Below are 54,863 nucleotides of genomic sequence, written 5' to 3'. Positions count from 1 at the left end.
TTCACCAACCACCCCTCCTGCGTGGGCCCGTTCAAGTACGTCGAACGCGTCGGCGGCGACCGCATCGTGCTCGCCAAGGACCCCCACTACTACGCGGCCGATCAGGTCCACCTCGACAAGGTGATCTACAAGCCGATCCCCGACGGCAACGTCCGGCTCGCCAACCTGCGCTCCGGCGACATCCAGGTCGGCGACCAGATGACACCCGTCGACGTCCGCAGCGCCCTGACCGAGCCCGGCCTCCAGCTCTTCAACTCGCCCTCGCTGGGCTACCAGGGCATCGGCCTCAACGTAGGAAACGTGAAGGGGCTCGGGGAGAAGCCGGGGCGCGTCGACACGCCTCTCGCGCGCGAACCGCGGGTCCGTGAGGCGTTCGAGCTCGCCATCGACCGCGATCTGATCAACAAGGTCGTCTTCCAGGGCATGTACGAGCCCGCCTGCGGCCCCGTATCTCCCGAGTCCGCCATCGCGCCGGGCGTCAAGGCGTCCGCCTGCCCCAAGCGGGACGTCGCCAAGGCCAGGCGGCTCCTCAAGGAGGCCAGGGTGAAGACCCCGGTCCGCATCGAGCTGAAGGTGTCCACCACGCCCGAATCCAGCCGTCTCGGGCAGGTCGTGCAGGCCATGACCAAGGAAGCCGGGTTCGCCGTCACGCTGCGGCCCACCGAGTACGCCACGATGCTCGAAGAGACCGACTCCGGGCAGTACGACGCCTTCACCAGCGGCTGGTCGGGACGGCTCGACCCGGACGGCAACATCGCCAGCTTCCTGCAGACGCGCGGCGCGATGAACGCCTACGGACTCTCGGACCCGGACATCGACCGGCTCGTCGAACGCGGCCGAGCCGAGGCCGACCCGGACGAACGCGCCAAGATATACGGCGAGTTGACCGAGCGCGCCAACGAGCGACGCGGCCTCATCTACCTCTACCGGCAGAAGAACTACATCGTCACCGGCAAGGACGTCGCGGGCGTCCGCGTCTACGGAGACGGCCTGGTCCGCGTCTCGACTGCGGGGTACGCCCGATGAGCCTGAGCCCCTCGCGCGTGCGCTCCCCGCGCCTGAGCCCCATGACGTCCTATCTGCTCACCCGGATCCGGCAGTCCCTCATCACGCTCGTCCTGGTCAGCATCGTCGTCTTCGCCGGTATCCGCGCGCTGCCCGGCGACCCGGCGCTCGCGCTGGCAGGCGAGGAACGCAGCCCCGAGGCGCTCGCCGCGATCCGGTCGAGCTACGGCCTCGACGACAACATCGTCATCCAGTACGGGCGGTTCATCGGGCACGCGATCACCGGCGACCTGGGGACCTCCTCGCGCACCGGCCTCCCCGTCGCCGACGCGATCACCGCGGCGCTGCCCATCACCCTCGAACTTGCCGCCCTCTCCCTCCTCCTGGCGGTCGTCGTCGGCATCGGCGCGGGCATCGTCGCCGCCGTCCGGCGCGGAAAGCCCGAGGAGTGGCTGGCCAACGCCCTCGCCCTGCTCGGGCTCTCCATCCCCACCTTCTGGCTCGGCATCGTCCTCGTCCTCGGATTCGCCATCGCGATCCCGGTCTTCTCGGCCTCCGGATACGTTCCCTTCGCCGCCGACCCGCTCGACAACCTGCGCCGCATGGTGCTGCCCGCGATCGTCCTCGGCTCGGGGCTCGCGGCCGTCGTGATGCGCCAGACGCGGGCCGCGATGCTCGACTCGCTCTCCGCCGACTACGTACGCACCGCGCGGGCCAAGGGTCTCTCGCGGCGCGAGGTCATCGGCGGGCACGCGTTGCGCAACTCCCTGGTCACGGTCGTGACCGTGCTGGGTCTCCAGCTCGGCCACCTCATCTCGGGCGCCGTCGTCACCGAGCAGATCTTCGTCCTGCCCGGCTTCGGCAAGCTCACCATCGACGCCGTCTTCACCCGCGACTACGCGACCCTGCAAGGCGTGGTGCTGTGCACCTCCGCCGCCTACATCCTCATCAACCTGCTGGTCGACGTGGCGTATTCGGTCATCGACCCGCGCATCCGGCTCGGAGGTGCCCGGTGACGACAGCGGTGCTCACAAGACTGGGGCGGATACGTTCCGCCGGAGCGGGCGCCGGCAGCGGCAAGCTGCGTGCCCTGCGCAAGAACCGGCTCGCGATGACCGGCGGGATCATCGCCGCCGTGTTCGTCCTCGCGGCGCTCTTCGCGCCACTGGTCGCGCCGTACGATCCCGCGCGCCCCGACTTCGCCAACGCCCTCGCGGCGCCCGGCTGGTCGCACTGGCTCGGCACGGACGACCTCGGTCGCGACCAGCTCTCCCGCGTCGTGTACGGGGCGCGGGCGTCCATGCAGGTCGGCGTGGTCGCGGTCGCCCTCGCGTTCGTCGTTGGTGTGCCGCTCGGGCTGCTCGCGGGCTACTACGGCAAGTTCACCGACAGCGTCGTCTCGCGGCTCACCGACACGATGCTGGCCTTCCCCTTCCTGGTGCTCGCCGTCGGACTCGCCGCGGTGCTCGGCCCCTCCCTCACCAACGCGACCATCGCGATCGGCATCTCGCAGATCCCGGCCGTCATCCGCATCACCCGCGCCGAGACACTGCGGCTGCGGCACGTCGACTATGTGGCCGCCGCCGTCGCCAACGGGGGCGGCGACGCCACCGTGCTCTTCCGGCACATCCTGCCCAACGCCACCTCCGCCCTGACCGTCCAGGCGACCGTCGGCATTCCCGCCGCGATCATCGGCGAGGCCCTGCTCAGCTTCCTCGGACTCGGCGTCCAGCCACCGGACGCCTCGCTGGGTGTGATGCTCTCCGGCGCCCAGTCCTTCCTGGCGCCCGCGCCGTGGATGGCGGTCTTTCCCGGCCTCGCGGTCGTCGCGGCCACCCTGGCGTTCAACCTGCTCGGCGACGGCCTGCGGGACGTCCTCGACCCACGAGGAGCCACCCGATGAGCGAGCCTGTATTGAGCGTGCGCGACCTGTCGGTCTCCTTCCGCTCGGACACCCGTACCGTGCACGCCGTCGACCACCTCTCGTACGACGTCGCACCGGGCGAAGTGCTCGCGGTGGTCGGCGAGTCGGGGTGCGGGAAGTCCGTCACGGCGATGGCGGTGATGGGGCTCCTGCCGCCCACCGCGCGCATCGACGGGTCGATCAGGCTCGGCGGGCGCGAGCTCGCCGGAGCGAGCGAGAAGGAACTCGGGAAGGTCCGCGGCAAGGACATCGCGATGATCTTCCAGGAGCCGATGACCTCCCTTAACCCGGTCCTGACCATCGGCCGCCAGATAGGCGAGGTCCTCCGCCGCCACCAGGGCCTGTCGAAGAAGGACGCACGCGCTCGTGCCGTCGAACTCCTCGACCTGGTGGGCATCCCGGCCCCCGCCCAGCGCGTCGACGAATACCCGCACCAGCTCAGCGGCGGCATGCGGCAACGTGTCATGATCGCCATCGCGGTCGCCTGCGACCCCTCCGTCCTGATCGCCGATGAGCCGACCACCGCGCTCGACGTCACCGTCCAGGCGGGCATCCTCGAAGTCCTCCAGTCCCTGCGGGAGCGGCTCGGCACCGCGATCGTGCTGATCACCCACGACCTGGGAGTGGTGGCCGACGCCGCCGACCGCGTCCTGGTCATGTACGCGGGCCGCCCCGTCGAACAGGCCCCGGTGCACGAGCTGTTCGCCGAGCCACGTCACCCCTACACCCGCGGCCTGCTCGGCGCGGTCCTTCGCCCCGGCGGCGAGGGCAAGCGGCGCCTTCCCGAGATCCCCGGCCTGGTGCCGAGCCTGGACGCACAGCCGGACGCCTGCACCTTCGCCCCGCGCTGCGCCCACGCCGACGAACAGTGCACGACGAGCCGCCCCGCTTTCAAGGCGGCCTCCCGCAGCGCCGGGGCCGATGCCCCGCACCGGGCGGCATGCTGGCACCCGCAGGACGCCCCTGCCCTCACGCCCACTCCTCAGGAGGCCGGACAGTGACTCCCACCCAGCCACCGCACCCCCGCGAGGGCGATGAGACCCCGGTGCTCGAACTGATCGGCCTGGAGCGGCACTTCGCCGGTTCCGGAGGCACCGTACGCGCCGCCGACGGCGTCACGCTCACCGTCGGCAAGGGCGAAGTCGTGGGCCTCGTGGGGGAGTCCGGCAGCGGCAAGTCGACCGTGGGGCGCTGCGCCGTACGGCTCGACGAGCCCACCGGCGGCACCGTCCGCATCAACGGCACCGACGTCACCCGCCTCTCCCGGCGCGCCCTGCGGCCCTTGCGCAGAAACTTCCACCTCGTCTTCCAGGACCCCTCCTCCTCGCTCGACCCCCGTATGACCGTCGGGCAGATCATCGCCGAACCCCTGCGCCTGCACGGCATCGCCAAGGGAGAGGCGGCACGTGCGCGCGTCGCCGAACTCCTCGGCCAGGTCGGTCTGCGCCCCGAGCACGCCGACCGGCATCCGCACGAACTCTCCGGCGGACAGCGCCAGCGCATCTCCATCGCCCGCGCGCTCTCCGTCTCCCCGGACCTCCTGGTGGCCGACGAGCCGACCTCCGCGCTCGACGTCTCCGTGCAGGCCTCCGTCCTCAACCTCCTCGCCGATCTCCAGCGCGACCGCGGCTTCGGGTGCCTGTTCATCACGCACGACCTGGCGGCGGTGGAGTTCCTCGCCGACCGCATCGCCGTCATGTACCTCGGCCAGATCGTCGAACAGGCCCCGACCGCCGAGCTGTTCGCCGACCCCAAACACCCCTACACCCAGGCCCTGCTGTCCGCCGCGCCCGTGCCCGACCCGGTACTCCAGCGCACCCGCCAGCGCATCGTCCTCAGCGGTGAACTGCCGAGCCCGCTCGCCCCGCCCCCGGGGTGCCGCTTCCACACGCGCTGCCCGCTGGCCGTCGACCGCTGCCGCGTCGAGGTGCCCGAGCTGCGCGAACTCCCCGGCGACGGCCGCCGCCAGGTCTCCTGCCACCTCGTCGCCGACGACGGGACGGCCCCGGACGCGGCCGGCGCGCCGGCCCTCCATACGATCCCCAGCACCCGCACCGCACGCTAGGAGCAGCACCCTTGTTCACCACCCGGCCGACCCTCCAAGGCACCTTCGGCATGGCGTCCTCCACCCACTGGCTCGCCTCGCAGTCCGCGATGGCCGTCCTGGAGGACGGCGGCAACGCCTACGACGCGGCCGTCGCCGCGGGCTTCGTCCTGCACGTCGTCGAGCCGCACCTCAACGGCCCGGCCGGCGAGGTGCCGATCATCCTTGCGCCCGCCGAGGGCCGCGTACGGGTCCTGTGCGGGCAGGGCGTCGCGCCCGCCGGTGCGACCGTGGCCCACTACCGTTCGCTCGGCCTCGACCTGGTGCCGGGCACCGGCCCGCTCGCGGCTGCCGTGCCCGGCGCGTTCGACGCGTGGATGCTGCTTTTGCGGGACTACGGCACCAAGTCCCTCGCCGATGTCCTCAAGTACGCCATCGGATACGCCGAGGACGGGCACGCACCCGTGGAGCGCGTGGGCGAGACCGTCGAGACGGTGCGTGAACTCTTCGAGTCCGAATGGCCCTCGTCGGCAGAGGTCTACCTTCCCGGCGGCACCTCACCGCGCCCCGGCGAACTGCTGCGCAACCCGGCGCTCGCCGCCACCTGGCGCCGCCTGGTCGCCGAGGCCGAGGAGGCCGGGAAGGGTTCGCGCGTCGAGCAGATCGAGGCCGCGCGGAAGGTCTGGAGCGAAGGCTTCATCGCCGAGGCCCTGGTCCGCCAGGCGGCGCGTCCCACGATGGACACCAGCGGAACCCGGCACACCGGCACCCTCACGGCAGCGGACCTCGCCGGGTGGGAGGCCACCTACGAGGACCCGGCGACGTACGACTGGAACGGCTGGACCCTGTGCAAGGCGGGCGGCTGGAGCCAGGGCCCGGCCTTCCTCCAGCAGCTGGCCCTGCTGCCTGCCGCGCGCGCGGAGCTGCCCGCCTACGGCTCCGCCGACTACGTCCACCTGCTGATCGAGGGCTGCAAGCTCGCCATGGCGGACCGCGAGGCCTGGTACGGAGACGCGGACGGTAGCGGCACGGTGCCGGTGGCCGACCTGCTCTCCGCCGAGTACAACGCGGAGCGGCGGGCGCTCATCGGTGAGAAGGCGTCGCACGAGCTGCGCCCTGGAAGCCCCGGCGGGCGCACCGCGCAACTGGCCGCCCACGCGCGCGCCGTGGCCGCCGGGGAGCCCGGCTTCGACGCCCTTGGTCTGCCCGGAGCAGGCGCCGGTGAGCCCACCGTCGCCAAGAGCGGCACGTCACCCGTGCCCGGCGAACCGGACGTCTCGGCGGACGGCGCCACCCGCGGCGACACCTGTCACCTCGACATCGTCGACCGCTGGGGCAACATGGTCGCGGCCACGCCGAGCGGCGGCTGGCTGCAGTCCAACCCGGTCGTCCCCGAGCTGGGCTTCCCGCTCGGCACCCGGCTCCAGATGGCCTGGCTGGACGAAGGTCTGCCCAACTCCCTTACGCCGGGCCGCCGTCCGCGCACCACCCTGACGCCGTCCCTCGCGCTCAAGGACGGCGTACCGGTGATGGCCTTCGGGACCCCCGGCGGCGACCAGCAGGACCAGTGGCAGGTGCACTTCTTCCTGGCGGTGGCCCTGGGCGCGTCCGTACGCGGCGGCCTCGACCTCCAGGGCGCCATCGACGCCCCGAACTGGCACAACGACAGCTTCCCCGGCTCCTTCTACCCGCGCGGCATGCGCCCGGGCAGCGTCACGGTCGAGTCCCGCATGGACGGCGAGGTCATCGAGGAGCTGCGGCGGCGCGGTCACGACGTGACGGTCGGCGACGCCTGGTCGGAAGGCAGGCTCTGCGCGGTGGCGCGGGACCCGCGGACCGGGGTCCTCTCGGCGGCGGCCAACCCGCGCGGCATGCAGGGCTACGCCGTGGGCCGCTGACGCGCTCGGCCCCGGCGCCGCTCGCTGACGGGCGGGGCCGGGGCCTCTGGTGGGTAGGGCGACGCTCAAGGACGGCTGTCGAGCGAGTCCTCCGCGGAGGGCTCCCGCTCGGGCTCCCTGGGGGAGGGCAGCGCCACCGTGGCCGCCGCGGTCTCCCGGCGGCCTGCCACCAAGGCGCCGACCCGCATGGCCACCGGCTGCGCGAAGCGCGCGGTGAGCGGGCCGACGATCACGAGGATCAGGACGTACGCCGTGGCCAGCGGGCCGAGCGACGGTTCGATGCCCGCGGTGACGGCGAGACCCGCGATGACGATGGAGAACTCGCCGCGCGCCACAAGCGCACCGCCCGCACGCCACCGTCCCTTGACGGAGATCTTGGCGCGGCGGGCCGCCCAGTACCCCGTGGCGATCTTCGTGCACGCCGTCACGACGGCGAGTGCGAGCGCGGGAAGCAGCACCGGCGGAATGCTCGCCGGGTCGGTGTGCAGACCGAAGAAGACGAAGAAGACGGCGGCGAACAGGTCCCGCAGCGGAGCGAGGAGACTGTGCGCGCCCTCGGCGACCTCCCCGGAAAGCGCGATGCCGACCAGGAACGCCCCCACAGCTGCGGAGACCTGGAGTTGCTGCGCGATCCCGGCGACCAGGATGGTCAGGCCGAGGACGACGAGGAGCAGCTTCTCGGGGTCGTCGCTCGACACGAAGCGCGAGATGACGCGGCCGTAGCGCACCGCGAGGAACAGGACAAGGCCCGCCGCCCCGAGGGCGATCCCCAGGGTGAGGCTGCCCGCGGCCCAGCCGACACCGGCGAGGAGGGCGGTGATGATCGGCAGATACACCGCCATCGCCAGGTCTTCGAGGACCAGGATGCTGAGGATGACGGGTGTCTCGCGGTTGCCGAGGCGGCCCAGGTCGCCAAGGACCTTGGCGATGACGCCGGATGACGAGATCCAGGTGACACCCGCGAGGACGACGGCGGCCACCGGACCCCACCCCATGAGCAGCGCGGCGATCGCACCCGGCACGGCGTTGAGCCCCATGTCGACAAGACCGGCCGGGTACTGGGTCTTGAGATTGCTGACCAGGTCGCTCGCGGTGTATTCGAGCCCCAGCATCAGCAACAGCAGGATGACGCCGATCTCGGCGCCGATCGCGACGAACTCCTCACTGGCGCCAAGCGGGAGCAGCCCGCCCTCACCGAACGCGAGCCCGGCGAGGAGATAGAGGGGGATGGGCGAGAAGCGGAACCGCCCGGCGAATCTGCCGAGAAGCCCGAGCGCGAGGATGATCGCGCCGAATTCGATCAGGAAGACAGCGGAGTGCATCGGATCACTCCCGCCCGAGTATCGCGGCGGCGCTCTCCACACCCTCGCGGGTGCCGATCACGATGAGGGTGTCCCCGCCCGCGAAACGGAAGTCCGGCGCGGGCGACGGGATGGCCTCGGCCCTGCGAAGGACCGCCACGATGGAGGCGCCGGTCTCGGTCCGCATCTGGGTCTCGCCGAGCACCCGGCCGTTCCAGTGCGAGGTGCCGGACACCTCGATGCGTTCGGCGACCAGACCCAGATCGGTGGTGTGCAGGAGGTTCGGGCTGTGGTGCGAGGGCATCAGGGCGTCGATCAGCGCGTCCGCCTCACCCGAACTCAGCCGCAGCGAGAGCGCGCACTCGTCGGGGTCGTCGGAGCGGTAGGCGCTGAGGGTGCGCGCCCCGTCGCGGTGCGCGACCACCGAGATCCGGCGCTGTTCGCGCGTGGTCAGGTCGTACCGGATACCGATGCCTGGAAGTGGCGTCTGGCTCAGGCGTGAAGCGGGCACAGCTCTCCCCTGGTGCTGATTGGCTGGTTGGGCGTCAATACGGCGTTAAGGTCACCCTATCGGCCCGTTCTTTGCCTGAACTTGGTGGTAGAGGTCCCGCACCTGGGGTTAAAGGGGGTGGGTTAGAGGGGGTGCTCCGCAAGCACCGTCTCGACGGTGTCGGCCTCGGCGGGCGTCTTGTCCTCGCGGTAGCGGACGACCCGGGCGAAGCGGAGCGTGACGCCCGCCGGATAGCGGGTGGACTTCTGCAGCCCGTCGTAGGCGATCTCGACGACGAGCTCCGGACGTACGGTCACGACGTAACCGTTCTCGCTCACCGCGAGCTCACGCAGCCGCTCGGTCTGCCAGGTCAGCATCACGTCGGTCATGCCCTTGAAGGTCTTTCCGAGCATGGCGAACGTCCCGTCGGCGCGCCGGGCGCCCAGGTGCAGGTTGGACAGCTTGCCGGTCCGCCGACCGTGCCCCCACTCGGCGGCAAGGACCACCAGGTCCAGGGTGTGCACGGGCTTCACCTTCAGCCAGGAGGCGCCGCGGCGGCCCGCGCTGTAGGGCGCCTCAAGGGATTTCAGTACGACACCTTCGTGGCCGCGCCGCAGGGTGTCGGCGAAGAAGTCCTCGGCCGCGCGGCGCGCGTTCTCGTCCGCCGGATCCTCCACCAGGGTGCGGCGCACCCGCATCGGCTCGGGGACCAGGCGCGCCAGGTGCGTGTGCCGCTCGGAGAACGGCAGGTCGAGCAGATCATGGCCGTCGGCGTAGAGAACGTCGAAGAAGACGGGGGAGAGGGGAAGACCGGCGGCGGCGGTGGCGACATCGAGACGCGAGCCGACGCGACCGGCGATCTCCTGGAACGGGCGGGGTCTTCGGTCGCTGTCCAGCGCGATGACCTCACCGTCGAGGATGAAGTTCTCCCCCTTCAAGTCGAGGGTGGCGGTGGTGAGTTCGGGCAGTCGGTCGGTGATGTCGTCGAGGGTGCGGGTGTAGACGCGTACGTCGTTCCCGTCGCGGTGCACCTGGACGCGGATGCCGTCCAGCTTCTCCTCGACCGCGCACGCGCCGAGCTTGTCGAGCCCTTCGGCGACGGTGGGGGCGCCGTGCGCGAGCATGGGCTGGACGGGCTGCCCGACGCTGAGCCGGAAGTCGTCCAGGGCCTCGGCCCCGCGCGCCAGGAGGGCCTGGGCGACGGGGCTCACCGCCCCCGCCAGCATCACCGCGCGCCGCACCGCGGTCGCCGGAACCCCGGTGGCCTGCGCGAGGCCCTCCACGGCGACGGCGTCGAGCGCGCCCTGGCGGACCTCGCCGGTCAGCAGCCCGACCAGGAACCGTTGCTCCTCGGCGGTGGCCGCCCCCATCAGCTCGGCCACAAGGCGCTTCCGCTCGGCCTGCGATCCGCTGCCGGAGACCGCGCCGATGGCCGTGAGCGCGGCGTCCGTGCCGCGGACGGTGAGGGTGGGCTCGGAGGCGGGCGGGGGCGGGTTCTTCAGCAGGTTCCATCCGATGCCGAGCCGGCCCTGCGGGAGGCGGCCCGCCAGGTACGGGATGACGACGGGGGCGTCCTTGGGGGAGGCGGCGCGGAAGAGGTCGGCGAGGAGGGCGGTCTTCCCGGAGCGGGCCGGGGTGGTGGCCACGGCCTGGGACACGTGGGCGAGTCTGGCTAGGAGCATGGGTTTTCCTTTCCCCGGACCCACTCCTCCCCGAAACCGGGGCTCCCCAGCCTGCGGGAGTGGCGCAGGTCACAAAGATTGTCCCGCCTGTCGCGTAATGAACACCCTCCCCACTGACTCGTACAGGCATGGAGGAAACGCCAGGAGAAGCGGAAGCGGGAGCGGACGTGGATACGGCGGAAGTTGAAGCACAGAGGAGTCCGATCATGGCCGTCACCCTTGAGCAGCCCGCTCGCGCCCGCCTTTTCACGCCCGAGGGGCGTGAGCGCCCGCTGCCCGTGACCCTGGGCTACTCGTCGGCCGATCCCCTGGCCGTCCAGATCACCTTCCCGCCCGAGGCCTCCCTCGACGGCGCGGAGGTCACCTGGATCTTCGCCCGCCGGCTCCTGGAGGAGGGGCTGCGCGCCCCCGCGGGCGCCGGTGACGTCCACATCTGGCCGGCCGGACGGGCGCGCACAGTGCTCGAATTCCACGCGCCGCAGGGCCTCGCCCTGGTGCAGTTCGACAGGGCGGTGCTCCAGCGGTTCCTGCTGCGTACGTACGCCGTCGTGGGCCCGGGACGGGAAGCCGCGGGGCTCAACCTGGACCAGGACCTCGACCGGCTCCTCGGCGGGGTCTGACGCGGGCCTGCCCGCACGGCTCCCTGGTCAGCGCCGCATCGCCCGTCGCCGGATCACCACCACGGCGCCCGCCACCAGAGCCGCGGCACCGGCGGCGGCGAGAAGGGCAGCGGGCCAGGCGGAGCTGTCCGGCTCGACCGAATGCCCCGCGAGCTCGGCAGCGGGCGCGGCCCCCTGTACCCGTGCCTGCCGCTCGCTCTCGGGGACCAGCGACCCCACCGGCGTGACGCGGCCCGCGGCCTTGAACCCCCAGTCGAGGAGCGACCTGGTCTCCTCGTACACCGCGTACCCGCCGCCCGCCTGCGGGTTCATCACCGAGACGATGAGGGTGCGGCCGTCCCGCTGCGCCGCGCTGATGAGGGTGTTGCCCGCGTGGCTCGTGTAGCCGTTCTTGATGCCGAGGAGACCGGGGTAGGGCGTCACGCCGTTGGCGCCGGTGAGGAGCCGGTTGGTGTTCTGGATGGGGTACGACAAGCCGCCGCTCGGGAACTTGGCGACCGGCGTCGAGCAGTAGCGGGCGAACTCCGGGTCGGAGAGTCCCGCCCGGCCGAACACCGCGAGGTCGTACGCGGAGGAGACCTGCCCCGCCGCGTCGTATCCGTCGGGAGAGACCACATGGGTGTCGCGGGCGCCCAGAGCACGTGCCTTGGCGCGCATCTGTCGGACGGTCCGTTCCCAGCCGCCGTTGAGTCCGGCCAGCACGTGCACGGCATCGTTGCCGGAGCTGAGGAACACGCCCCGCCACAGATCGGCGATGCGGTAGCTGCGCCCCGCCTCGACCCCCACCAGGCTGCTGCCCTCCCCGATGCCGGAGAGCTCGCTCTCGGTGACCTTGTGCCGCGCGACGGCGTCCAGATGGGGCAGGGCGGTGAGGGCGAAGAGCGACTTCAGGGTGGAGGCGGGCGGCAGTTGACGGTGCGCGTTGTGCGCGCCGAGCACTTCGCCCGTCCGGGCGTCGGCCACCAGCCAGGAGAGCGCGGAGACGTCGGCCGGCACGTCCGGAGCCCCCGCGCCCGGCCTGATCTGGACGCCGGGCCGGTCCAAGAGGTCCGGAGGGAACGCGGCGGGCGGCTTCGGGGGCGCGGGTTCGGCCGGGGCGGCCGCCGCGACGGTGGTGGGCAGGAGGGCCAGGGCAACGATCGCAAGGGCCGCGGTGCGGAGGGATGAGGAGCGCGGGAGGTACCTGATGACCATTCAGTCACCGTAGGAGCGCGGTCCCGAGCCCGCAGGTCAGCTTGGTCCGGCTGGATGTACCGGGCGTCCGGCCGGGTGCTTCGGGCGTCCGGCCGGGTGGATGGCGCAGGCCGGTAGGTTGCGTGGTTGTGCCCCTTCCCGAACCCGCCCCGCTGCCCACACTGCTTGCCAGGGTCGGCGGAGGGGGGCCTCGGTGATCGCTCGGCTGTGACGGGCGGCCGGCTGCTGCTGGTGGTGTTCTGGTCGGCGGTCTGGCCTTGGTCGGCCTCGGCCTCGGCGGCGAGTGCCGGGGCGACACCCGGCACCCGGCGCGGTGGAGCAGGACCTCCGGATAGTCCTGCGCCCGGGGCGAGTTGTCGCCCCCGATGGCTTCCGGCGGGTCAGCGCTTCAGCCCCGCGGCCGGACGTGCAGGTCGGGTCCGCTCGTCCCGGGGGCCTCCACGCCCGGCAGCAGCCGCATGTCGTGGTCGTAGTCGCCGCCGACGAGCGACCGGAACGGCACCGGCTCATCGGTGAAGAGGCCTTCGAGGCGCCGGCGGTACTCCCGCTCGGCGTCCGCGAACCGCTCGTCCGGCAGCTCATTGGACGCGTACACCGCGAACGGCTCCAGCGGCGCCATGCCCGTGAACCAGAACAGGCCGTGCTGCACCGGATGGAGGATGTCCGAGAGGCGGCCGTGGATGCCCCGGTCGGAGAACGACGACTCCCGGGCCCCCAGCGTCACCGACACCAGCGCCCGCCGCCCCGCCAGCGGGCCCTCGCTGTAGGGCGGGGGCACCGCGGGACCGTAGCCGAAGCCGCTGGTGAACACCCGGTCGATCCAGCCCTTCAGGATGGCGGGCGGGGAGAACCACCACATCGGGAACTGCAGAATCACCGCGTCCGCCCAGCGCACCTTCTCCTGCTCCGCCGCGATGTCGGGCGAGAGACGTCCTTCCAGGGTGTCCCGCTCGGAGGCGGCCATCACGTGCAGCCGCCGGTCCGCGACGTGACCGGCGAAGTCGTCGGCGTCGACCGTCGCCTTCCACTTCATCGCGTAGAGGTCGGAGACCCGCACCTCGTGTCCCGCCGCCCGCAGCTCGCCGACCGCGAAAGCGGCGAGCGAGGCGTTGAGCGACTCGGGTTCCGGGTGGGCGCTGACGACGAGGATCTTCTTGGGCCGCTGGGGCGTGGCTTCGTTCATGACGCCACGTTCTCCCGGCGCGGGCAAGGCAGCCAGCACCCTGGTCGACGGCGGAACGCCGGTCCTGGTACTGCGAGGACCACCCATACTTGGACGCATGGAAGGCGTGGACCACATGAAGACCAGCGACGGGGCCAGCGACGGGACCGGCGGCGGGTCCGGCGCGACCCGGCATGACCTCGGCGGCTTTCTGCGCGCCCGCCGGGGTCGCGTCACGCCGGAGCACGTCGGGATCGCCGGTGGCAGGCGCCGCCGGGTGCTCGGGCTGCGCCGCGAGGAGCTGGCCCAGCTCGCCGGGATCAGCGTGGACTACTACGTACGTCTCGAACAGGGCCGGGCCACCCAGCCGTCCCCCGAGGTGCTCGACGCGCTGGCCGGGGCGCTCGGCCTCGACGCGGCGGAGCGCGGCCACCTGACCACCCTCGCCGCCGGGCGGAGCGATCCGGCGCCGAGGGCCCGGGTCAGCCCGCTGCTGCGGCGCATCCTCGACTCCCTGGCCGGGCTCCCGGCGTTCGCGACGGACCACCGCCTTGACGTGGTGGCCTGGAACAGCCTGGGGGCCGAGCTGATCGGCGGCCTGGCCGAGCCGGAGCGCCGCGACCGGAACAACGCCAGGTTCCTCTTCCTGGACCCCGCGTCGCGCGTGGTCCACCCCGAGTGGGAGGACCGGGCGGCGGAGGCCGTGGGCCAGCTGCGGGTGGCGGCGGGGCGCTACCCCGAGGACGCGGATCTTGCCGCGCTCATCGCCGAACTGGCCGCGCGCAGCGACGAGTTCCGGCGGATCTGGGACAGCGGGGAGGTCGTGATGTGCGCGGCGGGCCGCAAGCGGCTGCGGCATCCGGCGGCCGGGCTGCTCACCCTGGACTTCGAGACCCTGCACGTGCCGGCCGCGCCCGGTGAGACGGGCCTGGTGGTGCACGTGTTCAGCGCGGAGGAGGGCAGCCCGGAGGCCGAGGCCCTCACCCGGATCGCCCCGGGGCGGAGCCCGGAGGTCCGGGTCCTGCCCTGAGGCGACATCGGGGGGCGTGCCGATTGTCAGGCCGGGAGGACCTTCTCGATGGCGGCGATGACGTCGGCGGAGTCCGGCTCGGTCTGCGGCGAGAACCGCGCGGCGACCGTTCCGTCGGGAGCGATGACGAACTTTTCGAAGTTCCAGCGGATGTCTCCGCTGTGCCCTTCGGCGTCGGCCGTGCCGACGAGGTTCTTGTAGAGAGGGTGCCTGGCGTCGCCGTTGACGTCGGCCTTCTCGGTCATGGGGAAGGTCACGCCGTACGTCGCCGAGCAGAACTCGGCGATCTCCTGCGAGGTGCCAGGCTCCTGGCCCATGAACTGGTTGCAGGGCACGCCGATGACCGTGAAGCCACGGGCCGCGTACCGCTCCTGGAGGCGCTCGAGGCCCGCGTACTGCGGGGTGAGACCGCACTTGGAGGCGACATTGACGATCAGGACCGCCTTGCCCAGGTACTGGCCCAGATTCGCCGGGCCGCCCTGGAGGGCGCCGATCTCTGCATCTTCGTAAACAGACATGGTTCGGAGCCTACGCTCACGGCGTTGAGCCGATCACTCCGGCCATCGTGCCGTCTGTGCTCACCGCGGTGACGTCCGGTTCAGGCGTCCGCAGGCGACCAGCTCGACCGTCCACGCCACCGCGATCGCTTGCACCGCCATCAGCGCGATCAGCACGAAGAGCTGCACCGCCCCGGCGAGCACCGGCGACGCGCCGCCCAGGAGCATGCCGACGAAAGCACCCGGCAGCGTGACAAGGCCCACCGTGCGGGTCTGGTCGAGGCCGGGCAGCAGGGCGTCCGAGGCGGCGGGGCGGATGACCTCCAGGCGGGCGTCCCGGTCGGGCAGGCCGAGGGCCAGGCCCGCCTCGAACTCGCCGTAGCGGGAGTGGAGTTCATCCAGGGCCCTGCGCCCGCCGAGCACCGTCGCGGTGAGCGCCCCGCCGATGAGGATGCCGGTCACGGGGATCATGGCGATGCCGCGCACCGGCAGAAGACCGGCCAGGGTCAGGCAGGCCACCACCGGGACGACGGGGCCCGCGACCGGCAGCGCCGCCCACCACCAGCTTCCGTTCGCGGTGACGCGCCGCCCCGCGGTGCGCGCGGCGACGGCGGACATCAGGAGCAGGAAGGCGAAGAGCGCCACGACGTGGTGGATCACCCAGCCGATCACCAGGGACACCACACCCAGCTGCACGGTCGCCCGCACCCCGGCCACGGCGATCTCGCGCGCCCTGCCGTACGACCCGTCGGGGGAGAGGCGGAACACGGCGGCCGTCGTGGCCGCCGCGAGCAGCAGCACCAGGAGCGCCGCACCGAGGGTCGCGTTGACGGGAAGCAGGGCCTGAGCAGCGAGGTCACGCACGCGCCCACCCTAGGCGGCGCCCTGCCCCGGCGGCCGGGATCCGGGTGCGGAACCTGTGGGTCGGGGGTCGTCGCGGGCGCGCCCGGTCTGTGAGGATGCGGGGGGAACACGTAATGCCGGACGAGTAAGTAACGCCGGAAGAAAGAAGGGCTGACCTCATGGCGCAGCAGGTGCAGGGCGTGATCGCGCGCGCGAAGGGCGAGCCGGTACGGATCGAGACGATCGTCGTGCCGGACCCGGGGCCCGGGGAAGCCGTGGTGCAAGTGCAGGCCTGCGGGGTCTGTCACACCGACCTGCACTACCGCGAGGGTGGCATCAACGACGACTTCCCCTTCCTCCTCGGTCATGAGGCGGCGGGCGTCGTCGAGTCGGTCGGCGACGGTGTCACGGAGGTCGCGCCCGGCGACTTCGTGATCCTCAACTGGCGTGCGGTGTGCGGCCAGTGCCGCGCCTGTCTGCGCGGGCGGCCCCAGTACTGCTTCGACACGCACAACGCCAAGCAGAAGATGACCCTCACGGACGGCACCGAGCTCTCGCCCGCGCTCGGCATCGGCGCCTTCGCGGAGAAGACGCTCGTCGCCGCCGGACAGTGCACGAAGGTCGACCCGGCGGCTTCGCCCGCCGCGGCGGGACTCCTCGGCTGCGGGGTCATGGCCGGGCTCGGCGCCGCCATCAACACCGGTGAGGTGGGCCGTGGCGACTCGGTGGCCGTCATCGGCTGCGGCGGCGTCGGCAACGCGGCGGTCGTGGGCGCGCGGCTCGCCGGAGCTGCGAAGATCATCGCGGTCGACATCGACGACAAGAAGCTGGGGACGGCGAAGAGCCTGGGGGCGACGCACACCGTCAACTCCCGCTCCGCCGACCCCGTCGAGGCGATCCGCGAACTGACCGACGGGAACGGAGCCGACGTCGTCATCGAGGCGGTCGGCCGCCCCGAGACCTATGAACAGGCCTTCTACGCCCGCGACTTGGCGGGCACGGTCGTCCTGGTCGGTGTGCCGACGCCGGAGATGCGCATCGACCTGCCGCTCCTGGACGTGTTCGGACGCGGCGGCGCGCTCAAGTCGAGCTGGTACGGGGACTGTCTGCCCTCACGCGACTTCCCGATGCTCATCGACCTCTACCAGCAGGGGCGGCTCGACCTGGACGCGTTCGTCACGGAGACGATCGCTCTGGCGGACGTGGAGAAGGCCTTCGAGCGGATGCACCACGGGGACGTCCTTCGCTCGGTGGTGGTCTTCTGATGGCGGCGCGCATCGACCACCTGGTCACCTCGGGCACGTTCTCCCTCGACGGAGGCACCTGGGACGTCGACAACAACGTATGGATCGTGGGTGACGACAGCGAGGCCGTCGTCATCGACGCGGCGCACGACGCGGACGCCATCGCGGCGGCGGTCGGGGAGCGCCGGGTCGTCGCGATCGTGTGCACGCACGCCCACGACGACCACATCGACGCGGCACCGGCCCTCGCCGCCCGCACCGGCGCGCCGATCCTGCTGCACCCGGCCGACGCTGAGCTGTGGAAGCAGACCCACCCCGACCGCGCCCCCGACGCGGAGCTGTCCGACGGACAGGAACTGACCGTCGCCGGAACGCGGTTGAGGGTGCTGCACACCCCGGGCCACTGCCTGGGTGCCGTCAGCCTGTACGCCCCGGACCTCGGCACGGTCTTCACCGGTGACACGCTCTTCGCGGGCGGGCCCGGAGCGACGGGCCGGTCCTTCAGTGACTTCCCGACGATCGTCGCGTCGATCAGGGACCGGATCCTCACGCTGCCCCCGGAGACGGTGGTGCGGACCGGTCACGGCGACAGTACGACGGTGGGGGCGGAGGCGCCGCACCTGGAGGAGTGGATCGCCCGAGGTCACTGACCGCATCAACTCCCGTACGCGCCGAAGGCCCTGCCCGGCGTACCTCTCATGGCCCCGCGTGGTTCACCGCGCGGGGCCATGACGCGTACGGGCTGTACCGCGAACGCGTACTGGCCCTGATCCGCGATCTCCGATAAGTTAGGCAAGCCTTACCTAATGGAGGTTGAACATGGGTGTCCGTCACGCCGGCACGACCGTGCCCACCGCAGCGGCACATGCCCGCTCGATGCTCGCCACCGCCTGGTCCTGCGCGGTGACCACGGAGATCGGCAGGGATGAACTCGTCGGCGCGCACAGCGTCACACCGGAGGGCATCGTCCTGCTGTCACCTCCGCCCGACAGCGCGCTGGCCACCGCCATGATCTGCGCGCCACGCGGAGAGCCCTCCACCCTGGTGGAGTTCGCCGATGTGGCCCCCGTGCCGGTCAGGGACCGGATCCGGGCCAGGCTGTGGCTCTCGGGGTCACTGGTGCCCGACGGCGAGCAGTTCATCTTCGCTCCGACCTGCGCCGTACTGCACGACTCCACCGGCGGGCGCATCGGCATCGAGCTGGACGAACTCGCCCACGCGGTGCCCGATCCCCTGGCCGACGCGGAGGCGCGGCTGCTCACCCACCTCGCCGACGCGCACGAGGACGCGGTCGAGCAGCTGACCCGGCTCGTCGGCGCGGACAGCCTGCACGGCGTCGTACGGGTGAAGCCGCTCGCCATCGACCGCTACGGGCTCACCCTGCGCCTTGAACGGGCGCGCAGCCAGGCGGACGTCCGCCTCACGTTCGACGAACCCGTCGAGAACCTCTCCCAGGTGACCGAGCGCATGCACATCCTCCTCACGAAGGCGCGGCAGCTGCGCCGCCCCCTACTGCGCCCCACGCCCCCCGACGCCTGAGTCCGTCGCCCGCATGGAACGCAGCGCGAGCACGAGCACCCCGATGTCGTCGAGGAATATCGGATCGGGCAGCAGATCGGCGGGCAGGACGAGATAGGCGACCGCACCCCAGAACACCCACTGGCGCTCGACCGGAAGACCCGCTCTGCGCAGCGCGCGGCGCGTACGGACCAGACGTACGAGCAGCGCGATCGCGACCGCGAGTGTGGCGGCCACCAGGACCGCGCCGATGACGAGGAGGACCTTGACTTCCGTACTCATCAGACCCTGACCTCCGTCCTGCGGTGTTCGGGCGCTCCGCCCAGGCTAAGCGCACCCGGCGGAGGCCGTGCCCCCGCGGCATTCCGTTCGGCGCGGGCCGCCGGAACATCCCGAACACCTCGCTCAGGACATCCCTTCCTGCCCTCCCATGACGGACGATGGAGGCCGGCATCACCGCCAGCTCCTCCAACTCCTTCCGGGAAAGGCCGAGATGAGCCAGACGTTGATCACGGCAGGGCGGGTCCTCACCGGGCCGCGTGGCGAGCACGTCCTGGACGGAGCCGTACTGACCCAGGGCGCGGACATCGTCGCCGTCGGCTCCCGGACGGAGATCGAGCCCTTGGCGCGTGGCGTGTCGCGGCGGTACACCCTGCCCGACGCCACGGTGCTTCCCGGGCTCATCGACGCCCACGTCCACCTGGTCTTCGACGCGAGCAAGGACCCCGTCGCCGTCCTGGACGCGCACAGTGACACCACGCTCATGACGGCGATGGAGGAGCGGGCGCTCACGTTCCTGCGCAGCGGCGTCACCACCGTGCGCGATCTGGGTGACCGCGGGCGTCTCACCCTGCGGCTGCGCGAGGCGATCGCCGCGGCCCGGGTGCCTGGCCCCCGGGTCGTCGCCGCCACCACACCGCTGACCACCAAGGGCGGCCACTGCTGGTTCCTGGGCGGCGAGGTCGAGGGTGAGGACGAGATCCGGGCCCTCGTGCGGCGCAACGCCGAGCTCGGCGCCGACGTCATCAAGGTCATGGCCACCGGCGGCGGCCTCACCCGGGGCGGCCCCGCCACCTGGCAGGCCCAGTTCGGCGCCCCCGAGATCCGCGTGGTCGTCCGCGAGGCGCACCGGGCCGGACTGCCGGTCGCCGCCCATGGACACGGCACCGCCGGGATCGTGGCCGCCGTGATGGCGGGCGTCGACACCATCGAGCACTGCACCTGGATGACGCGCAAGGGGTTTGACCTGCGCGAGGACGTCCTGGACACCATCGTCGCCAGAGGCATCAGGGTCTGCCCCACGATCAGCCCGAACTGGCGGATGCTGCCCATGTTCTTCGGCGCCGAACGGGCCGAGGCGATGTTCGAGCAGGTGCGCACGATGGCGGAACACGGCGCACGGCTGATCGCCGGGACGGACGCGGGCGTCCAGCGCGCGGGCTGCGACGGCCTGGCCCAGAGCCTCGGTTTCTACCAGCACCTGGGGATCGAGCCGCACCGGATCGTCGACATGGCGACAACGGAGGCCGCCGACGCCCTCGGCATCGCCGACCACATCGGACGCCTGGCGGCCGGATACCGCGCCGACCTGATCGCGGTGCACGGCGACCCGCTCGCGGATGTGGCCGCCCTGGGGGATGTACGGATGATCATGGCGAACGGCAGGATGGTCGACCATGAGTGAGAGAACGTCACACCCCACGCACCCCGTCCAGGCCCTGATCGTGGTCGACATGCAGTCCGCCTTCGTCACGGGCGACGGCGCCGTCCCCGAAGCGGCCCGAGTCCTCGACCGCACGACGGACCTGATGACCCGGGCCCGGGCCGCCGGAGCGCTGGTCGTCCAGCTCCAGAACGACGGCGGGCCGGGAAGCGACGACGAACCCGGCACGCCCGGCTGGGAGCTCCACCTCCCCATGGACGCCGACCGTGGGGAGGTCGTCATCCGCAAGACCGTCGACGACGGCTTCGAGGGAACCCGGCTGCGTGAACTGCTCGCCGATTCGGGCGTGAGCGACCTCGCCCTCTGCGGAGTGATGTCCGAGATGTGCGTGTCGGCGACCGCGCGTACGGCCCTTGAGCTGGACTTCCGTGTGGTCCTGCCGCACGACGCGCACGCGACGCAGGACATCCCGGCCGCCGAGGGCATCAGCGACATGGTCCCGGCGTCGGTGGTGTCGCGGGTAGCCGAATGGGCCCTCGGCGACGAGGTCGAGATCGTCGCGAGGGCCCAGGACGTCGACTTCACCAAGCCGTAGCCGGGGGAGCCGGGCGGGTCAGCGGGCGGTGTAGGCGCCGTCCACCAGGTGGTAGCTGCCGTGGATGAACGAGGCCCGCTCGGAGAGCAGGAAGACGATCAGCTCGGCGACCTCCTCGGAGTGACCGAGGCGGCCCGCCGGGTGCAGAGAGACGAGAGCGTCGTACGCCTCCTTGTCCATGGACTGCAGCAGCGGGGTCTCGATGAAGTCGGGGCCGACCGCGTTGACGCGGATGCCCTTGGCGGCGTACTCGGCGGCTGCGGTCTTGGTGAGGCCGACGACGCCGTGCTTGGCGGCGACGTAGGCGGGGGAGCCCGCGAAGCCGACGGAGCCGAGTATCGAGGCGACATTCACGATGGCGCCCGTGCCGGCCGCTTCCAGGACGGGCAGCTCGTAACGCATCGAGTAGAAGACGCCGTCGAGGTTCGTGCGCACGACGCGGTTGTAGACATCGATGTCGTACGCGCCTGTCGGCTTGCTCTCGCCGCCGATGCCCGCGTTGTTCACCGCGAGGTCGAGCCCGCCGAACGTGTCGACGGTGAACCGCACGGCGGCCTCCACCAACGCGGGCTGCGTGACGTCGAGCGCGACGGCCGCGGCCTTGATGCCCTCCGCGTTCAGCTCGGCGGCTGCCTTCTCGGCGCCCTCGGCGTTGAAGTCGGCGATGACGACGTTGGCTCCGCCCCTGCCCACGCGGCGGGCGGTGGCCAGGCCGATGCCGGAGGCGGCGCCCGTGACCAGGGCGGTCTTGCCCGCGAACTCGGTGGCGTAGTCGGGGACGGTGGTGGTGGGGGCGGTGCTCATGGTGCTCTTCACTTTCCTGTGGCGATGTGGGGGGCCGCGAGGGCGGCCTCCCCGGTCAGGACGGCGTAAGCCCGCTCCACATGTGCGGCGAGGTCTGCGTCGTCGGTGCCGTTTTCGTGTCCGCCACGCGCCCAGCTGCGCAGGGCCGCGGTCAGGACTCCGGCGGCGGCGCCGACGACGACGGCCGGGCGCTGGTCCCGGGCGGGGTCGGTGCCGAGCCGGTCGGCGATGATGCGGACGGACTCGTCCTGGGCGTCGACCCGGACGCGTTCGTACGCGGCGAACAGCGCGGGCTCCGTGTCGACGAGCGCGAGCAGCGCGGGGCGTTGGGGCCGTCGGTGCATGCCAGGGCCCTCCGGGTCGGCGAGCCACTCCCGCACGGCCGCCTGATAGGCGGCCAGTGGGGGCTCGTCGGCGGGGCGGGTGCGCAGGGCGGCGTTGATGCGGTCGCCGTCGGCGCGGGTGAAGTCGAGCGCCGCGGCCTCCTTGCCGCCGAAGTGCCGGCTGAAGGTGCGGCGCGTGACGTCGGCGCGCTCGGCGATGGCCTCCACGGTGACGGCCGCGAGGCCGTGCTCCAGGATCAGGTCGATGGCCGCTTCGGCCAGCGCTTCCCGGGTCTGCCGGGCCTTGCGCTGTCTGCGGTCCTCGCCGCTCCGATCGGTGGCCGGGGCGTCTTGGCGGGAGTCCGTCGCCTTGTTCATGTCTTCGACTGTACACCCGCAATGTCCCGATGGGACATCTGTCCCCCCGGGACTTAAACAGGTCCCGCAGTAGGGGCCAGCTCGAAGACGCCGTACGCGAATCCGCTCGCCGTGACCACGCCGTTCTCGGCGTCCACGCCCGCCGCCTCCAGCGCGCGCGGACCCTCACCGGCCACGACGTCGGTGGTGAAAGCCGCCGGTGCGCTCCGGGGATTGATCACCACGAGATGGCGCCCGCCCCTGACGTACACGAATGGATAGCCGCTGTGCAGCACTTCCACCGAGCCGTCAGGACCGAGGCCGGGGGTGGCCTTGCGCAGGGCGATCAGGCGGTGCACGAGGTGCAGCAGGGAACTCTCGTCGGCGCGCTGGGCTGCGACGTCGGGCCGCCGCGGATCGGGGTCGAGGGGGAGGTAGAAGCGGGCGGCGGGGGCGGTGGAGAAACCGGCACCTGGGCTGTCGTCCCACTGCATGGGGGTGCGGGAACCCGCCCGGTTGTAGTGCGGGCCAAGGACGCTGCCCTCGGTGTCGGGCAGGCCCGGGATATAGCGCATGCCGATCTCGTCGCCGTAGTAGATCGCCGGGAGCGTGGGCCAGGTGAGCTGGAAGGCGAAGGCCGCCGGGAGCTGCTCGGCGGTGCGCGGGCCGCAGTTGAGGCGCGAGAAGTCGTGGTTGGAGGTCGGCAGCGAGACGTGCCCGGCACCGGCGATGGCCTCGCGGGCCGCCTCCCACGCCTCGACGAACGTACGGGGAGAGCCCTTGCCGTCCGGGTCGAAGAAGCAGTCGACGGGGTCCCACTCCTCGGCGTCGGTGCCCTGGCGGTTGTTCCACAGGGAGCGCATGGGGCCGCCGTTGGTGGGGCCGCCGAACTGGAGGAAGAAGTCGGCGTGGAATCCGGCGGGGACGGAGACCGCCGGATCGCCCCACTCCGAGAGCAGTACGGCGTCCGGGTGGGCCGCGTCGAGCCAGCCGCGCGACTCAGTCCACACCCTGGCCGTCGCACCGCGGTCCGGGTCGTCCTTGACGAGGGAGTGCGCCATGTCGACGCGGAACCCGGCGAGGCCGAGGCGCAGCCAGTGGTCCATGATGTCGCGCAGTGCGGCACGGTTGGCGCGCGGTCCCTCGGCGTCAACGGGCAGGCGCCATGGCTCGGCCGGGTCCATGCGCGCGTAGCCGAAGTTGAGGGCGGGCTGGGAGTCGAAGAAGTTCGGCAGATACGCGCCGGGGCGGCTCCCCGGGGAGCGTACGAAACCGTCCGGGCAGCCCTCGGGCGCCCAGATATAGCGGTGGTCGTCGGGATCGTCGGCCGAGGCGGTGAACCACGGGTGCTGGTCCGATGTGTGCCCGGCCACCAGGTCGAGCAGGACCCGGATACCCCGCCGCCCCGCCTTCTCCACCAGTCGGGCCAGGTCGTCGTCCGTGCCGTAACGGGGCGCGAGGGAGAGGTAGTCGCAGACGTCGTACCCGGCGTCGCGGAACGGCGAGGCGAAGCAGGGGTTGATCCAGACGGCGTTGACCCCCAGCCAGGCCAGATGGTCCAGATGCGCGGTGATGCCGTTGAAGTCGCCGATGCCGTCGCCGTCGGAGTCGGCGAAGGACTGCGGGTAGATCTGGTAGAAGACGGCGTCGGAGAGCCAGGCGGGGGCGGGGCGGAACGAAGTCATGAGGCGGGTGCGGCCCTTCTCTCGTACGTTCGCGGCTGTGGTGGATCAGTACGTGACGGTGGCGGGGTGGCACTGTTCAGGGTCACGTGGATGCGGAACTCCGTCCAGCACGCGCCACGCGCGGTCACGGCTCGGACGAGGCGCGCCCGGCGGTTGTCCCCGGCCGGGCGGGGGTAGGTCGGCACGGTGCTCTCCTTACCCGGCCACACCCCGCGGCTGAGCGATCACTTCGCCGCCGAGGGATATCTGCGACTGCCGTCGCTCATCCCGCCGCATCTGCTGGAGGAACTGACGTGCGAGGCCGAGCGGTTGGAGAAGCGGGCCGTGCGCCGGGACCTCGCCATGGCGTCGACGGACGGCTCGCCCCGCCACATGACCACCCTCGGCGGCCACACCATCGCCAGGGAATCCACCCTGATCCCACGCCTGTACCGCGACAGCGACCTCCTTGCCTGGCTCGGCAGGGTCGCAGCCCTTCCGGCGGTCGAGGTCGCCGACCTCCTGGAGCGACACGTCCTGAACATCCTGCACCGCCCCGGCGACACCCATGGCGCCCACACCGACGACTACCCCCTGGCCCTGGTGCTCTTCATCGAAGCCCCCGCCGACCCCGCCGACGGCGGTCTGCTGCACTACGCCCCGCGAACGGCAGCCCTCGGCGCTCTGCACACCACCGCCGACCGGGCGCATCATCAGCGCGGCGACGGCTATCTCCTGCGGGCCGACACCACGGCGCACCGCGTCACCGCGCTGCGCAGGCCGGGCGTCCGTCGTACGGTGCTGAACTTCGCCTACACCACACCTGACCGGCAAGGAGCACGCACGCCGTCGGCCGCCGAGCTGTACGGGCCTCAGAGCGGCAGCGCGCATACCGCCACCGGGGCGGCGAACGGCTCTCCTGTCAGGCGCAGTTGACCGCTCTTCCCCACCTGGAAGACGCTCACCGAACCCGACTTCTGGTTGGCCGTGAACAGGAGTCGTCCGGACGGTGAGAGGGCGATGTGGCGGGGGAAGTCCCCGCCGGCGGGAACGGTGTCGAGCAGCCGCAACCGGGCACCGCCCGCCTCGATGGCGTACCGCGTAAGGCTGTTGTGCCCGCGGTTGGCGAGAAAGGCGAAGCTGCCCTCGGGCGTGACGGCCAACTGCGCCGGATAGCTGGTGCCTTCACCGGTGCGCCGGTGGGCTGCGGCGATCCGGGAGTCAGCCGTCCGCTCATGGGGTCGTACGCGCAGACGACCACCGTGTTGTCGAGCTCGTTGGCCAGATAGGCGAAGCGCCCGGAGGGGTGGAAGGTGAGGTGGCGCGGCCCCGCGCCCGGTCGCAGGGTGGCGTACGAGACCTGGGTCAGCGTCCCTTTCCTCATGTCGAGGCGGTAGCTGTAGACGGTGTCGTTGCCCAGGTCGACGGCGAGGAGGTGCCCGCCGTCCGGACTGGTCACGATCTGATGGGCGTGCGGCCCGTCCTGTCCCGGGCCGGGTGGCGGACTGGAATGGACGACCAGATCGCTCAACTCGCCCAGCGTTCCGGAGGGTTGGACGGGGTGAACGGCCACGCTGCCGGAGAGATAGTTGGCGCTGAGCAGCCAGCGTCCGCTGGGGTGCACGGACAGATGGCACGGCCCCGCACCGCCGGTGCCGCGTGAGCCCAGGACTTCGGGGCCCGCGGGCGTGAGCGCGATCGCGGTCACGCCACCCCGCTCCCGCTCATTGACGGTGTAGAGGGTTCTGCCCGAGGGGTGGAGACAGAGGTAGGAGGGATCGGGTACGCCGGGTGAGAGTTCCGGTGCCGGTGATGTGCCCCGTGACTTCGTCGTACGTCGCAAGCCCGAGGCCGGTGCCGCCGCCCGGCGTGCTGGTGTACGTACCGAGGAAGAGCGGCCGTGCGCGGCGCGGGGGCCGTCCGGGGGGTGCTGCGGCAGCCGCTGGGGCGGACGTGGCGACGGCTGCCCCAGCGGCTGCCGCAGTAGTGGCGGCGAGTGCTCCGATGAATTCTCGCCGCCCCCAGCCGCCCGCCGCGCGCCGTCCGTCGTGTTCACCGGTCATGTCTGCCTCCATGTCCGTCCTCATGTCCGTATCCGCTGGGTCGGTGGTGATCCATGTGGCAAACACAGTGATGCCCACAATCCTCCGATGACAAGAGCGCGACCGGAGTCACGTCAGGTCACGCGCCCCGCACGTGTCACACGGGCCCCCGCGGCGCGATCGCCGCGACCGCGGTCGACATGAACGACCCGCAGACCGCTCTGGAGGGGATTCTGCCCGGCTGGTTCACGCCAGTCTTTCTGCTCGCCCTGGTGCTCGGGACGATCTCCATCAACGCCATGACCGCCTACAGTTCAGGCCTCGCCCTACTGGCCGCCGGCGTCCGAATACGCCGTTCCCTCAGCGTCATCGTCGACGGAATCCTGGGCGTCGCCCTGACCCTGTACGCGCTGCTCGTGTCCAACTTCCTCGACACCGTCAGCAACGTCCTCCAGCTCACCGTCATCCTGCTCGGCCCCAGCATGGCGATCTACGCGACGGACATCCTGCTGCGCCGCAACCGCTACGACGGCCCCGCCCTGACGGACGAAACCCCAGGTAGCCCCTACTGGTTCACCGCCAGGGTCAACGGAGCGGGCGCCCTCGCGCTCACCACCGGCACGGCGGCGTCCGCGCTCTGCGTCAACACCCTCTACACGGGGCCGATCGCCCACGCTCTGGGCGGTGTGGATCTCGCGCTGCCCGTCGGCATGGTCGTGGCGTCGGGCGTCTACGGGCTCCTGATGCGAGGCAGGCCCGGCGTCCCGCACAGCGAGTAAAATACGGAGAGTTACTGTGCTGAATTCGTCAAGGGCAGACGTCCTCCGATGGCCGGTGATGCCACCCGGAGGTATGAACTGGCCCTGAGCGGGCAAGATGTAGGTGCCAATAGCGGTGCCGCCCCAGACCCCGGCGGCGTCGGGCGCCGACAAGGGCGTCGCGTCGCTGGAGTTTTCGTAACTCTTCGTATGCGGGGTGCAGGGACTTTGGGGGTGGACCATGGGCACGTCCGACCCGGGCTTTGGGCTGTGCCACCGTGTGGTGGACGGATCGATCGTCCTGACGTTTCGCGGCGAACTCGACGCCTACGCAGAACGGGAACTGGCTCCGCGGATGGCGGAGTTGATGAACCTGCCGGGCACCGACGTGGTCGCCGACCTGCGGCGGGTGACCTTCCTGGACGCCGGTGGCCTGCGGCTGCTGGTGCGCATGAAGCGTCAGGCGACCGCGCGTGGGCGCCCCTTGCGGCTCGTGCGCAGCAGCGCACGCGTGTGGCGGGTCCTGCACATCACCCGGCTCGACCGCAGCTTCACCGTCCTGGACGTGATGCCCGCGGCGCTGGACACCCCCGACGGCTTCGAGGGGGACCTGAACAGGCCTGCCTAGGCGTACGAAAGGACAGGCGTGACGGAAGTCGACCACTGAAAGCGACTGCTCGGATACGGTGTGCGAGTTGTTCTCGTTCCCCGTACAGGTACCCGTTTCCTGTGGATACCCGAGGAGTCGCCGAGTGGACCGAAGTTCTGTGATCCGGATTCGTACTGTGCTGGCCGCGCTGGGCGTGGCGACCGCGATGGCCGCGGCGCCCACCGCGACGGCGGCGGCGGATCCGAAACCGGCCGGGTCACCGGCGGCAGTATCGGCGTCGAAGCCGCACGCGCCCTGCACCGGAGAGTTCCACAAGGACGCCCGTCTCGGCCCGAAGTGGCTCCCGAAGAAGGGGCAGGAGCCGGTCGGCCCGCTGCTCAAGGGCTGGAAGCGCACGGGTGGCCTTTCGCCCTCGGCCTTCCTGAAGAAGTACTGGGAGGGCCCCGCCGAATCGGGCAGCTGGAAGTACCCGCCGAACGACGGCTTCGAGACGGTCAACGGCGGGGTCGACAAGCACCCCGAGGAACTGGGGAAGGGCGAGCTCCTCGACCGCTTCGGTTCGGAGTACGGCTCGTTCCTGGCCCCGGCCGGTGACTCGTACGCCGAGCGCGCGCTGCCCCCGCAGAACCTCAACACCCGTGACGCCGGGGCCGTCTGTGACTACCGGGTCTACGAGGTGAGCAAGCCGTTCGCCGTCTGGCAGGGCGGCATCGCCCCCTGGTTCGGACAGCCGGGCGGCGGTCAGCAGGTCAAGCTCGACGCGGTGTTCCTGGACCCGGGCGAGGGGCAGCGCCTGAACGTGAAGTGGCTGCTCGACCACGGCTATCTCGAGCCCGCGAACGGCTAGCGCGCCGATGGACATCCGTGGACTGCCCGCCGCGCTGCGCGAAGCCGGTGTCGCCGACGGCTATTACTGGATCGAGGGCGTCCACGAACCGGCCCCCACGCCCCCCGACTTCGCCTATCTGCGGCGAACGGGGGACGGCGGGGCGTGGGAGACCGGAACGTACGAACGCGGAACGCATCACCCCCTCGCCTGGCATGCGGACGAGGGAGAGGCCTGCGCGCAGCTGATGCGCCTCCTGCTGTGAGGCGGCGGTCGGGGTCTCGCGAGGCTCAGCCCTCGGGACGCAGCAGGCCGCGCTCGTAGGCCTTGGCGAGGCGCTGGGGTACCAGATAGGCGGAGCCGTCGACGGTGACCGGCACGAGCTGCGGGGTGCTGGCCTTCCACTGGGCTCGGCGGTGACGGGTGTTGCTGCGGGACATCTTCCGCTTGGGTACGGCCATGGTTGCGGGGTCCTTTCTCGGTGGTCCGGCGCCGAGGCTATATGAAAATGGATCCCATTTCGAATTAAGCCCATGTGCTCTCCGTGCTCTCACTGGTCTCTGTGATCGGCCGTCCTGGACACAGCAGGGCCCGCGATCGATATCCTCCAGCGGAAACGCTCAAACGAACACCCGACGGGTACGTCGCGAGGGGGCCGGCAGCATGCGGGAGCCGAGGGAAGTCAGGCGGCAGCGGATACTCGCGGTCGTGGAGTCGCGGGGCGAGGCGCGGCTGAGCGATCTCGCCGCCGATCTCGAGGTCTCGGTGATCACGGTGCGCCGGGATGTCGAAGACCTCGCCCGGGAGGGTAAGTTGCGTCGCGGGCACGGGCTGGCACGTTCGGTCGGGCTCGTCGAGCGGAGCGCCGCGCCCGTCGAACCCCTGGCGAACGGCGGGGCAGTGGCCCTGATGGTGCCCGAGCGGCACACCTATCTGTACGAGACGATGCATGGCGCCCGCGGTGTCCTGAACGAGGCCGGGATGCGGGTCGCGCTGCATATCGCGCCCCAAGTGGAGGGCGCGGAGAGGCCGTTGGTCGAGCGCGTGCTCGGCGACGGTGTACGGGGCCTCCTCATCGCCCCGCGCTGGCGTACCGCCGCCGAGGAGGAGGCCGACTACGCCTGGCTCGCCGGGTCGGGCGTACCCACGGTGCTGATGGAGCGGCGCCCTCGCGCGGGCAGCGCGCTGCACGCCATGGACTCCGTCTGCACCGACCACTGGTACGGCATCCATCTCGCCGTCGACCACCTCGTCGCCCTCGGCCATCGCCGGATCGTCCTCGCCGCGCGCGACGACAGCCCGACGGCACGCGCGCTGCGCGCCGCCTTCGCCGAGATCGCCGCGGCCCGGACCGAGGTCGAGGACTGGTCGGTGATGCTCAGCGCCCAGGGCGCGGGAGTCGGGCGTACGCGTGAGCCGCTGGATCTCGCGGCGCGGCTGCGCGAGCACAGGGCCACGGCCGCCGTGCTGCACGGTGACGTCGACGCGCTGATGCTCGTGCAGCAGCTCATGGACAAGGGGGTGCGGGTGCCACAGGACTGCTCGGTGGTGGCGTACGACGATGTGGTGGCCGCGCTCGGCAGTACCCCGCTGACCGCGGTGTCCCCACCGAAGCACGAGGTGGGCCGGACGGCTGCCGGGCTTCTGCTGCGCAGGCTCGGGGAGTTGGAAGGGCAGGGTGCCGGGCGGACGCAGCGGGTCGAGCTGTTGCCGGAGTTGAAGGTCCGTGGATCCACGACACATGTCGCGATCGTTTGACCGCTTTAGTTTCTTTTGATCGGTCTATTGACCGGCAACGTTCACGCGATCAGGATTCCCGTGTCCCGAACAAGAGCCGCGGGAGGCACCCCATGCCCGGTCGACCGAGCCGCCGGTCCCTGCTCGCCGTGACAGCCGCCGTTCCCATGGCAGGCGCGCTCAGCGCCTGTTCGGACAGCGAGGGCCGAACGTCGCGCGCCAAGGGCGGCACCACACGCGTCACCTTCTGGTCCGCACTGCGCGGAAGTCAGGAAGTCGTCGACGCGTTCAACAAGACCCACGACCACATCCAGGTCGAGTACCAGCAGATCCCGTCGGGAGCGATGGGCGGCTACGCGAAACTCAGCAACGCCGCCCGCGCCGGAAACGCCCCCGACGTCGCCACCGTCGAATACCCCCAGGTCCCCGGCTTCGCCATCGACGGCGTCGCCCGTGACATCACCTCCCTCATCACCGACCGGCTGCGCGCCAAGCTGCTGCCGCAGGCCCTGGCACTCACCACCTTCGAGAAGCGGGTCTTCAGCGTTCCGCTCGACGTGGAGCCGATGGTCCTGCACTACCGCAGCGACCTGTTCGACCGGTACGGGCTCGAAGTCCCGCGCACCTGGGACGAGTTCGCCGATACAGCGCGCACCGTGCGGGACAAGGCGCGCGACCGGCGTATCGCGGTCTTCCCCACCGACGGCGGCACCCAGTTCGCCGCGTGGGCGTGGCAGGCCGGCGCCCAGTGGTTCGACACCCGCGACGGCGCCTGGAACGTCTCGCTCGCGGACCGGCCAACCAGGAAGGTGGCGGCGTACTGGCAGCGCCTCATCGACGAGGAACTGCTGTTCGCCAACGCCTCCGAGAGCAGGCAGTACGACTCGCAGATCGGTGAGGGCCTGGTCCTCGCCCGGCTCAGCGGCGCCTGGGACGCGGGCGCGCAGATGAACGCGAGGCCCGGCCAGAAGGGCCGGTGGGCCATCGCCCCGCTTCCGCAGTGGGATCCCGGACGCCCGGTCGTCGGCACGCACGGCGGCTCCACCTTCGCCGTCACCAAGGACAGCAGGCACCCCGAAGCCGCCATGGAGTTCATCGAGTGGCAGGTCTCGCACCCCGACGCTCTGCGCGCCCGCCTCTCCAGCGGCACCAGCAGCCAGTACCCGGCCGTTCCCGGCCTGGTCCGCGTGGGCCGCGCCGCCTTTGACCGCTCCTACTACTCCGGCCAGGACATCTACCGCCTCTTCGAGGAACAGGCCGAGACCATCCGGGACGGCTGGGTCTGGGGCCCGCGCATGACCGCGACCCAGCGCGTGATGCAGGACGGCTTCGCCCGCGCGGGCGGCGGCCAGGGCTCGCTCATCGACGCCGTACACGCGGCGCACGACGGGACCATGCCCGACCTGCGGGCCCTCGGCCTCGACACGACCGAGCACAGCACATGAGCGGCGCCTACGGCACAGCCCACACCCATGCCGCCGAGCACCAGCAGAAAGGCAGGTGACCCCCCCGATGACCACGACCGCACCCCCGGCCCGCGCCGCCCGCGCGGCCGATGCCTCCGCCTCCGCCCGCCGCGCCCCCGCGCGAGCGCACCGCCGTGAACACCTGGCGTGCGGCGTCCTCATGGCGCCTTTCCTCATCCTGCTGGTGACGGTCTTCCTGATACCCGTCGGCACCGCGGTCTGGCTGAGCTTCTTCAGCGACGACCAGCCCGGCCTGGGCTTCGGACCCGAACGCACGGTCTTCGTCGGCCTGCGCAGCTACACGGCCGTCCTCACCGACCCGACCTTCCTCGGCAGCCTCGGCGTGGTCGCCCTCTACTGCCTCATCTACATCCCGCTGATGGTGATCGGCGCCCTCGCCCTCGCCCTGCTGCTCGACTCGGGCGTCGTACGGCTGCGGTCCTGGGCCCAGTTGGCGCTCTTCCTGCCGCACGCGGTGCCCGGCATCATCGCCGCCCTCATCTGGCTGTACCTCTACACCCCAGGGCTCAGCCCGGTCATCGACCTGCTCGGCAAGGGTGACATCACCATCGACTTCCTCGGCGTGCACACCGTGCTCCCCTCGATCGTGAACATCGCCCTGTGGAGCAACCTCGGCTACAACATGGTGATCTTCTACGCCGCCCTCCAGGCCGTCCCCCGCGAGGTGATCGAGGCCGCGGTGGTCGACGGCGCGGGACCCGTGCGCACCGCACTCCAGGTCAAGGCACCCCTCGTGCGCCCCTCGATCGTCATGGTCGCGATGTTCACCCTGATCTGGGCGCTCCAGCTCTTCACCGAGCCCATGCTGCTCAGCCAGTCGTCCCCGATGATCAACTCCCGCTTCTCGCCCAGCATGTACATCTACGACGCCGCCTTCACCCGCAACAACTACGGCCTCGCAGCAGCCGCTTCGGTGATCCTGCTGCTCTGCACGATCGCCCTGTCCTACGGCGTCACCCGCTGGACCAACCGCTCCCAGAAGGAGGCCTCCCGATGAGCGCCGACACCCTCACCGCCGGGCGCCCCCGTCTCCTGGGCCGTACCGTCGTGAACACCGTGGTCGGCATCTCGGTGCTCTACACCCTGCTGCCCGTCCTGTGGCTGGTGCTCGCCGCCTCCAAGAACCGGGACGCCCTGTTCAGCAGCGACTTCTTCTCGCTCGCCGACTTCTCCTTCGTACAGAACCTGCGCGACCTGTTCGCGATGGACGGCGGTCTGTACGGCCGCTGGTACACCAACAGCCTGCTGTACGCCGTCCTGGGCGCCGCGATCAGCGCGCTGATCAGCATCGCCTGCGGCTACGCCTTCGACAAGTACCGCTTCCGGCACAAGGAGAAGGCCTTCGGCCTGGTCCTCGCGGCGGTGATGGTGCCGCAGACGGTGCTCGCGCTGCCGCTGTACCTGATGGCATCGGCCACCGGCGCCGTGGACACCTTCTGGGCGGTGTTCATACCGGTCCTCTTCAACCCGTTCGGCGTATACCTGGGCCGGATCTTCAGTCAGGGGTACGTCCCCGACGAGGTGCTCGAAGCGGCCCGGGTGGACGGGGCGGGGGAGCTCACCACCTATGTGCGTGTCTCCCTGCGGATGCTGGGACCCGGCCTGGTCACGGTGTTCCTCTTTCAGCTCACCGCCATCTGGAACAACTTCTTCCTGCCCATGGTGATGCTCTCGGACGAGAAGCTGTATCCCGTCAGCCTCGGCCTATACATCTGGAACAGTTCGGCCACCGTCTCGCCCGAGTACTACCCCGTGGTGATCATGGGGTCGCTCCTCGCGGTGGTGCCGCTGATCCTCGCCTTCATCCTGCTCCAACGCTTCTGGAAGGCGGGCCTCACCGCCGGATCGGTCAAGTGAGCCACGCGAAAGGGAACACACCCATGAACGGCAGCCACCGCCCGCGAACCGCCCTCGCGATGGCGCGGGACGCGGCGACGGCCGTGATCACCTCCGAGGCCCTGGCCGCGCTCGGCCGGGTCGGCGATCTGGTGCCGGACACCGTCCTGGACGACTTCACCACGGAGCGGGCGCGCTCCGTGCTCGGGGACGTGGAGGTCCTGGTCACCGGCTGGGGCTGCCCGCCCCTCGACGCTGCCGCGCTGGCAGCCGCGCCCCGGTTGCGGGCCGTCGTGCACACCGCGGGGTCGGTACGCGGCCACATCACTCAGGAGTGCTGGGAGCGAGGCATCGAGGTGTCGTCGGCCGCGGCGGCCAACGCGCTGCCCGTCGCGGAGTACACCGTCGCCATGATCCTGCTGTCGGGCAAGCAAGTCGTGGAGCGCGCAAGGGAGTTCCACGACACGCGCCGCCGCGACGAATGGCTCGGCCTCTCGCGGGGCGTGGGCAACTACGGCCGCACGGTCGGCATTCTCTCCGCCTCGATGATCGGCCGCCGGGTCATCGAACTGCTCCGCCCGTACGACTTCCACGTCCTGCTGCACGACCCGTACGTCTCCGACGAGGAGGCCAAGGCGCTCGGCGTACAGCCGGTCGGCATCGCGGAGTTGTTCGCGAACAGCGACGTCGTCAGCGTCCACACTCCACTGCTCCCCGCCACCCGTGGTCTGGTCGGTCGCGAACTGATCGCCTCGATGCGCCATGACGCGGTGCTCATCAACACGGCGCGTGGCGCCGTCCTCGACCAGGACGCCCTCACCGAGGCCGCACAGGCCCGCCGGGTGCGGGCCGTCCTGGACGTCACGGACCCCGAAGTCCTGCCGCCCGGCCACCCGTTGTGGGAGTGCGACAACGTCATGATCACCCCCCATCTGGCCGGTTCGCAGGGCAACGAATGGGGCCGCCTCGCCGACCTCGCCGTCACCGAACTCGGCCGCTGGGCCGCGGGCGACGGTTTCGCCCATCCCGTACGACGCGAAAGGCTGGCCTACCTCGCATGAGCATCCCCCAACTGCCCGAAGACAACCGGGAGATGAGCCCGTACACCGGCTATACGCGCGAGCACTGGGAGGCCGCGGCCGACGGTCTCCTGGGCGCCGCCTGGAAGTGGGCGACGCCGCGCGGCGCCCTGCTCGACCTGCCGGGAAGGCCCTCCGCGTCGGGCGTGCGCTCGGACGGCCTCGAGGGATACGCCCGTACGTTCCTCGCCGCCGCGTTCCGGGTGGCGGGCGCCGAGGGCAAGGACCCGCACGGCTGGCTCGACCGGTACGCCGAAGGGCTCGACGCGGGCACCCGTACACCGGGCCGCGACGACGCCGAGTCCTGGCCGGTCATCCTCGACCACCACGTCCAGGGCCAGCCCATGGTCGAATCCGCGTCCGTGGCCCTCGGTCTGCGCCTCACCCGGCCGTGGCTGTGGGACCGGCTCGACGGCGACGTACAGGACCGCGCGGAACAGTGGCTGCGCGGCGCGATACGCCACGTGCCCGCACCCAACAACTGGTATCTCTTCCCCTACACCGTGGCCGGGTTCCTGGAATCGGTGGGCCGTGGCGACGCGGAGACGGCGCAGGTCCGCGAGAGGGCCCTCGGCCTCCTGGAGGGCTGGTACCGCGGCCAGGGGTGGTACGCCGACGGGGACGGCCGCGCCTTCGACCACTACAACGGCTGGGCGCTGCACCTCTACCCGACCCTCGACGCCCAACTGGGCGACGACAAAGACCAGTTGGCGCGGCACGGAGCTCGCCTGCACGAACATTTGGAGAGCTTCGGGCTCCTCTTCGGAGCGGACGGCGCCCCGATGCACTTCGGCCGCTCCCTGACCTACCGCTTCGCCGCCGGAGCCTCCGTGGCCCTCGGCGCCCTCACCGGCCACACGCCCCTCACCCCCGGCACCTCGCGCAGGCTCCTCAGCGGAACCCTGCGCTACTTCCTCGACCGCGGCTCCGTCACCGACGACGGACTGCTCAGCCTCGGCTGGCACGGCCCGCACGAGGCGAGCCTGCAGTCCTACTCGGGTCCCGCGTCGCCGTACTGGGCGTCGAAGTCGTTCGTCGGCCTGCTCGCCCCGGCCACCCACCCGCTGTGGACCGCCACGGAGGAACCCGCGCCGAGCGAGAGCCGGGACCAGGTCATCGCGCTGCCCGCGCCCGGCCTGCTTGTGCAGAGCACCCGCGCCGACGGGATCGTCAGGCTGCACAACCACGGCAGCGACCACGCCCGCCCGCACGAAGCCGACGCGGCGGCGCACGAGGACCCGCTCTACGCCCGCCACGCCTACTCCACGCGGACCGGACCCACGGCGCGAGGCAATACCGCGGACAACCACCTCGCGGTGGAGGTGGCGGGTGTACGCAGCGCCCGCTTCCGCATCGATCCGCTGGGCGCAGGCCAGGGCGACGGCTGGGGCTGGGCCGCCTCCCGGCACACCCCGGCCTTCGTGAGCGGCCCGCCGACGGTGCCGGGGCTGAGCGTGGAGAGCGTGACCGTGGCCAAGGGGCACCGCGAGCTGCGCGTGCACCGCGTCGTCGGCGCACCGCGTGGCGCACGCGTCACCCAGACGGGCTGGGCGACGGGCCCCGAGGAGTCCTTGCTCTCCGCGCTCCACCCCCTGCACGGCTGGACCGGCCAGGACGAACAGCGCGCACCCCAGGGCACGGCCTTCACCCGGTGGGCCGTCATGCCGCGCCTCACGGCCGACGCGGAAGGCACCACTGTGTACGCCGCTGTGGCCACGCTCAGCGCCGAGCGGGACCCCGCGCCCTTGGCCGACGCGGCCACCGTGGTGAGCGCGACGGAAGACACCGTGGAGGTGCGGTGGGCGGACGACGGCACCCTGACGCGGGTCTCCTTCGCACCGCTGGCCGTGGAGCACGGGTGACGTGACCCGGCTCATGGCGGTCGAGCGGCTCGGTCAGCCACTCATCACCTCGCCGCCCACCACCTCGCCGCCCACCACCACGACCTCGGCCCTCGTCCCCGGGATCTCATCGGGACGCACCCGCAGGATGTCCCGCGAAAGCACGACGAAGTCGGCCAGCTTGCCCACGGTCAGCGAACCCCGCTCGTCCTCAAGGAAGTTGGCGTACGCGGACCCCATCGTGTAGCCGTGCACGGCGGTCTCCACGTCGAGTGTCTCGCCGGGCTGCCACGCCTCGCCGCCCCCCAGCGGGCGGCGGGTCAGGGCGGTGTAGATGCCTGCCATCGGGTCCATCTCGGCGACGTTCCAGTCGCTGGAGAGCGCGAGCACCGCCCCCGCCTCGTGCAGGCTCCGCATCGGCCAGGCCTTGTGCCACCGGTCGGCGCCGACGTTCTCGGCCCAGTCCTTGCCGGGGCCCGCGATCTCGGGGGCACAGTGCCGCGGCTGCATACAGGCGACGACGCCCAGTTGGGCGAAGCGCGGGGTGTCGGCGGGGTCCAGGCACTCGACGTGGACGATCTGGTGGCGGGCGTCGCGCGGCCCGTTGAGGGCACGGGCGTGCTCGACGGCGTCGAGGACCGTGCGGATGCCGCGGTCGCCGGTGGCGTGCACGAAGCACTGGAAGCCGCGGGCGTCCAGCTCGGCGAGCAGCCCGGCGAACTCGTGCGCGGGGTAGAAGGTCTCACCCCGGTGCTGTCCGCAGCCCACGTACGGTTCGAGCAGCGCGGCAGTGCGAGGCTCGACGACATCGTCGATGTACAGCTTCAGCGGCCCGACCCGCAGCCGGTCGTCCGCGAACCGCCGCGCTGCCGCCGCGAAGTCGTCCAGATCCGCCTCGGATGTGCCGCGCGGATGGAAGAGCGCGGCGACGACGCGTGAACGCAGCCGCCCCTCCGCGCGGGCGCGGGTGAACAGCTCCAGGTCGTCCAGGGAGTTCTGCGGTTCGACCACCGTGGTGATGCCGTAGCCGATCGCGTCGTCCAGGCTCTTGGCGAGGCGCCCGTACTGCCGGTCGGGCGACGCCCACGGCAGACCGAGCTCGCGCAGCGCCCGGTGGCCGTCGCGGGAGAGCCCCCTGACCGCGAAGTCCTTGATGAAACCGGTGGGTTCGCCGGTCGCCGGGTCGGTCTCCGCGCGGCCGAACGGCAGCGACGTATGACCGCGATCGACGCCGAGACGACGCAGGGCGGCCGTGTTGAGCCAGGCGGTGTGGACGTCGTAACTCAGGACGAAGGCTGGGGTGTCGCCGGTGACGGGGTCGAGGTCGGCCGCGTTCGGCATACGGCCGCAGGGGATCGCGGAGTAGTCGAAAGCCTCGGCCTCGATCCACTCGGCGCCAGGATTCTGGGCCAGCCAGGCGCGGATACGGGCATGGATCTCGTCGAGGGTACGGGCCCCGGCGAGCTGGACGCAGGCTTCGTCGGAGCCGAGGCGCACGTGGTTGTGGGCGTCGATGAAGCCGGGCAGGACCAGGCGCCCGCCGCCTTCGACGACGCGGGTTTTCGCGCCGGTCCAGGAGTCCGCCTCGCTGTCGGGTCCGAGCCAGACGATGCGCCCGTCCCGTACGGCCATCGCCTCGGCCGAGGGGAGATCCTGGTCGACGGTGTGGATGCGGGCGTCGCGCAGGACGAGATCGACGGGGCAGGGAGTGGGGGTGGTGCTGGTCATGAGAGGTGAACTCCTGGGGCGGTACGGGTGGTTCGTGTCGTACGAGAGGTGCGCGATGGCTGCTTCACGTGGCGACCGGCGGCGAAGCGGAAACACTGCGGCGGGCCGGCACCCAGTACACGAAGGCGGCCACGACCGAACCGAGCAGGGTGAGGTCACCGCCGCCGAGGGGTGCGACCAGAGGCCCGGTCCACAGCTCCGAGTCGCAGGTCAGCGCGGCGAACGCCATCCCGGCGGCGAGTGCGGCCATCCCGGCGGGGTGGAAACCGGCGCGGTACCAGTACGCCCCGCCGGGGCCCGCCGTGTGCAGGGCTTCGGTGTCGTAGTGACAGCGCCGCAGCAGCATGTCGGCGAGGAAGACCCCGCCCCACGGCGCGAACACGATGATCAGCAGTGAGAGGAAGCTGAGGAGCGACTCGGTGAAGTCGGTCAGGAAGAGAGCGCCGAGCGAGCCGAGCGCCGTCACGACGACGCTGATGACGATGGCCTTCGCGCGGCTCCAGGGGATGCCGAGGACCTGGAGGTTGAGGCTGGAGGAGTAGAGCGTCAGGATCGAGTTGGTGACCGAGCCACCGAGCACGAGCAGCAGGAACACCGGCTGGAACCACCCCGGGAGCAGCTTCTCCACCCCGGCCACGGCGTCCGTCATGTCGGCCTGCGTCGCAGCGGCGACCCCCGCGACGCCGAGCGCCACCGACGAGACGAGGCCGCCGAGTGCTCCGGTGACGGTGATCGAGCGCAGCGAGGTGTCGCGCGGCAGATAGCGGGTGTAGTCGGCGGGCATCGGCAGATACGAGAACGGCCCCGCGAGCATCACCACGAATGCGAGCGTCCAGCCGGAGAAGCCCGCGCCACCACCCGCCGCCGCACCGAACCGGGCGTCGGGCAGCACGAAGACGAGCAGCACCCCGAAGCCTGCGGCCAGTACGTACGCCATCCAGCGTTCGGCGAGCTGCACGGTGGCGTGCCCCCACATGGCCACCGCGAAGGTCATCGCGAGGGTCACGGCGAGTGCGAGGGCGCGTGCCGCGTCGCCGCCCGCCCAGCCGAGATCGCTGAACAGGGCTTCGAGCGCGAGCGTGCCGACCACGGTGTTGACGATGGTGTAGCCGATGGAGACCACCCAGTTGAGCAGCCCGGCGGGGAAGTTTCCGAGGACACCGAAGACGGCGCGGGAGATGACGAGGGTGGCGGTGCCGGTGCGGATGCCGCTCAGGCCGGCCGCGCTGATGGCGAAGAAGGAGAGCCCGCCGATCACGACCACGGCGGTGGCCTGCCAGAAGTTGAGCCCGAAACTGACGGCGAGGGCGCCGTTGATGACGTAGGTGAAGGTCAGGTTGGAGCCGAACCAGAGCCAGAACAGATCCTTGGCGCTGCCGTGCCGGTCCTCCTCCGGAATCGGGTCGATGCCGTGGGTCTCGACCCGGAACACCTCGTCGCTGGTGACTCCCGTGCCGATTCCGGTGGACGCCGCTGCTGTCCTTCCGGCTGGGGTCCCTGCCTCTGTTCCGGGGGGAACCGGGGTCTGTCGCGCCATGCGGGCACCTCACTCTCCGGCACCCAGACTTTGAATGCCGTTCTATTACCTAGAACGGCATTCAAAATGGGGCATGGGTCAGGGGGCCGTCAAGACCCTGGAGGAAATCTGCGATGGGCGCCGGGGATAGGGTCGGCGGGGTGGAGCCAGAGGCGGGGCGCGGAACGGGAGCAGGTGTGGCACGACGGCGGGACGGGCAGGTCGCGCGGGACCGGATGCTGGAGGAGGCGATGACGGCGATCGCCGAGAACGGCCTCGCCGCACTCACCATGTCCGCGCTCGCCGACCGCCTTGGCACCAGCGGCGGCCACATCCTGTACTACTTCGGCAGCAAGGACCGCCTGCTCCTGGAGGCGCTGCGCTGGAGCGAGGCCGCGCTCACCGAGGAACGGCGCGCGCTGCTCGCGGGCCGGGCGGCGCCCGCGCGCAAGCTCGACCGGTTCCTGCGGATGTACCTGCCCAAGGGGCCGCGCGACCCCCGCTGGATGCTGTGGATCGAGCTCTGGGCGCGGGCCGGCGCGAACGAGCCGCTGCGCGCGGCCCAGGACGATCTGGACCGCGGCTGGCAGACGGACCTGGAGACGCTGCTCGGCCAGGGCGCCGCGCAGGAGGCCTTCGCGGTGGACGACGCCGCGGGCCGCGCCGGTGAACTCCTGGCGCTCCTCGACGGCCTGAGCACCCGGGTCGTCCTCGGGCAGCGCGGCGCGGACCGCAGGGCGGCCCTGGCCTCGGCGCGCTCGGCGGCCGAGCGGCTCGTGGCGCGGCCCGAGCCGACCGGTACGTAGCCCGAGCGGCCGAACGGGCAGGTCGTGATGGTCATGACGGAGCCGGAGCGTGGAAGCCTGCAGACATGACCGAAAGCGCGAACCTCCATATGGCGAACCCTCGGATCACGGTCCTTGGCGTCAACCCCGGCCGGCCACCCTTCCGCATCGTGGAGCTCGACGGCGAGGTGGTCGGCGAGGCGAGGGAGCTCGTCGACGTCCTGGAGGTGGCGGCTCAGGTGGGCGTCGTCGTGCACGACGTGGACGACCCGGACCTGGTGCGCTGGGTGGGCGGCGACAAGTTCACCTGGAAGCCGAAGGAGTCGAAGGAGCCGAAGGAGCCGAAGGAGTCGAAGGAGCCGAAGGAGTCGAAGGAGCGGAACTAGCGGGCCCAAGGTCGTAGATCCTGTCCAGGAGTGCGGCCTCGTTGCCCGTAAGGCCCGCGCGGCGCAGCGCTTCGTCCGCCTCCGCGATGGGCCCGGCGAGCAGCGACGCCGCCGCGGCAGGGGAGGGGCCTGACAGCGCGGCGCGTGCGGTGTGCAGCAGCCGCAAGCAGGCCTGGGCCGCGGCCAGTTCAGGGGACGGCGTGCCGGTCATGTCGAGAGCTCCTCTGCGCGGGGCCGGACGGTCCGATGGTTCGCACCGGTGGACCCTCCACTCTTGCGCACGGGTCTGACAATCGACCTCCTACGCGGCCGGGGCGCGGCGACCGAGCCGCAGAGTGAGCCCCTCCGGCATGAGCGTGAGGCGCTCGGCGACGCGCAGGCGGTAGCCCGGATCGGCGTGCAGGTCGTAACGGCGCAGGAGAAGCCCGAGGACCAACGTCGCCTCGTGCAGCGCGAACTGACGGCCGATGCAGGCCCGCGCCCCGGTGCCGAACGGCTTGAAGACATGCGCGGGCCGCGCCCGTACGGCCGAAGGGGCGAACCGGTCGGGGTCGAACTCCTCGGGCCGATCGCCCCACGCCGCCGGATCGCGGTGCAGCAGCGTGGCGAGGACCAGCGCCCACGCGCCCGCGCGCACGGGATGCGTTCCGCCGATGGTGGTGTCGTGCAGGGCCTGCCGGGAGAAGCCGGGAGCCGTCGGCCACAGCCGCAGCGACTCGTCGAGGACGCGGCGCAGATAGCGGAGCTTGGCGACCTGTTCGTACGCGGGCTCTTCGGTGTCGCCCCAGACCTCGTCGACCTCCGCCTGCGCGCGGGCCAGGACTTCGGGGGAGCGCGACAGATAGTGCAGGGCGAACGACAGGGCGCCCGAGGTGGTCTCGTGCCCGGCGACCAGGAAGGTGATGACCTGGCGGCGGATGTTCTCGGCGGAGAGCCGCTCGCCCGTGTCGGGGTGGGCGACCTCCAGCATCCGGTCGAGCAGGTCGCCCTCGCCCGGACCTGACGCGGCACGGCGGGCCGCGACCACGTCGTCGACGGTGCGGTTGAGGTAGGCCATGTCGGCGGCGTTGCGTTTGGTGGCGCCGCGCAGCAGCAGCGGGGCGAGCGCGGGCGGCACGACGTTGCGGCGCTGGGCGTAGGAGAGCGTGCCGACCATGGCCGTCACGAAGGGGTGCGGCCGAGGCCGCTCGAAGGAACCGAAGTCGTGCCCGAAGCCGGTGCGGGCGATCGTCTCCAGGGTCAGCTTCGTCATGTCGCCGGGCACGTCCACGGAGTCGCCCGCCGACTCGCTCGCGTCCCAGCGGGCCGTCAGCTGCCGGGCGACGTCCAGCATCAGGGGGTGGTAGCCGGCCATCGCGTCCCGGCTGAAGCCCGGCGCGAGGATGTCGTGGGCGAGCTGCCAGTTGGGCTCGTGGTTGTACGCGGTGAAGAGCCCGTCACCGGCGACCGGCCGCAGATTGGCGACCCCGAGCCCCACATGCTTGGCGAACCGCGACTCGTCGGCGAGCTCGGCCGCGAGTTCGGCGCCCCAGACGAAGACGATCTCCTTGCCGAAGGCCTTGCGGCGGAATATGGGGCCCAGGCTGCTGCCGATCCGCATCGAGTCCTGCACGGGCGTACGGACATGGGCGCCGAGGAGGTCGCCGACCAGCGGCAGGCGGCGGGGCGGATGCGGAATGAGGTCGAGGCGCGGCCAGCCGAGCTCGGCGCTGCGGAAACCCTTGAGGGGTTCGGCGCCCCCTGTCACCTGCGAAGTCTGCGACACCTGCGCCATGTGTGCCATCTCCCTTGTGCCGCAGACCCGTTGAGCCAGTCGTACGCGGTGTTGTACGTGGATTCAATAAGGGATCCCAGTCTGGTCCCGCTATTGAATCCACGTCAAGTAAGGTGCTGCCATGGCCGCGAACCCGCAGGAGCGCACGCGCCGCAGGCTCAGCACGGAGGAGCGCAGGGAGCAGCTGCTCTCGGCAGGCGCGCGGCTCTTCGCGCAGAACCCGTACGACGATGTCTGGGTCGAGCGGGTGGCGGAGATCGCGGGCGTCTCACGCGGCCTGCTGTACCACTATTTCCCGACCAAGAGCGACTTCTTCGCCGCGGTCGTGCAGCGCGAGAGCCGGCGCATGCTGCGCCTGACGGCTGCCGTTCCGGGGGTCCCGGTCCGGGAGCAGATCGGCACGGGCCTCGACACGTTCCTCGCGTACGTCGAATCGCACGCGGAAGGCTTTCGCGCCTTCCATCGCGCGGAGGAGACGGGCGACGCCACCGTGCGCGGGATCTACCGCGAAGGCCTCGCGGCCCACGAGGACCAGATCCTTCAGGCCCTGGCCGCGGACCCGGAAACGGCGTCGAGCCCGCACGACGCGCCGACCCTCCGCCTCGCGGTGCGCGGCTGGCTCGCGTTCATGGTGGCCGTCTGCCTGGAGTGGCTCGATGAGCCGGAACTGCCCCGCGCGCAGGTACGGGACCTGTGCGCGAGGGCGTTGCTCGGCGCGATCGCGCCGTGAGACGGGTCGTGCCGAGAGGTTCCCGGCGAGCTGTCTGAGAGGTCAGGCCGCCGTGAGGCGGCGTATCTCGCGCGGGCGTGATTCGCGCTCGTCGTGGTCGAGGTCGAGACCGGCCGCCTTGACGGCGGCGAACGACGCCGCGAAGGCGTCATCGGACTCCCATTGGACGATGGAGACCACCGCGTCGTCGGACACCCAGCACTCGGCCGACAGACATCCCGGGGTCCGCCGGAACTCCTCGGCGACCCGCTGCACGCGGGAGATGAACTCCTCGCGGTACGCGGCGTGCGGATAGTGGTTCGCGACCATGCCCACCTTCATGAAGCTCTCCTTGTGAGATCAGCTCGTATTGCGGCACTGCGTGGGCTCAACGTAACCTACATACATGTCTGTATGTGGAGTTGGGCGTCGATGACGGCGGGACCGGAGCGTCCTCGCGAGAAGCAGGCGGACCGGCGTGCCCGGACCAGGAGTGCGCTCCTGGAGTCCGCGGCGCGAGGGTTTTCCACGTACGGGTACGGCAATGTGGCGCTCGAACGGGTGGCGGCAGAGGCGGGTTACACGCGCGGCGCTCTCTACCACCTGTTCGCCAACAAGGAGGACCTGGCGCTCGCCGTGGTGCAGTGGGTCGAGGAGACCTGGGCGGCCGAGGTCGGCGGGCCCGCCGCCGATGAGGCCGACCCCGTCGCGTCGCTGCTCGCGATGGGGCGGGGGCACGCCGTCTACTGCCGCCGTGACGTGGCCCGCGTGATGAGGGCGCTGTCGGTCGAGTTCGCCGGGCAGGACCACGCCGTCGGCCGCGCGATCACCGGAGTCCTCGGCCGGCTCGCCACCCAGGTCGCCGACCGGATCGCCGCCGGACGGAAGAGTGGGGCCATCCCGCCGGGACCGCCGCCCCGGGAGGTCGCGCTCGCCTACCTCGGCACCCTCGAAGGCCTGGTGAGCAGCGTCGCCGGGCACGCCCCCCATGACGTCGAACTCGTCGAAAGGGCGATCCGGGGGCTGTTGGGCCTGCCGCCTTCCCGCACGTACAGCGACACGGAGGTTGAGCAATGAGGCTGCCGAAGACCGCGCATACGTCACGCCCCTGGCGCATCCATGAGATAGCCCCCGACTTCCACGTGGAGGACGTGTGGGCGCTGCCCACACCGGGCGGCCCCGACGACCTTCCCCGGCTGGTGGAGCAGACCGTCTCGGGCAACAACTTCCCCGAGGGAGCGCCGCTCATCGTCCGCGTGGTGTGGGCGGCCCGCTGGAAGATCGGCGCGGTGCTCGGCTGGGACCGCCCGAAGGCGGGCCTGGGCGCTCGGGCGGCCTCGCTCCGTGACCGGCTGCCGGACGACATGCGGGAGGCCCCGAAGGGCCCGGAGTCCGCCACGTTCCCGTTCTCCCCGGTGTATCTGCTCAAGGACGAGTGGGCGGCGGAGCTGGCCAACGGCACCGTGCACGCGGTGCTGCACATGGGCTGGGTGCCTGACGAATCCGGCGGCTACCGCGGCCGGATGACGGTCCTGGTGAAGCCGAACGGCCGGTTCGGCGCCGCCTACATGGCCGCGATCAAGCCGTTCCGGCTGTGGATCGTCTACCCGGCGCTGATGCGGGAGATCGAGCGCTCGTGGCAAGCGGGCGCCGGGGGGCAGCCGACGATCTGAGGCCGTGGGCGGGCGATCCGGGACCGTGGGCGGAGTTGGAAGAGCGTGATCTCTTCGGCTCGCCTCAGCGCCAGGAGTTCAGGGGTTACTGTCGCGAGCATGGTCGAACACGATGCCCTCAGTGCCACCCGCGATGCCTACGACGATGCTTCCCTCACCTATGCGCAGCTCTTCCGCGACTCGCTGCGTGACAGCCCGCTGGACCGCGCGATCTTGGGTGCCTTCGCCGAGGTGGCACGTGCGAGCGGGGACGGCCGGGTCGCGGACTTGGGGTGCGGTCCCGGCCATATCACCGCGTATATAGGTGAGTTGGGTCTGACGGCCTTCGGCGTGGATGCCTCTCCCGCAATGATCGAGTTGGCTCGCGAGGCCTACCCGGCCCTGCGGTTCGACGTGGGCTCGATGGCCGCGTTGAACATCGCTGACGGCGTGCTGGGCGGCGTACTCTCACGGTGGTCCGTCATCCACACCCCGCCGCAGGAACTCCCCGCCGTCTTGGCCGAGTTCCACCGCGTGCTGGCGCCCGGCGGCCACCTTCTGATCGGCTTTTCGGCGAGCGAGGATTCCTCTCACCCGACACAGGCCTTCGATCACGCCGTCGCACCTGCCTACCGGTGGTGGCCTGATCACCTCGCCGCGCTGCTGCGCGAGGCCGGGTTGGCCGAGGTGGCCCGGATGGTCCGCGAGCCTCAGCCCACCGACCGCCGGCAGTTCCAGGAGGTTCACCTGCTCGCCCGTAAGGCCTTGGGGATCTAGCCGGGAAGGAAACCGGCCCGGAAGTGTGCGAGGAGCGTGCCCGGTGCGGTGGCGTCCGCGTCCGTCAGGCGGCCCGCCACCCAGAGGAAGAAGTCGTCCGCCTCGGCGTCGATCCAGTCGTAGGACGGGTCGAAGGGGCCGGGATCCGGTGCGGGGTAACGGAGTTCGAGTGCCGTTCCGCACGCTTCCTCGACCGTGAAGCTACGGGAGCCGTCCCGCTCGGAGGCCTGGTGGACCGTCACCGTCGCGCAGTCCCAGCGCAGTTGGCCGTACTGGAACCAGAGGACCGCCTCCGCCGCGAGCGGGTCCGCGTACAGCGCCGCTGCCACCTCCTCGCCCACGTGGACGAAGCCGTGGCAACGGCCGGACGCGGGGGAGACGAGCCCCGTGCGGGGGTCGAGGGCCCACGTCCGGCCGTGGCGGTCGTAATCCTGAAGCAGCATGGAGGTCAGACGCGCGGCGGGATGCCGAGTTCCTTGTCGACGGCGGCGCTGGTGCGCGTGGCCGCCTCGATGACCTTGGCCCAGCTGCCGTACTTGGCGAACTGCTGGTCAGCCGTCGGGCCGAGCGGGTTGCCGTACTTCTCCATGTTCCGCTGCTCCAGGGCCTGTACCGCCTCCGGCGACATCCCGGCACGGGTGATGTCCTTGGCCTCGTTGCGCATGTCGACGAGGACGCGGGCGATCTCCTCGTCGGAGCGTCCTTCCTCGTGCATACGGTCCGCCACCCGCTCCATGGTGTCCAGGAGCCGGTGGTAGCGCAGCCGGACCTCGCGTGCCTGCTCCCGTTCCTCCGGGGTCATCTGCCGGATCAGGCAGACCGCGGCGTCCTTGCTGGTGCACGCCTCATCGAGTGCGGGCGGCGGGGCCAGGATCCTGGTGACGGACGGGGAGTCCGGCGTCAGGGCGTCCGCATGGGCGTGTGCGGGGGTGAGGAGGGTTCCGCTGAGAGTGGTGAGCAGGGGGAGGAGGAAGAGGACCACGAGCCGGGGGAGGAGTCGTGGGCGGGGCGGGGCGGCAGCGGCCATGGGACGGGCACGCACGTAAGAACTCTCCTTCGCCTGGGGGTTGGGGTGAAGGGGACATTACGGCTCGGTCACGGCCCCGGGCGGGTGGCCTTGCGGCGCGTCCGGGTGACGTGCCCGGACCATGGTGGGACGCCCCCGGATCACACTGCGCGCACCCCGCGTCACCGCTCCCCGGCCGGCCTCACCCCGTGGTGGCCGGTCGCAGGCTCAGCGCGTGCAGCGCAAGCTGCATCTCGAACTGCGCCGCCGGATCGTGCAGCCGGTCGCCGAACACCTCGTCCAGTTGCCGCAGGCGGTAGCGGACCGTCTGCGGATGCACGGCGAGGCGCGTGGCCACCTCGCTCGCGTTGTGCCCGCACCGCAGCCAGCACAGCAGGGTCTCCGCCAGGCGCTCCCGCTGCGGCGAGCGCACCTCCTCCAGGGGCAGCAGATGCCGCTGGACGAGCGCGTCGATCAGGGCCTCGTCCTGGAAGAGCAGCAGCGTCGCCAGATGGTCCGCGCAGTGCAGCAGGCCCGCCCGGGGCAGGATGCCGCGCCGGGACAGCTCCATGGCGTCGAGTGCCCAGCGCAGCGAGCGCGCGCCCGCGTGCAGCGCGACCGTCGGGCCGATCACCGCACGCAGCCCCTGGAGGGCGGCGGCGATCGAACGGGCCCGGCCGGGGCCCTCCGGGTCGGGCACGACGACGCAGCCCGGCTGCTCGGAGAAGCGCGCGAGGAACTCCGGCGGCACGATGGGCCGGATGGTCTCCGGAGTGAGGACATGGTCGATGACGACGACGGCCACCTCGCGCGGGATGGACCACTGGGCGGTCTGCGCGAGATCCGCGATGGCCTCCGGGGAGGCGGGCGGATCGGCGGTCAGCAGGTCGATGAGGCGCGAGCGGCGCTGCTGTAACTCGCCCGCCGCGTGCAGCCGGGCCTCGGTGTATCCCGCGGTCGTCGCAGCGGCCATCTCGTCAAGGTGCAGGAACAGGGCCTCGCCGAAGGCGGCGAGCACATGGCGCGGCAGCAGGTCGGCGTCGACGAGGGCGTTGACCCTGCGCCAGGTGACGCGCGCGCCGAGGCGCAGCGCCGACTGGAAGGAGTCGAGGCTGCGGCCCTCGTCGGCCTCGCCCCTGCCGATGTTCTGGTAGGTGGCCTTCACGGACTCCCAGTCGGTGGCCGGGTGGGCCATCCGGGCCAGGAACCCCTCCAGGGCCTGCTCCACGCCCCGGTTCACGACGTGCATGTATGTGTCGTCGGTCGGGCGCGCGTACTCCGGTATCTCCGTGCGGATCGCCCGCACCACCTCCGAGGTGATGTCGTCGAGGAACGGCCTCAGGTGATCGTGGAGGCCCGAGGGAAAGGCCATGAACGCGGCGTACGACTCCTCTGCCGGTCCGCCCGCGGACGCGGACCCGGGTGCGGGGGTGCCCGCCGGCGGTATGCCGGGCGGCAGCGTCGAACCGTTCACCATGGGGTGCTCCCTCTGCGCGCGGGGGACAAAGGTTTGGTGAAGATGCCGCCGCGGGCGCGTGGCGGCCCATCTAGGGCGGACAGACATGATGCTGCCTCCTGCCACCGGCGTGACAAGAGGCAGCGCGTGCGAACTAAGTCACGGCGCAAGGCAGTTGCCGAACTCCGGCCTGCCTTCGAAGCGGTCGCCGAGCCACCTGACGGCGTCGTCCTTGGCCAGCTGATCAGTAGTCAGGTGCTCGCCTGGATAGGTCTTCCACTGGGTGGTGACGCCTGCCGCGCAGTAGGCCTTGCGCGTGGCGTCCTCCGTCTCCGCCGGAATGACCTCCTCCAGCTCCCCGCGGTACTGCAGGACGGGGAAGTCGATCTCGTACGCGGCGCCCGACCCCGCGCGTCCGATGCCGGCGCCCAGCTTCTGCTCGTCGACGATCTGACCCCACGTCCTGCCGTCGGCGCCCTTGAGGGCGTAGAGCTGCTCAAGGCTCAGCCTGTCCTTGGTGTTGTCCTCGATCTTCTGGCCCGCGAGGGTCGAGACCGTGCCGGCCAGGCAGTGTGACCTGGCCTTCTTCAGGGTCTCCTTGCCCTGGTCGTTCATGAGCTCGTCGAACGGCATCTGAGGGTGTGCGGAGGAAAGCCCGAGCACGGCGTCCACCATGAACCCGGCGAACGGGCCGCCGTTGAGCGCCTTGGCGACCACCTTCAAGTCGCCCGGCACACCGCCGGACGCGTCGCCGACGACCTTGAGTTCAGGAGCGTACGTAGCCGCGAGCTGGGCCGCCCACAGGCTGGCCGCGCCGCCTTCGGAGTAGCCCCACAGGCCTACCTTCGTCTTCGGGTCGAGGCCGCTGCCGGGGATGGCGGGCGCGCTGCGCACGATGTCCAGGAGCGCGTGGCCGGCGTCGGCGCCGGAGACGTACGGATGGGTCTGGCCGTCCAGATAGCCCGCGCCGTCCGTCGCGGCGACCGCGTAGCCGGACTTCAGGAGCGCCGCGATGTTCTCGCCCTCGTACGCGTCCTGGAACTCGCCCGCCAGCTGCTTGGAGAACGCGCACTGCGAACCGAGCCCCAGTGTCCCGGGGTTGAAGGCCACGACGGGACGGCTGCCCCGGCCTTTCCACTGCGCCTCCGGCACGGCGACCGTTCCGGAGACCGCGACCGGCCTGCCCGCGTTGTTCTTCGAGCTGTACTGGACCTTCCACGCGCGCATCGGGATGTTGCCCGGCACATGGGGGAGCGCGGTCGGGCGGCAGGCGATGACCGAGCCCGGCTCGGCCGGGGCGGAGCCGGGCACCTGGTAGATCCGCTCATCCGGGGCGTCACATGCCGCAGGCGCGTGCGGAGCCGCCTCCTCAGTCGCGGTGGCGCCCGCCGTCAGGGCCGGTACGCCGAGGCTCAGGCCCGCCAGGGCGACGCCCGCGGTCAGGATGAGCGGCTTCTTCTTCCGTTTCGCTCTTGGCCTGCTGCTGCGCACGGTGTTGCTCCTTCGCTTCGAGGGGGGATCGCGGTGCACGCCGTGAAGCTAGGGACTGCTGACAGGGCGTCGATAGTCAGCGGAGCCACAGCCCGCCGGTCCGCGACTGCGCGGACGGCACAAGTGGCGCCGCGCCCTCGTGCGCCACGATCAGCGCATGACCGAGCCACAGCTGACGGCCCAGGACCCACGACCGTGGCTCCGCTTCTACGCCGCCGGGGTGCCGCACCGCCCGCACCTCCCCGACGTCACCATCCCCGCCCTGCTCGACGCGGCGGCACGCGGCCACGGCCGCCGCACCGGCTTCCGGGGGCTGCGCCGCGCGGTGTGCTCCTTCGCGGATACGTTGCCGGCGCTGGGCATCCGGCACGGCGACCGGGTGGCGTTGGTGCTGCCCAACTGCCCCGGTTTCGCGGTGGCGTGGCATGCGGTGCTGCGGATCGGGGCGATAGCGGTGGCGATCGATCCCGGAGCGTCGCGACAGGCGTGGAGACATCAACTAAGCGACTCAGGGGCGGTGTTGGCGCTCGTGACCGACACCGCCGGGGTGGGGGTGCGTGCGGTGCGCGGTGACACGGGCGTACGTGAGGTCGTCACCGTCCCGCTGGACGGCGCGCTGCCGGAGAATCCTCGTACACGGCCGACCCGGCCGGGGTGGGGCGTACGCGGGCCGGAGCCGGGAGACCCCGCTGTCCTCGCGTACGTCGCCGCCGACGGCCCCGCGGCGGTGCTCACGCACACGAACCTCGTCGCTGCCGCCCAGCAACTTGCCGTCTGGCACCCACAGTTGCGCGACGGCCGGGAAACCGCGCTTGCCGTCACGCCCCTGTGGCGGCCGCACGGGCTGCTGTTCGGTCTGACCGCCCCCCTGCTGACCGGAACCCGAACCGTGCTCCTGACGGCCCCCGAGCCGCAGACCCTCCTGCGCACGGCCCGCCGCCGGAAGGCGACCCTCCTGTCGGCCACCCCCGCGGACTGCCGCCGCCTTCTCCAGCGCCCCGCCCACGAGTTGGAGGCCCTCGCCACGGTGCGGACCTGGCTGTCCGAGACGCTGGACGCGGAGACCGCCGACCGCATCCGGGCCTCGGTCGACGCCGAACTCGTCGAGGGCTACGGCATCCCGGAAGCGGCGGGCGCCGTCCTCGCCAACCCACGCGGCGCCAACGCCCGCCCCGGCACGTCAGGCCTGCCCCTGCCCGGAACCGAGGTGCGCATCGCCCAGGAGGACTCTCCTGGCGTCCAGCTTCCCCCGGGGCACGCGGGCGAACTCCTGGTGCGCGGGCCGCAGGTGTGCCCGGGCTACTGGGGCGACCCGGCGGAGACGGCGCGGCGGCTGCTGCCGGGCGGGTGGCTGCGTACGGGCGAGGTCGCCGTACTGAGCCCCGACGGCTATGTGACCGTCATCGGCGGCGCAGGCGTCGGCCGTGCCTCCGGCCGACCGCATCAGCACGTCACTGACGCACCGGACGACGAGTCCGCCTGATCCCGGAAGGCGTCCCCGGCCGCCGATGCCGGGCGGGCCGCCGCAGCGTGGCGGCGGTGACCACCGCGCCCAACAGGACGCACAGCGCCGCCAGTTGGAGCCCGGTGTCGTAGCCGTCGAGAAAGGCGCTGCGTGGATCGGCGCCGCCGCGCAGCGCGGAGCGTTCCGTGCGGGTGAGGACCACGCCGACCAGGACGACCCCGAACACCCCGGAGATCTCGCGGGCCGCGCTCACCAGACCCGACGCCATGCCGGTGCGCGTGGCGGGGACCTCGGCGACGGAACGCACCGTCAGCGGAGTGGTCAGCGCCGACCCCGCGCCGATCAGGAGCAGCCCCGGCTGGAGATCCCAGTACCCCGCGTGCAGCCCCGTCCCCGACACCCACACAAGGCCGCCCGCGACCAGGACGAGCCCCGCCGCGATCGACCAGTGCGCCCCCACGGCCTTGGCCGCACGCTCGGCGAACGGCGTCGTCACGAGCAGCGCCCCGGCCAGCGGCAGAAAGGCAAGGCCCGCCTTGGTGGGGGAGAAGCCGAGCACTCGCTGGAGGTAGAGCGCGGTGAAGAAGAACACGCCGTTGACCCCGATGCCCCACAGGACCTGCGCCGCCGCGCCACCGCTCAGTGAACGGTTGCGCAGGAGTCGTAGATCCACCAGCGGCAGGAAAGTGCGCGACTCGACGACGAGGAACGCGATCCCGGTGGCTGCCGAGAGCCACAGGCAGAGCGGCACGGGCGGCGTGCTGAAACTGTGCTCCCCGCCCCTGACCAGGCCGTACGTAAGGAGGAAGAGCGAGGTAGCCGACAGCGCAACGCCCGGCAGATCGAGGAGCGGCAGCAGGCCGTGCCGCACGCGGGTGACGGCCCGCGGGACCGCGGGCACCAGGAGCAGGGCGAGCACACCGAAGGGGACGTTGAGCAGGAACACCCAGCTCCAGTCCCACCGCTCGGTGACGTATCCGCCCACCACGGGTCCGAGCGCCAGCGCGACGGCCAGCGCCGCCGTCCACAGACCGACCGCCATGGCGCGCCTGCGGGCGGGCAGATCGGCGGCGACCACCGCGAGCGAGGCCGGGATGACGAGCGCCGCACCCACGCCCTGGACCGTACGTGCTGCGATGAGCGTCCCGCCGCTGTCCGCGAAGGCGGCCGCCGACGAGGCCACGGTGAAGACGACGATCCCGGCAGCGAGGACCGCGCGGCGGCCGAGCAGATCCGTGAGTCGGCCACCGGCCGGGAGGAGCGAACCGAAGCTGAGTACGTAGCTGGTGGCGACCCACTCCAAGTCGGTGACCGTCAGGCCGAGTTCACGCTGCACGGTCGGCAGCGCGACGTTGATGACGGTGTTGTCGAGCGTCGTGATGAAGCCGGCAAGGGCGAGCATCGCCAGAAGAGCGGTCAGCCTGCCCCGGCCCACGTACGGCTCCTCTCGATCCTCGATGCCCGGCCCTCGACCCTCGGCCACTTCGTTCCTCTGTCGCGATGCGGTTCCGCTGCCGGATTCTCCGGGGCACGGCCGGTCGCCGCTGCTGCCCATGGCGCCGAATCCGGCGCGGCGGCTTGTCAGGGAAGTGACAGAGGGTGTCAGACGATCTGTCAGCAACTCGTCTTACTCGCGGGTCAGTTCGAGGCGGAACCTGGTGCACCGCTCGTTCCGGTCCCCGCGCCGTCCAGTTGGAGCCGCCATGTCCAGCCCCCAGCCCCTCCAGCCTCCCGAAGGCCCGCTGCCGAGACTGCTGACCGATCACTTGGCGCACTGGGCCGAAGACCGCCCGCACCAACGCGCCTTCACGTACGTGGCGTTCCCCGAACCCGCCTCCCCCGGGCTGCACCACACGCTCGGCTGGCGAGGCCTTGACGCCCGCGCCCGAGCGATCGCAGGGCGGATCGCGGCCGACGCGGGGCCCGGCGACCGGGCGGCCCTGCTGCTTCCGCAGGGGCTCGACTACGCGGCGGCGTTCCTGGGGTGTCTGTACGCGGGAGTGATCGCCGTACCGCTGTTCAGCCATGAACTGCCGGGTCACGACGGCAGGTTGGCGGCCGTGCTCGCCGACTGCGAGCCCGCGTGCGTACTGGCCGACGCGAACACCGCCGTCGGGGCCGAGCGGTTCATGGCCGAGCGGGGACTGCCGCCGGTGCCGGTCCTTGTGGTGGACCGCCCTGCCCGGACGCCGCCGGGCGCGCTTCCGGAGCGGCTCGAACCGGACGACATCGCCTACCTCCAGTACACCTCCGGCTCCACGCGCAGCCCGGCGGGCGTCGTGATCAGCCACGCCAACGTGGTGGCCAACGCCCGTCAGGCCATCGAAGCCTTCGCCGCCGACGCGGAGCACAACACGACGGTCGGCTGGCTTCCGCTCTTCCACGACATGGGCCTCGTCCTGAGCGTGGCCGCGCCCGTCGTCGGCGGCTTCCCTTCCGTCCTCATGGACCCGGTGGCCTTCCTGGAGCACCCGGTGCGCTGGCTGCGCCTGCTCGCCGCCTACCCCGGGACGATCAGCGCGGCCCCCAACTTCGCCTACGACTACTGCGCCACCAGGGTCGACAGGGACGAGGCCGCCGAGCTGCGCCTCGACCGCGTCAAGGTCCTCATCAACGGCAGCGAACCCGTACGCCAGGGCACCGTCGACCGCTTCCGCGACGCGTTCACCGCCGCGGGACTTCCGCCCGAGGCGCACTGCCCGGCGTACGGACTGGCCGAGGCCACCGTGTTCGTGACGACCGACACGTTCACCGAGCCACCCACGGCCCTCGCCTGCGATCCGCTCGGCCTGACCCAAGGGCGCCTGGAGACACGGGAGTTCACGGATCCGGACGCGACCCGCCTCGTCTCCTGCGGCACACCGGCAGGGCAGGAGCTGCGCATCGCCGACCCGGACACCGGCGCCGCGAAGAGACCCGGCGAGGTCGGGGAGATCCTCCTGCGCGGCCCCAACGTCGGCCGCAGCTACTGGAAGCGGAGCGGCCTCTCGGAGGAGGTGTTCGCCGTTCGCGCACCCGAGGAGACGGGGGAGGACGGCGCGGCGGGATGGCTGCGTACGGGTGATCTCGGCGCGCTCCACGAGGGGCGGTTGTACGTCACCGGGCGGCTCAAGGACCTGATCATCGTGGACGGCCGCAACCACTACCCACAGGACATCGAGGAGACCGTCCAGTCGGCCGTCGACGTCGTACGGCGGGACCGTCTCGCCGCGTTCCGCGTGCCCTGGACAGGCACGGAGACCGAAGTCCTTGTCGTGGTCGCCGAGTACCGGCGCGGCGCCGAACCCACGGAGCGTGACGTGCTCGCGGCCCAGCGCGGCGCCACGGCGGCCGTATCGGCCCGCCACGGACTACGCCTCGCCGAACTGCTCCTGATCCCGCCGGGCTCGCTGCCAAGGACGAGCAGCGGCAAGGTCGCCAGGGCGGCGGGCCGGGAGCGCTATCTGGCAGGAGCCTTCGGTGGGCCCGTCCTGAGCGGTACGGAGAAGGCGCGATGAGGGACGCGGGCCGAGCGGAGGTCCGGGCGGTGATCGTGGAGAGCCTGAGCGCTTGGTACGGGCTGGCGGCCGAGGATGTCGCCGACGATCGGCCCCTGGCGGAGCTGGGCCTCACCTCGCGTGACGCGGTCGTCCTGACGGCGCGCCTGAGCGACCTGGCGGGGACCAGGCTGCCCGCCACGCTGCTCTGGGAGGCCTCGACGATCGGCGCGCTCACGGAGCGGGTGGCGCGGGGCGAGCCGGAGCACGGTGGCGCGCCCGCCGGGGAGCCCAACAGGACGCCGACATACGGCAGTTCAAAGGTGGCGGTCGTAGGCGTCGGCTGCCGGTTACCCGGGAAAGTCGCCTCGCCCGGCGACTTCTGGCGGCTCCTGAGCGAGGGCCGCGACGCCGTCGGCACGGTCGGCGACGACCGCTGGGCGCCCTTCGTGCGGGAGGGGACGCGCCTGCCGGACGACCTCAGCAGGCACGGCGGTTTCCTGGGCGACGGTTCCATCGACCCCATCGCCGGCTTCGACGCCGAATTCTTCGGCATCGGCGCCGACGA

52 protein-coding genes and 3 pseudogenes (2 of these 55 cut by a window edge) are annotated in these 54,863 nt (G+C 71.5%); 33 read left to right on the top strand and 22 right to left on the bottom strand.

The features are described 5' to 3' along the window. The 6 genes in view from ACGFX9_RS09875 to ACGFX9_RS09850 are tightly spaced (at most 41 nt apart) and all read left to right on the top strand, a layout consistent with a single transcriptional unit that may run on beyond the window. Positions 1 to 1,026, top strand: the 3' portion of a protein-coding gene (locus ACGFX9_RS09875; RefSeq protein ID WP_393467468.1) for an ABC transporter substrate-binding protein. The gene continues 585 nt to the left of window position 1, outside the view; only the last 1,026 of its 1,611 coding nucleotides appear in the window; its start codon lies off the left edge, out of view; its stop codon occupies positions 1,024 to 1,026. Between the two features lie 41 nt (positions 1,027 to 1,067). Beyond that, positions 1,068 to 2,021, top strand: a complete 954-nt coding sequence (locus ACGFX9_RS09870; protein WP_393468335.1) for an ABC transporter permease — start codon at positions 1,068 to 1,070, stop codon at positions 2,019 to 2,021. A gap of 20 nt (positions 2,022 to 2,041) precedes the next feature. Then, entirely contained in the window at positions 2,042 to 2,908 is an 867-nt protein-coding gene (locus ACGFX9_RS09865) for an ABC transporter permease (protein ID WP_393468331.1), read from the top strand. Next, entirely contained in the window at positions 2,905 to 3,930 is a 1,026-nt protein-coding gene (locus tag ACGFX9_RS09860) for an ABC transporter ATP-binding protein (RefSeq protein ID WP_393467465.1), read from the top strand. Before ACGFX9_RS09865 ends, ACGFX9_RS09860 begins: the two co-directional genes overlap by 4 nt. Then, a complete protein-coding gene (locus ACGFX9_RS09855) occupies positions 3,927 to 4,994 on the top strand; it encodes an ABC transporter ATP-binding protein (RefSeq protein WP_393467462.1) in 1,068 nt (355 codons plus the stop codon). The genes ACGFX9_RS09860 and ACGFX9_RS09855 overlap by 4 nt, the downstream gene beginning before the upstream one ends. Positions 4,995 to 5,005: 11 nt before the next feature. Beyond that, entirely contained in the window at positions 5,006 to 6,871 is a 1,866-nt protein-coding gene (locus ACGFX9_RS09850; protein WP_393467459.1) for a gamma-glutamyltransferase family protein, read from the top strand. Between the two features lie 65 nt (positions 6,872 to 6,936). Here ACGFX9_RS09850 and ACGFX9_RS09845 read toward each other — a convergent pair whose 3' ends face one another. From ACGFX9_RS09845 to ACGFX9_RS09835, 3 genes are all read right to left on the bottom strand, one after another. Next, positions 6,937 to 8,193, bottom strand: coding sequence for a cation:proton antiporter (locus ACGFX9_RS09845; RefSeq protein WP_393467456.1), 1,257 nt, complete (start codon positions 8,191 to 8,193; stop codon positions 6,937 to 6,939). Positions 8,194 to 8,197: 4 nt separating this feature from the next. Beyond that, positions 8,198 to 8,668: a cation:proton antiporter regulatory subunit gene (locus ACGFX9_RS09840; RefSeq protein ID WP_393468328.1), complete on the bottom strand. Its 471-nt coding sequence runs from the start codon at positions 8,666 to 8,668 to the stop codon at positions 8,198 to 8,200. Between the two features lie 137 nt (positions 8,669 to 8,805). Beyond that, positions 8,806 to 10,344, bottom strand: coding sequence for an ATP-dependent DNA ligase (locus ACGFX9_RS09835; protein WP_393467453.1), 1,539 nt, complete (start codon positions 10,342 to 10,344; stop codon positions 8,806 to 8,808). 206 nt (positions 10,345 to 10,550) lie between these two features. Between ACGFX9_RS09835 and ACGFX9_RS09830 the strand changes: the two genes are divergently transcribed. Then, complete coding sequence (locus ACGFX9_RS09830) at positions 10,551 to 10,964, top strand: SsgA family sporulation/cell division regulator (RefSeq protein WP_393467450.1); 414 nt, start codon at positions 10,551 to 10,553, stop codon at positions 10,962 to 10,964. A 27-nt stretch (positions 10,965 to 10,991) separates the two neighbouring features. Here ACGFX9_RS09830 and ACGFX9_RS09825 read toward each other — a convergent pair whose 3' ends face one another. Both ACGFX9_RS09825 and ACGFX9_RS09820 read right to left on the bottom strand, forming a co-directional pair. Continuing rightward, positions 10,992 to 12,158 carry a D-alanyl-D-alanine carboxypeptidase family protein gene (locus ACGFX9_RS09825; RefSeq protein WP_393467448.1) on the bottom strand — a complete coding sequence of 389 codons (1,167 nt, stop codon included), beginning with the start codon at positions 12,156 to 12,158 and terminating at the stop codon, positions 10,992 to 10,994. A gap of 388 nt (positions 12,159 to 12,546) precedes the next feature. Next, positions 12,547 to 13,341, bottom strand: a complete 795-nt coding sequence (locus ACGFX9_RS09820) for an NAD(P)H-dependent oxidoreductase (RefSeq protein WP_393467445.1) — start codon at positions 13,339 to 13,341, stop codon at positions 12,547 to 12,549. A 97-nt stretch (positions 13,342 to 13,438) separates the two neighbouring features. Here ACGFX9_RS09820 and ACGFX9_RS09815 point away from each other — a divergent pair, with 97 nt between their 5' ends. Further along, complete coding sequence (locus tag ACGFX9_RS09815) at positions 13,439 to 14,350, top strand: helix-turn-helix domain-containing protein (protein WP_393467442.1); 912 nt, start codon at positions 13,439 to 13,441, stop codon at positions 14,348 to 14,350. 26 nt (positions 14,351 to 14,376) lie between these two features. On the opposite strand, the gene ACGFX9_RS09810 is transcribed toward ACGFX9_RS09815, so the two are convergent. Both ACGFX9_RS09810 and ACGFX9_RS09805 read right to left on the bottom strand, forming a co-directional pair. Beyond that, positions 14,377 to 14,868 (bottom strand): glutathione peroxidase, encoded by a 492-nt coding sequence (locus tag ACGFX9_RS09810; protein WP_393467439.1) that lies wholly within the window; start codon positions 14,866 to 14,868, stop codon positions 14,377 to 14,379. 60 nt (positions 14,869 to 14,928) lie between these two features. Continuing rightward, positions 14,929 to 15,711, bottom strand: coding sequence for an ABC transporter permease (locus ACGFX9_RS09805; RefSeq protein ID WP_393467437.1), 783 nt, complete (start codon positions 15,709 to 15,711; stop codon positions 14,929 to 14,931). 158 nt (positions 15,712 to 15,869) lie between these two features. On the opposite strand from ACGFX9_RS09805, the gene ACGFX9_RS09800 reads away from it, so the two are divergent. The 3 genes from ACGFX9_RS09800 (at position 15,870) to ACGFX9_RS09790 (ending at position 18,473) form a co-directional block, all read left to right on the top strand. Then, positions 15,870 to 16,955, top strand: a complete 1,086-nt coding sequence (locus ACGFX9_RS09800; RefSeq protein WP_393467434.1) for an S-(hydroxymethyl)mycothiol dehydrogenase — start codon at positions 15,870 to 15,872, stop codon at positions 16,953 to 16,955. Further along, positions 16,955 to 17,584: an MBL fold metallo-hydrolase gene (locus ACGFX9_RS09795; RefSeq protein ID WP_393467431.1), complete on the top strand. Its 630-nt coding sequence runs from the start codon at positions 16,955 to 16,957 to the stop codon at positions 17,582 to 17,584. Before ACGFX9_RS09800 ends, ACGFX9_RS09795 begins: the two co-directional genes overlap by 1 nt. Before the next feature lie 169 nt (positions 17,585 to 17,753). Then, the gene (locus ACGFX9_RS09790) at positions 17,754 to 18,473 is read left to right on the top strand and encodes a DUF2470 domain-containing protein (RefSeq protein ID WP_393467428.1); all 720 of its coding nucleotides are present in this window, start codon (positions 17,754 to 17,756) and stop codon (positions 18,471 to 18,473) included. Here ACGFX9_RS09790 and ACGFX9_RS09785 read toward each other — a convergent pair. Beyond that, entirely contained in the window at positions 18,444 to 18,734 is a 291-nt protein-coding gene (locus ACGFX9_RS09785; protein WP_393467424.1) for a YkvA family protein, read from the bottom strand. The genes ACGFX9_RS09790 and ACGFX9_RS09785 overlap by 30 nt on opposite strands. A gap of 148 nt (positions 18,735 to 18,882) precedes the next feature. Between ACGFX9_RS09785 and ACGFX9_RS09780 the strand changes: the two genes are divergently transcribed. Further along, positions 18,883 to 20,136, top strand: coding sequence for an amidohydrolase family protein (locus ACGFX9_RS09780; RefSeq protein WP_393467421.1), 1,254 nt, complete (start codon positions 18,883 to 18,885; stop codon positions 20,134 to 20,136). Beyond that, positions 20,129 to 20,710, top strand: a complete 582-nt coding sequence (locus tag ACGFX9_RS09775; protein ID WP_393467418.1) for an isochorismatase family protein — start codon at positions 20,129 to 20,131, stop codon at positions 20,708 to 20,710. Before ACGFX9_RS09780 ends, ACGFX9_RS09775 begins: the two co-directional genes overlap by 8 nt. 18 nt (positions 20,711 to 20,728) lie before the next feature. On the opposite strand, the gene ACGFX9_RS09770 is transcribed toward ACGFX9_RS09775, so the two are convergent. The 3 genes from ACGFX9_RS09770 to ACGFX9_RS09760 are packed head-to-tail and all read right to left on the bottom strand — an operon-like array spanning position 20,729 to position 23,879. Continuing rightward, entirely contained in the window at positions 20,729 to 21,514 is a 786-nt protein-coding gene (locus tag ACGFX9_RS09770; protein WP_393467415.1) for an SDR family NAD(P)-dependent oxidoreductase, read from the bottom strand. A gap of 8 nt (positions 21,515 to 21,522) precedes the next feature. Continuing rightward, positions 21,523 to 22,215 (bottom strand): TetR/AcrR family transcriptional regulator, encoded by a 693-nt coding sequence (locus tag ACGFX9_RS09765; RefSeq protein WP_393467412.1) that lies wholly within the window; start codon positions 22,213 to 22,215, stop codon positions 21,523 to 21,525. Between the two features lie 53 nt (positions 22,216 to 22,268). Then, positions 22,269 to 23,879: an alpha-amylase family glycosyl hydrolase gene (locus ACGFX9_RS09760; RefSeq protein WP_393467409.1), complete on the bottom strand. Its 1,611-nt coding sequence runs from the start codon at positions 23,877 to 23,879 to the stop codon at positions 22,269 to 22,271. Between the two features lie 186 nt (positions 23,880 to 24,065). On the opposite strand from ACGFX9_RS09760, the gene ACGFX9_RS09755 reads away from it, so the two are divergent. Beyond that, positions 24,066 to 24,794, top strand: a complete 729-nt coding sequence (locus ACGFX9_RS09755; RefSeq protein ID WP_393467407.1) for a hypothetical protein — start codon at positions 24,066 to 24,068, stop codon at positions 24,792 to 24,794. Here the strand turns inward: ACGFX9_RS09755 and ACGFX9_RS09750 are convergent. Then, positions 24,731 to 25,921, bottom strand: a pseudogene (locus tag ACGFX9_RS09750) (lactonase family protein). The gene ACGFX9_RS09755 and the pseudogene ACGFX9_RS09750 overlap by 64 nt on opposite strands. Before the next feature lie 152 nt (positions 25,922 to 26,073). Between ACGFX9_RS09750 and ACGFX9_RS09745 the strand changes: the two are divergent. From ACGFX9_RS09745 to ACGFX9_RS09730, 4 genes and pseudogenes are all read left to right on the top strand, one after another. Then, positions 26,074 to 26,679 (top strand): annotated as a pseudogene (locus ACGFX9_RS09745) (cytosine permease); the annotation flags it as partial. A gap of 220 nt (positions 26,680 to 26,899) precedes the next feature. Then, positions 26,900 to 27,286, top strand: a complete 387-nt coding sequence (locus ACGFX9_RS09740) for an STAS domain-containing protein (protein ID WP_393467404.1) — start codon at positions 26,900 to 26,902, stop codon at positions 27,284 to 27,286. Between the two features lie 139 nt (positions 27,287 to 27,425). Then, complete coding sequence (locus ACGFX9_RS09735; RefSeq protein WP_393468325.1) at positions 27,426 to 28,115, top strand: TNT domain-containing protein; 690 nt, start codon at positions 27,426 to 27,428, stop codon at positions 28,113 to 28,115. Between the two features lie 7 nt (positions 28,116 to 28,122). After that, on the top strand, positions 28,123 to 28,359 hold the full coding sequence (locus ACGFX9_RS09730; protein WP_393467401.1) for a hypothetical protein: 237 nt from the start codon (positions 28,123 to 28,125) through the stop codon (positions 28,357 to 28,359). Positions 28,360 to 28,384: 25 nt separating this feature from the next. Here ACGFX9_RS09730 and rpmF read toward each other — a convergent pair whose 3' ends face one another. Then, positions 28,385 to 28,555, bottom strand: coding sequence for a 50S ribosomal protein L32 (gene rpmF / locus ACGFX9_RS09725; protein ID WP_135332135.1), 171 nt, complete (start codon positions 28,553 to 28,555; stop codon positions 28,385 to 28,387). Between the two features lie 202 nt (positions 28,556 to 28,757). Between rpmF and ACGFX9_RS09720 the strand changes: the two genes are divergently transcribed. From ACGFX9_RS09720 to ACGFX9_RS09695, 6 genes are all read left to right on the top strand, one after another. Beyond that, positions 28,758 to 29,852, top strand: a complete 1,095-nt coding sequence (locus tag ACGFX9_RS09720; protein ID WP_393467398.1) for a substrate-binding domain-containing protein — start codon at positions 28,758 to 28,760, stop codon at positions 29,850 to 29,852. A gap of 92 nt (positions 29,853 to 29,944) precedes the next feature. Continuing rightward, on the top strand, positions 29,945 to 31,276 hold the full coding sequence (locus tag ACGFX9_RS09715) for an ABC transporter substrate-binding protein (protein ID WP_393467395.1): 1,332 nt from the start codon (positions 29,945 to 29,947) through the stop codon (positions 31,274 to 31,276). Positions 31,277 to 31,343: 67 nt separating this feature from the next. Next, positions 31,344 to 32,315 carry a carbohydrate ABC transporter permease gene (locus tag ACGFX9_RS09710; protein WP_393467392.1) on the top strand — a complete coding sequence of 324 codons (972 nt, stop codon included), beginning with the start codon at positions 31,344 to 31,346 and terminating at the stop codon, positions 32,313 to 32,315. Next, positions 32,312 to 33,175 carry a carbohydrate ABC transporter permease gene (locus ACGFX9_RS09705; RefSeq protein WP_393467388.1) on the top strand — a complete coding sequence of 288 codons (864 nt, stop codon included), beginning with the start codon at positions 32,312 to 32,314 and terminating at the stop codon, positions 33,173 to 33,175. The genes ACGFX9_RS09710 and ACGFX9_RS09705 overlap by 4 nt, the downstream gene beginning before the upstream one ends. A gap of 23 nt (positions 33,176 to 33,198) precedes the next feature. Continuing rightward, complete coding sequence (locus tag ACGFX9_RS09700) at positions 33,199 to 34,215, top strand: hydroxyacid dehydrogenase (protein ID WP_393467385.1); 1,017 nt, start codon at positions 33,199 to 33,201, stop codon at positions 34,213 to 34,215. After that, entirely contained in the window at positions 34,212 to 36,095 is a 1,884-nt protein-coding gene (locus ACGFX9_RS09695; protein WP_393467381.1) for a DUF2264 domain-containing protein, read from the top strand. The genes ACGFX9_RS09700 and ACGFX9_RS09695 overlap by 4 nt, the downstream gene beginning before the upstream one ends. A gap of 33 nt (positions 36,096 to 36,128) precedes the next feature. Here the strand turns inward: ACGFX9_RS09695 and ACGFX9_RS09690 are convergent, their stop codons facing one another. Together ACGFX9_RS09690 and ACGFX9_RS09685 are read right to left on the bottom strand one after the other, a co-directional pair. Beyond that, positions 36,129 to 37,802 carry an amidohydrolase gene (locus tag ACGFX9_RS09690; protein ID WP_393467378.1) on the bottom strand — a complete coding sequence of 558 codons (1,674 nt, stop codon included), beginning with the start codon at positions 37,800 to 37,802 and terminating at the stop codon, positions 36,129 to 36,131. 64 nt (positions 37,803 to 37,866) lie between these two features. After that, the gene (locus ACGFX9_RS09685; protein ID WP_393467375.1) at positions 37,867 to 39,339 is read right to left on the bottom strand and encodes a purine-cytosine permease family protein; all 1,473 of its coding nucleotides are present in this window, start codon (positions 39,337 to 39,339) and stop codon (positions 37,867 to 37,869) included. A 215-nt stretch (positions 39,340 to 39,554) separates the two neighbouring features. On the opposite strand from ACGFX9_RS09685, the gene ACGFX9_RS09680 reads away from it, so the two are divergent. Continuing rightward, positions 39,555 to 40,124 (top strand): TetR/AcrR family transcriptional regulator, encoded by a 570-nt coding sequence (locus tag ACGFX9_RS09680; protein ID WP_393468323.1) that lies wholly within the window; start codon positions 39,555 to 39,557, stop codon positions 40,122 to 40,124. Positions 40,125 to 40,189: 65 nt separating this feature from the next. After that, positions 40,190 to 40,414, top strand: a pseudogene (locus ACGFX9_RS09675) (hypothetical protein); the annotation flags it as partial. A gap of 376 nt (positions 40,415 to 40,790) precedes the next feature. Here ACGFX9_RS09675 and ACGFX9_RS09670 read toward each other — a convergent pair. Then, positions 40,791 to 42,263, bottom strand: coding sequence for a cytochrome P450 (locus tag ACGFX9_RS09670; RefSeq protein ID WP_393467372.1), 1,473 nt, complete (start codon positions 42,261 to 42,263; stop codon positions 40,791 to 40,793). A gap of 121 nt (positions 42,264 to 42,384) precedes the next feature. On the opposite strand from ACGFX9_RS09670, the gene ACGFX9_RS09665 reads away from it, so the two are divergent. Continuing rightward, on the top strand, positions 42,385 to 42,993 hold the full coding sequence (locus tag ACGFX9_RS09665) for a TetR/AcrR family transcriptional regulator (protein WP_393467369.1): 609 nt from the start codon (positions 42,385 to 42,387) through the stop codon (positions 42,991 to 42,993). Positions 42,994 to 43,035: 42 nt separating this feature from the next. Here the strand turns inward: ACGFX9_RS09665 and ACGFX9_RS09660 are convergent, their stop codons facing one another. Further along, positions 43,036 to 43,314 carry an antibiotic biosynthesis monooxygenase gene (locus ACGFX9_RS09660; protein WP_393467366.1) on the bottom strand — a complete coding sequence of 93 codons (279 nt, stop codon included), beginning with the start codon at positions 43,312 to 43,314 and terminating at the stop codon, positions 43,036 to 43,038. 90 nt (positions 43,315 to 43,404) lie between these two features. Here ACGFX9_RS09660 and ACGFX9_RS09655 point away from each other — a divergent pair, with 90 nt between their 5' ends. From ACGFX9_RS09655 to ACGFX9_RS09645, 3 genes are all read left to right on the top strand, one after another. Beyond that, positions 43,405 to 44,049, top strand: a complete 645-nt coding sequence (locus ACGFX9_RS09655) for a TetR/AcrR family transcriptional regulator (protein WP_393467364.1) — start codon at positions 43,405 to 43,407, stop codon at positions 44,047 to 44,049. Beyond that, complete coding sequence (locus ACGFX9_RS09650) at positions 44,046 to 44,645, top strand: DUF2867 domain-containing protein (protein ID WP_393467361.1); 600 nt, start codon at positions 44,046 to 44,048, stop codon at positions 44,643 to 44,645. Before ACGFX9_RS09655 ends, ACGFX9_RS09650 begins: the two co-directional genes overlap by 4 nt. A 99-nt stretch (positions 44,646 to 44,744) precedes the next feature. Next, positions 44,745 to 45,401: a class I SAM-dependent methyltransferase gene (locus tag ACGFX9_RS09645; RefSeq protein WP_393467358.1), complete on the top strand. Its 657-nt coding sequence runs from the start codon at positions 44,745 to 44,747 to the stop codon at positions 45,399 to 45,401. Here ACGFX9_RS09645 and ACGFX9_RS09640 read toward each other — a convergent pair. The 4 genes from ACGFX9_RS09640 to ACGFX9_RS09625 all read right to left on the bottom strand — a co-directional run bounded on the left by ACGFX9_RS09640 (position 45,398) and on the right by ACGFX9_RS09625 (position 49,354). Beyond that, complete coding sequence (locus tag ACGFX9_RS09640; protein ID WP_393467355.1) at positions 45,398 to 45,844, bottom strand: hypothetical protein; 447 nt, start codon at positions 45,842 to 45,844, stop codon at positions 45,398 to 45,400. The two genes, ACGFX9_RS09645 and ACGFX9_RS09640, sit on opposite strands and share 4 nt — an antisense overlap. Positions 45,845 to 45,849: 5 nt before the next feature. After that, on the bottom strand, positions 45,850 to 46,443 hold the full coding sequence (locus tag ACGFX9_RS09635; protein ID WP_393467352.1) for a hypothetical protein: 594 nt from the start codon (positions 46,441 to 46,443) through the stop codon (positions 45,850 to 45,852). Positions 46,444 to 46,609: 166 nt separating this feature from the next. Beyond that, positions 46,610 to 47,884, bottom strand: coding sequence for a helix-turn-helix domain-containing protein (locus ACGFX9_RS09630; RefSeq protein WP_393467349.1), 1,275 nt, complete (start codon positions 47,882 to 47,884; stop codon positions 46,610 to 46,612). Between the two features lie 138 nt (positions 47,885 to 48,022). Further along, entirely contained in the window at positions 48,023 to 49,354 is a 1,332-nt protein-coding gene (locus ACGFX9_RS09625) for a lipase family protein (RefSeq protein ID WP_393467346.1), read from the bottom strand. 157 nt (positions 49,355 to 49,511) lie between these two features. On the opposite strand from ACGFX9_RS09625, the gene ACGFX9_RS09620 reads away from it, so the two are divergent. Next, positions 49,512 to 50,837, top strand: coding sequence for an AMP-binding protein (locus tag ACGFX9_RS09620; RefSeq protein ID WP_393467343.1), 1,326 nt, complete (start codon positions 49,512 to 49,514; stop codon positions 50,835 to 50,837). On the opposite strand, the gene ACGFX9_RS09615 is transcribed toward ACGFX9_RS09620, so the two are convergent. Beyond that, a complete protein-coding gene (locus tag ACGFX9_RS09615) occupies positions 50,806 to 52,254 on the bottom strand; it encodes an MFS transporter (protein WP_393467340.1) in 1,449 nt (482 codons plus the stop codon). The two genes, ACGFX9_RS09620 and ACGFX9_RS09615, sit on opposite strands and share 32 nt — an antisense overlap. Positions 52,255 to 52,522: 268 nt before the next feature. Between ACGFX9_RS09615 and ACGFX9_RS09610 the strand changes: the two genes are divergently transcribed. Both ACGFX9_RS09610 and ACGFX9_RS09605 read left to right on the top strand, forming a co-directional pair. Continuing rightward, entirely contained in the window at positions 52,523 to 54,316 is a 1,794-nt protein-coding gene (locus ACGFX9_RS09610; RefSeq protein ID WP_393467337.1) for a fatty acyl-AMP ligase, read from the top strand. Continuing rightward, a protein-coding gene (locus ACGFX9_RS09605; RefSeq protein WP_393467333.1) for an acyltransferase domain-containing protein crosses the window boundary here: on the top strand, positions 54,313 to 54,863 show its 5' end (the start). It continues 3,598 nt past the right edge of the window; 551 of the gene's 4,149 nt are visible here — the first part of the coding sequence; it begins with the start codon at positions 54,313 to 54,315; the stop codon falls past the right edge of the window. The genes ACGFX9_RS09610 and ACGFX9_RS09605 overlap by 4 nt, the downstream gene beginning before the upstream one ends.

Origin of the sequence: Streptomyces sp. NPDC048436, from assembly GCF_043200355.1 — a bacterium.
Lineage (GTDB): Bacteria > Actinomycetota > Actinomycetes > Streptomycetales > Streptomycetaceae > Streptomyces.
Note: the sequence above shows the minus strand (reverse complement) of the source record. Positions and strands in the feature narration are given on the sequence as shown.

Excerpts from the sequence above, each read along its gene's own strand:
- ACGFX9_RS09870 (WP_393468335.1), top strand. The coding sequence starts at position 1,068 with ATGACGTCCTATCTGCTCACCCGGATCCGGCAGTCCCTCATCACGCTC.
- ACGFX9_RS09860 (WP_393467465.1), top strand. The coding sequence starts at position 2,905 with ATGAGCGAGCCTGTATTGAGCGTGCGCGACCTGTCGGTCTCCTTCCGC.
- ACGFX9_RS09845 (WP_393467456.1), bottom strand. The coding sequence starts at position 8,193 with ATGCACTCCGCTGTCTTCCTGATCGAATTCGGCGCGATCATCCTCGCG.
- ACGFX9_RS09835 (WP_393467453.1), bottom strand. The coding sequence starts at position 10,344 with ATGCTCCTAGCCAGACTCGCCCACGTGTCCCAGGCCGTGGCCACCACC.
- ACGFX9_RS09830 (WP_393467450.1), top strand. The coding sequence starts at position 10,551 with ATGGCCGTCACCCTTGAGCAGCCCGCTCGCGCCCGCCTTTTCACGCCC.
- ACGFX9_RS09825 (WP_393467448.1), bottom strand. The coding sequence starts at position 12,158 with ATGGTCATCAGGTACCTCCCGCGCTCCTCATCCCTCCGCACCGCGGCC.
- ACGFX9_RS09820 (WP_393467445.1), bottom strand. The coding sequence starts at position 13,341 with ATGAACGAAGCCACGCCCCAGCGGCCCAAGAAGATCCTCGTCGTCAGC.
- ACGFX9_RS09815 (WP_393467442.1), top strand. The coding sequence starts at position 13,439 with ATGGAAGGCGTGGACCACATGAAGACCAGCGACGGGGCCAGCGACGGG.
- ACGFX9_RS09810 (WP_393467439.1), bottom strand. The coding sequence starts at position 14,868 with ATGTCTGTTTACGAAGATGCAGAGATCGGCGCCCTCCAGGGCGGCCCG.
- ACGFX9_RS09800 (WP_393467434.1), top strand. The coding sequence starts at position 15,870 with ATGGCGCAGCAGGTGCAGGGCGTGATCGCGCGCGCGAAGGGCGAGCCG.
- ACGFX9_RS09795 (WP_393467431.1), top strand. The coding sequence starts at position 16,955 with ATGGCGGCGCGCATCGACCACCTGGTCACCTCGGGCACGTTCTCCCTC.
- ACGFX9_RS09790 (WP_393467428.1), top strand. The coding sequence starts at position 17,754 with ATGGGTGTCCGTCACGCCGGCACGACCGTGCCCACCGCAGCGGCACAT.
- ACGFX9_RS09785 (WP_393467424.1), bottom strand. The coding sequence starts at position 18,734 with ATGAGTACGGAAGTCAAGGTCCTCCTCGTCATCGGCGCGGTCCTGGTG.
- ACGFX9_RS09780 (WP_393467421.1), top strand. The coding sequence starts at position 18,883 with ATGACGGACGATGGAGGCCGGCATCACCGCCAGCTCCTCCAACTCCTT.
- ACGFX9_RS09775 (WP_393467418.1), top strand. The coding sequence starts at position 20,129 with ATGAGTGAGAGAACGTCACACCCCACGCACCCCGTCCAGGCCCTGATC.
- ACGFX9_RS09770 (WP_393467415.1), bottom strand. The coding sequence starts at position 21,514 with ATGAGCACCGCCCCCACCACCACCGTCCCCGACTACGCCACCGAGTTC.
- ACGFX9_RS09765 (WP_393467412.1), bottom strand. The coding sequence starts at position 22,215 with ATGAACAAGGCGACGGACTCCCGCCAAGACGCCCCGGCCACCGATCGG.
- ACGFX9_RS09760 (WP_393467409.1), bottom strand. The coding sequence starts at position 23,879 with ATGACTTCGTTCCGCCCCGCCCCCGCCTGGCTCTCCGACGCCGTCTTC.
- ACGFX9_RS09740 (WP_393467404.1), top strand. The coding sequence starts at position 26,900 with ATGGGCACGTCCGACCCGGGCTTTGGGCTGTGCCACCGTGTGGTGGAC.
- ACGFX9_RS09730 (WP_393467401.1), top strand. The coding sequence starts at position 28,123 with ATGGACATCCGTGGACTGCCCGCCGCGCTGCGCGAAGCCGGTGTCGCC.
- rpmF (WP_135332135.1), bottom strand. The coding sequence starts at position 28,555 with ATGGCCGTACCCAAGCGGAAGATGTCCCGCAGCAACACCCGTCACCGC.
- ACGFX9_RS09720 (WP_393467398.1), top strand. The coding sequence starts at position 28,758 with ATGCGGGAGCCGAGGGAAGTCAGGCGGCAGCGGATACTCGCGGTCGTG.
- ACGFX9_RS09715 (WP_393467395.1), top strand. The coding sequence starts at position 29,945 with ATGCCCGGTCGACCGAGCCGCCGGTCCCTGCTCGCCGTGACAGCCGCC.
- ACGFX9_RS09710 (WP_393467392.1), top strand. The coding sequence starts at position 31,344 with ATGACCACGACCGCACCCCCGGCCCGCGCCGCCCGCGCGGCCGATGCC.
- ACGFX9_RS09705 (WP_393467388.1), top strand. The coding sequence starts at position 32,312 with ATGAGCGCCGACACCCTCACCGCCGGGCGCCCCCGTCTCCTGGGCCGT.
- ACGFX9_RS09700 (WP_393467385.1), top strand. The coding sequence starts at position 33,199 with ATGAACGGCAGCCACCGCCCGCGAACCGCCCTCGCGATGGCGCGGGAC.
- ACGFX9_RS09695 (WP_393467381.1), top strand. The coding sequence starts at position 34,212 with ATGAGCATCCCCCAACTGCCCGAAGACAACCGGGAGATGAGCCCGTAC.
- ACGFX9_RS09690 (WP_393467378.1), bottom strand. The coding sequence starts at position 37,802 with ATGACCAGCACCACCCCCACTCCCTGCCCCGTCGATCTCGTCCTGCGC.
- ACGFX9_RS09685 (WP_393467375.1), bottom strand. The coding sequence starts at position 39,339 with ATGGCGCGACAGACCCCGGTTCCCCCCGGAACAGAGGCAGGGACCCCA.
- ACGFX9_RS09680 (WP_393468323.1), top strand. The coding sequence starts at position 39,555 with ATGCTGGAGGAGGCGATGACGGCGATCGCCGAGAACGGCCTCGCCGCA.
- ACGFX9_RS09670 (WP_393467372.1), bottom strand. The coding sequence starts at position 42,263 with ATGGCGCAGGTGTCGCAGACTTCGCAGGTGACAGGGGGCGCCGAACCC.
- ACGFX9_RS09665 (WP_393467369.1), top strand. The coding sequence starts at position 42,385 with ATGGCCGCGAACCCGCAGGAGCGCACGCGCCGCAGGCTCAGCACGGAG.
- ACGFX9_RS09660 (WP_393467366.1), bottom strand. The coding sequence starts at position 43,314 with ATGAAGGTGGGCATGGTCGCGAACCACTATCCGCACGCCGCGTACCGC.
- ACGFX9_RS09655 (WP_393467364.1), top strand. The coding sequence starts at position 43,405 with ATGACGGCGGGACCGGAGCGTCCTCGCGAGAAGCAGGCGGACCGGCGT.
- ACGFX9_RS09650 (WP_393467361.1), top strand. The coding sequence starts at position 44,046 with ATGAGGCTGCCGAAGACCGCGCATACGTCACGCCCCTGGCGCATCCAT.
- ACGFX9_RS09645 (WP_393467358.1), top strand. The coding sequence starts at position 44,745 with ATGGTCGAACACGATGCCCTCAGTGCCACCCGCGATGCCTACGACGAT.
- ACGFX9_RS09640 (WP_393467355.1), bottom strand. The coding sequence starts at position 45,844 with ATGCTGCTTCAGGATTACGACCGCCACGGCCGGACGTGGGCCCTCGAC.
- ACGFX9_RS09630 (WP_393467349.1), bottom strand. The coding sequence starts at position 47,884 with ATGGTGAACGGTTCGACGCTGCCGCCCGGCATACCGCCGGCGGGCACC.
- ACGFX9_RS09620 (WP_393467343.1), top strand. The coding sequence starts at position 49,512 with ATGACCGAGCCACAGCTGACGGCCCAGGACCCACGACCGTGGCTCCGC.
- ACGFX9_RS09610 (WP_393467337.1), top strand. The coding sequence starts at position 52,523 with ATGTCCAGCCCCCAGCCCCTCCAGCCTCCCGAAGGCCCGCTGCCGAGA.